The following is a 55,220-nucleotide window of genomic DNA, read 5'->3' as shown; positions in this document are numbered from 1 at the left end:
ACCGCGAGCGGTTCGGGACGGCGCATCTGTCCTAGCCGATGGCAGGTGTCTCGCCTTGAAAACCAAGCAAGCGCTCGGTAAGTTTCAGTCAAATCGTCTGGAGCCTTGCCATGTCCGTGTTCGCCGAGTACTTCGATGACAGCCACCGCCTGGTTCGCGACAGCGTGCGACGCTTCGTCGAGCGTGAAATCCTCCCCCACGTCGCCGATTGGGAGGAGGCCGAGGAGTTTCCCCGCGAGCTGTACCGCAAGGCGGGCGAGGCCGGCATCCTCGGCATCGGCTATCCCGAGGCGCTGGGCGGCAGCCATGAAGGCGACCTGTTTGCCAAGGTAGCGGCCAGCGAAGAACTGATGCGCTGCGGTTCCGGCGGTCTTGTGGCCGGGTTGGGCTCGCTGGATATCGGCCTGCCGCCACTGATCAAGTGGGGCCGCCCGGAGCTGCGCGAGCGCATCGCACCGCAGGTGCTGACCGGCGAGAAGATCATGGCGCTGGCGGTCACCGAGCCGTCCGGCGGCTCCGACGTAGCCAGCCTGAAGACTCGGGCCGTGCGCGACGGCGACCACTACCGCGTGAGCGGCAGCAAGACCTTCATCACCAGCGGTGTACGCGCCGACTACTACACCGTCGCCGTGCGCACCGGCGGCGATGGCTTCGGTGGCGTCAGCCTGCTGCTGGTGGAGAAGGGCACGCCCGGTTTCACCGTGAGCCGCAAGCTGAAGAAGATGGGCTGGTGGGCATCCGACACCGCCGAGCTGTTCTTCGATGACTGCAAGGTGCCGGTGGAGAACCTTATCGGCGCGGAGAACATGGGGTTTGCCTGCATCATGGCGAACTTCCAGAGCGAGCGTCTGGCGCTGGCAATCATGGCCAACATGACCGCGCAGCTGGCGTTGGACGAGGCGCTGGCCTGGAGTCGCGAGCGTGAAGCCTTCGGCAAGCCCGTCGGCAAGTTCCAGGTGCTCAAGCACCGGCTGGCGGAGATGGCCACCCAGGTGGAAGTGTCCCGCGAGTTCACCTACCGCCAGGCGGCGAAGATGGCGGCGGGCAAGAGCGTGATCAAGGAAATCTCCATGGCCAAGAACTTCGCCACCGACGTGGCCGACCGGGTGACCTACGACGCGGTGCAGGTGCTGGGCGGCATGGGCTACATGCGCGAGAGCCTGGTGGAACGGCTGTACCGCGACAATCGCATCCTCTCCATCGGCGGCGGCACGCGAGAGATCATGAACGAGATCATCGCCAAGCAGATGGGGTTGTAGCTGCGCTGGCGGGAAGTTTTTTTGTAGGAGCGAGCTTGCTCGCGAACGCTTTCCCGCGATTCCAGTGTCAAGTGGGTTCGCGAGCAAGCTCGCTCCTACGAATAGCCGGGGCGGGCGGTGGCGGCCTGGCCGCGCCGCCAGGCCGCTGGCGGGCAGCCGTATTCACGGCGAAAGGCGCGGCTGAAGGCGGTGTCCGTCTGATAGCCGACGTCTTCGGCAATCCGCGCCAGCGGAGCGTTGCTGCCGCGCAGCAGATTGGCGGCCAGCAGCATGCGCCACTGGGTGAGGTACTGCATCGGCGGGCAGCCGACGAATTGCTGAAAACGCTCGGCCAGCACCGAGCGCGAGGTGCCCGAGCAGCGTGCCAGCTCTTCCAGGCTCCAGGCGTGAGCGGGTGACTGGTGCAGGGCGCCGAGGGCATTGCCGACGATGCGGTCGTGCAGCCCGGCCAGCCATCCGCTGCGCTCCTCACCTTGCTCCTCCATGTACAGACGCAATACTTCGATGAACAACACCTCTGCCAGCTTGGCCAGTACGCCCGCGCCGCCAGGGCGCGGCGAGCGCGCCTCGGCCAGCGCGTAGCGCACCGAGGACTCGAGCCAGGCGCCGGCCGCCGAACCCCGCACGTTGACCTTCACCAGCGCTGGCAGTCCCGCAAGCAGGAGCCTTGCCAGGCGTACGTCGCAGGCAAGGTAGCCGCACACCAGGCGAGTCGTCGCGCCACCTCCGCCATAGGCCAGCTGGCGCGGGCGACGGGCCAGGACGGCATCCAGCCGCGCGCCGGTGGCGGGTGGGACGCCGGGCTTCGAAGTCATGCGGTGGGCGTGGCCCTGGGGAAAGATCACCGCGTCACCGGCGATCAGTTTCACTGGCTCGGCCTTGCCCATCTCGACGAAGCATTCACCCTCGGTAATCAGGTGGAAGATCACCACCTGCTCGGCGCCCGGCTCCAGCAGGCCGACCACCGAATCGGCGCGCGGCGACTGGTAGCACCAGGGCGCAGTGAAGCGCGCATTGATGAAGATCGCACCGACCAGCCGCACCACCCGCAGGGTTTCGGAGAGTGCGTCCATCAGGCAGGACCGGTGTCGATGTCCAGTTGGACCGGTATGGCGTCGCGAAAGGCGGCGACCATCGGCGACAGGCGAATGGCCTCGCTGACCAGTTCCCGCAGCTGTTCGTCCGGCACCTGCGCCGCGGCGATTCGAACCTGCAGACGGGCTTGCGTGGGACCCGGCGAGGCGGGCTGGCCATCCTCCCGGCTGAGCCCCAGCAGGCCATGCACGTCGGTGATGGAACCGACCTCGGCTTCCAGCTTCTGCAGTGCGACACCGGTCTCGTTGGCCAGCATGGCGATGCGCGTCACCGCGCAGGAGGCCATGGCGGCGCGCAGCAGCCAGCCGGGGCTGATCCGCTCGCCGTCGCCGCCCAGTTCACGGGGCAGATCGGTGTGGATGACGTTGCCGTCCGGGTGTCGGGTGTGGGTCTTGCCCGCGCCTTCCCATTGCGCGATGGCGGGGGTTTCCTCCACCAGGGCAACGCCAGGTCGCTGCTGTACCAGGCGAGTCAGACGCTGCTGGGCGGCGAGGATGCTTTCCGAGCTCATGGCCGATCCCTCCGGGCGGGCATTTCTCGGATTTTGCGCGCGAAAGCGAGGCGGCAAGCGCCGGCCGGACGATCGGGCAGGGAACGCCGACGCTGGAGCAGGACGTCCTCAGGCGCCAGGAGCAGCATGAAGGTGCGGGATGTCGCGGTACCCGCACTATCCCACCCTATGGAGAGTGTCATGCCGAAGTTCGTTATCGAGCGCGAGATCCCCGGCGTCGGAGCCCTGTCCGAACGCGATTTCAAGGCCGTCGCGCAGAAGTCCTGCCAGGTGCTGAGCCAGTTGAGTCCCCAGGTGCAGTGGCTGCACAGCTACGTGGTCGCTGATCGCATCTACTGCCTGTACATCGCCCCCGATGAGGCCGCCGTGCGCGAGCACGCCCGCCTGGGCGGCTTCCCGGCCAACCGGGTGTCGCAGGTTGTCACCACCCTGGATCCGACCACTGCCGAATAAGGCGCCTCGGCGCCTGGAGAACAACAAGATGAATGCCCCTGTTGACTTCGATGCCCTGAAACAACGCCAGATGGCCACCTGGGCCAGCGGCGACTACGCCGTGATCGGTACCACCCTGCAGATCGTCGGCGAACGCCTGGCCGAGGCTTGCGACCTGCGCTGCGATGAGCGCGTGCTGGATGTGGCCGCCGGCAATGGCAATGCCACCCTGGCGGCGGCCCGCCGAGGTTGCCGGGTCGTTTCCACGGACTACGTGCCGCGGCTGCTGGAACTGGGTGCCGAGCGGGCCCGTGCCGAACACCTGGTCGTGGAATTCCGCGAGGCCGATGCCGAGGCGTTGCCTTTCGAGGCCGGCAGTTTCGATGCGGTGGTTTCCACCTTCGGCGTTATGTTTACCCCGGATCAACCCAAGGCGGCGGGTGAACTCGCGCGGGTCTGCCGTGCTGGAGGCCGCATAGGCCTGGCCAACTGGACGCCGGAAGGCTTCATCGGCCAGGTGTTCAAGGTGTTGTCGGGTTACATCCCGCCAGCGTCAGGTGTGCGTCCACCATCGGGCTGGGGGCGCGAGGAGTACCTGCACGAACTGTTCGGCGACTCGGTCAGCGAGTTGCGCGCAACCCGGCAGACCTTCAACTTCCGCTATCGCTCGGCGGCACACTTCCTGGAAGTGTTCCGCACCTGGTACGGGCCGGTACACAAGGCGTTTGCCTCGTTGCCTGAGGCGGATGCGGCAGCGCTGGAGCGTGACCTCACGCAGTTGCTGGAGCGTAGCAACCGTGCCGGTCCGGCGTCGCTGGTGATCCCCAGTGAATACCTGGAGGTGGTGGCGGTCCGCCGCTAGTTGAAAATCGGCAAGAAAAAAACGGCGCCCATCCGGGGGTAAGGGGGATGGGCGCCGGCCCGACAGGGAAAAAGGGACTCGTTGTGGCAGAGCGTTACTTGGCCTCGTAACCCTCCGCGCCCGGCTTGCGCTTGGGTTTGGGCGCAAAGCGCTTGGCCAGCTTCATGCTGCCGGTGACCACCTTCTGGTACCAGACTGGCAGCAGGCGCAGCATCACGTCGATGGCGTGGGCATCCGGACCGATCAGGATGCGCCGCGAATCGCGTTCCACGCCGCGGATGATCACCTGCGCGGCCTTCTGCGGGGTGGTGCGCAGCAGCTGGTCGTTGAACTGGGTGCGGGCAGCTTCCGCGTTCTGCCCGGTGACCTTGACCATGCTGTCGTTCATCCGCGCAGTCTTGGCGATGTTGGTCTTGATCCCGCCGGGGTGCACGCAACTGGCGGAGACGCCGCCGCGTTCCATGTCCAGTTCCTGGCGCAGCGACTCGGTGAAGCCGCGCACGGCGAACTTGGTGGCGTTGTAGGCGCTCATCCCCGGCTGGGAGAACAGGCCGAACACGCTGGATACGTTGACGATGTGGCCGTCACCGGAAGCCTTCAGGTGCGGCAGGAAGGCCTTGGTGCCGTAGACCACGCCCCAGAAGTTGATGTTGGTGATCCACTCGTACTCTTCGTAGTCGCTGGCTTCCACGGTGCCGGCATGGGCGACGCCGGCATTGTTGAACACCAGGTTGACCTTGCCGTGCTCGCGGGCGGCCTTGTCGGCCCAGGCGTGCACCTGCTCGCGGTCGGCGACGTTCACCGTATCGATGGAGACGCGCACGCCGGTGGAGGAGAGCAGCTGGCGGGTTTCTTCCAGGCCGGCGGCATTCACGTCCGCCAGGGCCAGGTGGCAGCCACGGGAGGCCAGCTCCACGGCGAGTGCGCGGCCGATGCCGGAGCCTGCGCCGGTGATGGCGGCGACCTTGTTCTCGAAGTTCTTCATGCCGGCACCTCTTCTGCGTGGCGTTGGGGTTGGACGACAGGGCTGGACAGCGGCTTGGACTTCAAATGATAGGCGCTGGGGTCGAACTGGCTGGTCAGCGCCCGGAAGCGCCAGGTGAAGCCTGGCCACAGGGTGCAGTTGCGCCCGCTCACGGGGTGCAGGTACCAGCTCTTGCAGCCGCCAGTGTTCCACACGCTGTGGTTGAGGCCGCGCTGCAGCTTCTCGTTCCAGCGCTCCTGCACTTCCTGCTTCACTTCGACGCTCTGCAGCTCGCGGCGGTCCATCAGCTTGATGGCGCCCAGCACGTAGGCGATCTGCGATTCGATCATGTAGACCATCGAGTTGTGGCCCAGGCCGGTGTTCGGGCCCATGAGGAAGAACAGGTTGGGGAAGCCACGGGTCATGGTGCCCTTGTAGGCTTCCGGGCCATTCTTCCAGGTGTCGAGCAGGTCCACGCCACCCTTGCCGAACACCACGCCGCGGGGGATCGGGTCGTTGGCGGTGAAGCCGGTGCCGAAGATGATGGCGTCCACCTGGCGCTCGCGGCCATCGCTGGTGATGATGCTGCTGGCCTTGATCTCGCGGATGCCGTCGACGATCACCGAGGCGTTGGAAGACGCCAGCGCTGGATAATAGTTGTGCGACATGAGCACGCGCTTGCAGCCGATGGTGTAGTCCGGGGTCAGCTTGCGGCGCAGGTCCGGGTCCTTCACCTGCTGGCGGATGAAGCGCTCGGCCAGCCTGCCCACCAGCTTCATCGCCCAGGGGGCGAAGGTGAAGCCCAGCACGCGGCCTTCGAGCATGCTGTAGAGCGCGCCGCGCCAGAGCTTCTGCACCGCCGGGAAGTGGCGGAAGCGCGCGCGTTCCTTCTCGCTGATGGCGCGGTCCGGCTTGGGCAGGATCCACGGCGCGGTGCGCTGGTAGAGGTCGAGCTTGGCCACCAGCGGCTGGATTTCCGGGACGAACTGGATGGCCGAGGCGCCGGTGCCGATCACCGCCACGCGCTTGCCCTTGAGGTCGTAGTCATGGTCCCACTGCTGCGAGTGGAAGGCCTTGCCCTGGAAGTTCTCCAGGCCCTTGAGCGCCGGGATCGACGGGATCGACAGGGCGCCCATGCCGGAGACCACGGCCTTGGCGGTGTAATGGTTACCGGCGGTGTCGAACAGGTGCCAGAGCTGCTGTTCGTCGTTCCATTCGAAGCGCGCCATCTCGGTGTTGAGCAGCGTCTTGTCTTCCAGGCGGTACTTCGCCCAGCACTTCTCCAGGTACGCGCGGATTTCCGGCTGGCGGGCGAACATGCGCGTCCAGTCCGGGTTCGGCTCGAAGGAGAAGGAGTAGACGTGGGATTGCACGTCGCAGGCGCAGCCCGGGTAGTTGTTGACCCGCCAGGTGCCACCGACGCCGGCGTCCTTCTCGAACAGCAGGAAGTCGTTCTCGCCTTCCTGTTTCAGGCGGATCGCCATGCCCAGCCCGGAGAACCCGGTACCGATGATGGCGACCTTGCAGTGTCTGGGGGCAGTCTTTGGTTGGGTACTCACAACCGTACTCATGGCCACGCTCCTGTTATGATTATTGCTGGCGTATACAACTGTCTACGTGGTGAAATGTAGACACCTGTATACCGCGAGAACAACCAACCTTAGGTGGGGCCGGGTAACACACTCATGGACATCGGACAGGAAGAACGGCCAACGGAAGCCGCCGGCAAGCGCGCGCTGATCGATGCGGCGCTGCGCCTGGCGGCCAGCCGGCGCAGCCTGAGCAGCCTGGGGCTGCGGGAACTGGCGCGGGAAGCGGGGCTGAACCCGAATACCTTCTACCGGCACTTCGGCGATGTGGACGATCTGGGGCTGGCGATCATCCGCGACATCGCCACCCAACTGCGCCAGCCGCTTCGTGACCTGCGCCGAGAAGCGGCCGAGCGTGCACAACCGGGGGAGGGCACGGCCAGCGTGCCTTTCGGCCTGGACCTGGAGCGCGGCCAGCGGGTGACACGGGAGACGGTGCGGCTGTTCTTCGACTTCGTGGAAGGCAACCCGCAGGCTTTCATCATTGGTGTGCGCGAGTTGCACGGGCCGTCGCCGGTGTTGCGCGAGGCGTTGGCGCGGGTGATGGACGAGTTTGGTGAGGATATGGCCGAGGACATCCGCCAGTTCCACCTGCTGCCGGACATCGACGAGAACGAGTTGAACCAGCTGTCGCGGCTGATCAGCCGGCAACTGTTCCAGCAGTCGCTGGACTACCTCGAACGCCCGCCGGAGCAGCGCGAGGAAGTCTGCGCGCTGGCCGAGCGACAAATCCTGTTGCTCTTCACCGGTGTCGCGGTGCTGCAGACCTTCGGCATGCTGGCTAGGCTCTGAATCTTTCTATTCGAGCGGAGATTGCTGCCATGTTGCCCTTGCCACTGTTCGGTGGCTGCGCCTGTGGCGCGGTGCGCTACCGGCTGGATGCCGAGCCGGAAGAGACCGGCTATTGCCATTGCCGCCTTTGCCAGAAATCCAATGCCGCGCCGGCGGTGCCCTGGGCCGTGATTCCGCTGACGGGCTTCGCTTACATCACCGGCGAGCTGGGGATGTGGCGTTCGAGCGAAGAGGGTGAGCGCCGCTTCTGCGTGAAGTGCGGCACGCCCATGGAGTTCCGTGTGCGCGATGGCGAGACGGTGGGGCTCAACACCGTGACCCTGGACGACCCGGAGCTGATCACGCCGCAGTGCCATGTCTGGTGCTCGTCGCAGTTGTCCTGGTTCGACACGGTGGATGACCTGCCGCGTCGTTCCGAGGGTTGAGCCCGCCGCTACAGGCCCAGTTGTGCCTTCAGCAGCAGGGCGTAGCCCAGCGCCATCAAGCTCCAGCCGCACAGCGGCCCGAACAGCCAGCGCCAGGGCAGGCTGCGGGGGTCGAAGCCGACCCCATGCACGAAGCCTGCGCTGACGCCGAGCATCGCCAGCATCAGCAGTCCGTGGCTGTAGCGGCCCTGGGTGTCGAGCATGGCGGCGGGGTGGATCAGCAGGACCAGCGCCAGGGGAGCCGCCAGCAGCAGCGACAGCGTGCGGCTGGCAGGATTGCGCAGCAAGGGGGCGTCAGTCGTCGTCACTGTCCAGGTCCTGGGTGGTTTCCAGCCACAGCGCGTTGATGATGCCGAAACTGCAGGCGAGCAGGACGCCAAGAATCCAGGTGAAGTACCACATGCGGTCGCTCCTTCAGTAGAGGCCGTGGGAGTTGGCTTCGATGTGCTTGCGGGTCAGGCGGCCCCACATCTTCACGTAGCCCCACAGCGTGTAGCAGAGGATCAGCGGCACGAAGATGCAGGCCACGACGAACATGATGCCCAGGGTCTTGTGGCTGGACACGGCGTCCCACACGGTGAGACTTGCCGCCAGGTTCTCGCTGGAGGGAAAGATGAAGGGGAACAGTGCGAAGCCCGCTGTGCACAGGGTGCCGATGATCGCCAGCGCGCTGCCCAGGAAGGTCAGGCCGCCGCGTCCGCCGCTGGCCGATGCCAGCGCCAGCAGGCCGCCGAGAATGCCGACGACGGGGGCGGCGATGGTCGCCGGATAAGCATGGTAGTTGGCCAACCAGCCGGCGTTGGACAGCGCGACCTCCTTGTTCAGCGGGTTCATGACCGCATTGCCGTCGATGCTCGAGAGCAGGGCGAAGCCGTTCATGCCCAGGCTGACCCAGACCCCTGCGCCGATGAAGCTCACCAGGTACACCAGTGCACACAGTTGGGCTGCACGTCGCGCCCGCTCGGCCAGTTCACCGTCGGTGCGCAGCATCAGCCAGGCGCCGCCATGCAGGCAGAGCATACTCAGGCTGACCACCCCGGCGAGCAGGGCGAAGGGGTTGAGCAAGGCGAAGAAGCTGCCGTGGTAGGACGGTCGCATCATCTCGTCGAGGGTGAAGGGCAGGCCCAGGAACAGGTTGCCGAAGGCTACGCCGAATACCAGCGCAGGGACGAAGCCGCCGACGAACAGGGCCCAGTCCCAGACATTGCGCCAGCGCTGGTTCTCCAGCTTGCTGCGGTAGTCGAAGCCGACGGGGCGGCAGAACAGGGCGAAGAGCACCAGCAGCATCGCCCAGTACAACCCGGAGAAGGCCGTGGCGTAGACCATCGGCCAGGCGGCGAAGAGGGCACCGCCGGCGGTGATGAACCAGACCTGGTTGCCGTCCCAGTGCGGGGCGATGGTGTTGATCGCCACGCGGCGTTCACTGTCGGTCTTCGCCACGAAGGGCATCAGCGCCATGGCGCCCATGTCGAAGCCATCGGTCAGGGCGAAGCCGATCAGCAGCACGCCGATCAGCACCCACCAGGTCAGTTTCAGCGTTTCGTAGTCCATGGTCGTCTCCTTACGCCGTGGCCGTGCCGGTGGCGGCATGGCCCTGCTCGAAGTGGTAGCGGCCGGTGTGCAGGCTGGACGGGCCGAGGCGGGCAAACTTGATCATCAGGTACATCTCCACCACCAGCAGCAGGCTGTAGAAGGCGATCAGCGCCAGCAGCGACCCCCATACATCGCCCGTGCTGAGACTGGAGGCGGACAGGTGCACCGGCAGCACTTCACCGATGGACCAGGGCTGTCGGCCGTGCTCGGCGACGTACCAGCCAGTCTGCGCGGCGAGCCAGGGCAGCGGCAGGCTCCACAGTGCCCACTTGAGCAGCCAGCGCTTGCGCTCTTCGTTCTTGCGCGCCGAGGCATAGAACGCACAGGCGAACAGAGCCAGCATGAGGAAGCCGCAAGCGACCATGATGCGGAAGCTGAAGAACAGGGTGAGCACATCGGGAATGGTGTCCAGGGTGGCCAGGCGGATCTGTTCCTCGCTCGCGTCCACCACGTCAGGCGTGTACTTCTTCAGGAGCAGGCCATAGCCGAGGTCGTTCTTTACCTGGTTGAACTGGGAAAGGGTGGCTTCGGACTTGTCGCCGCCACGCAGCTTCTGCAGCAGCGAATAGGCGACCATGCCGTTGCGGATGCGTGCCTCGTGCTGTACCAGCAGGTCCTTGATGCCGGTGACCTCCTTGTCCAGCGAGCGGGTGGCGATCAGGCCCAGTACATAGGGGATCTTGATCGCGTAGTCGGTGCGCTGCTCCTCCTGGTTGGGCAGGCCGATCAGGGTGAAGCCGGCCGGAGCGGGGTGGGTTTCCCATTCGGCCTCGATGGCGGCCAGCTTGGTCTTCTGCACGTCACCGATCTCGTAGCCCGACTCGTCGCCAAGGATGATTACCGAAAGGATCGAGGCCAGGCCGAAGGCCGAAGCAATGGCGAAGGAGCGCCGGGCGAAGCCCTGGTCGCGGCGCTTTAGCAGGTAGTAGCTGGAGATGGCGAGAACGAAGATCGCGCCAGTGACGTAACCGGCGGCCACGGTGTGGACGAACTTGACCTGGGCTACCGGGTTGAACAGCAGCGCGCCGAAGTCGGTCAGCTCCATACGCATGGTCTCGAAGTTGAACTCCGCGCCCACCGGGTTCTGCATCCAGCCGTTGGCGATCAGGATCCACAGCGCCGACAGGTTCGAGCCCAGCGCGACCAGCCAGGTGACGGCCAGGTGCTGGACCTTCGAGAGCCGATCCCAGCCAAAGAAGAACAGACCGATGAAGGTGGACTCGAGGAAGAACGCCATCAGTCCTTCGATGGCCAGCGGCGCGCCAAAGATGTCACCGACGTAGTGGGAGTAATAAGCCCAGTTGGTACCGAACTGGAACTCCATGGTCAGTCCGGTGGTGACCCCCAGCGCGAAGTTGATGCCGAACAGCTTGCCCCAGAACTGGGTCATGTCCTTGTACACCTGCTTGCCGGTCATCACGTAGACCGACTCCATGATCGCCAGCAGGAAGGCCAGGCCAAGCGTCAGCGGCACGAACAGGAAGTGGTACATGGCGGTCATCGCGAACTGCAGGCGCGACAGGTCGACCACGGCTTCGGAAATCATCGGGCGCTCTCCTTCTCGGCTTCGCTCGGGCGGTTGTCGCCGAGCAGGTGCTGGCTGGTGACGCGGGAGCCGTCGGCAGGGACGGTGGGTTGGTCGAACCAGACGGCCTTGATGGCCAGCAACAGGGCCAGTTTGATCAGCAGGATGATGGCCAGCTCACGGACGAGCGGGACCTTCCACGGGGAGGGGGTTTGGGCGGGCATCTAACCTCCTTGGCTCGCAATTCGAGACGTGGTTCTGCTTGAACTGCGCGTTCCATTGGGCTCCAGAAACCCTGCTCAGTGTAGTGACTGGTTGTCGCGGCGCGCGGTGAAAATGAAAAACGCCAGGCGATGCCTGGCGTTTTCCGAAATTGAGCGAGGTTTGGCGGGGTTCAGCCGGCGAAGTCCAGCTGCTCTTTCCAGCGGGATTCCAGCGCCTTGGTGTCGTGGTCGAAGGGATGGAAGCCGGGTCGGAAGTAGTCCAGCCATGGGCGGATCAGGTTGACGAAGTAACCGCGGCGGGGATGCAGCAGCACGCCCAGGCCGTGTTTCCAGCTGCGCCAGTTGAACAGCTGGCCGTCGCGGCGCAGCAGGTTGATCTGGAAGCCGGCGATGACGCCGAGGAAGATTCCGGTGGTCAGCAACATCACCGCAGTACGGGTGAAGTAGCCGCCATAGACCTGCTGGTAGACGTCGTAGGCCACCGCCTTGTGCTCGTTTTCCTCGACGGCGTGCCACATCCACAGCTTGTACATCTTGTCCGACTTCATCTGGCTGCTCAGGTCTTCACGCTTGAGCAACTGCTCGGCCATGGTCGCGGTGAAGTGTTCCAGGGCGCAGGTGATCGCCAACTGGTGTTTCTTGGTGGTGACCTTGCTGATGGACTCGAGCAGCACCTTGATGCGCAGTTCCAGGGTCTCCAGGTCGATGCCGTGCTCGTCGGCGTACTCGTTGTAGGCCGCGTGCTCCTTGGAGTGCATGGCTTCCTGGCCGATGAAGGCGCTGACGTCCTTCTGCAGTTGCGGGTCCTGGATCCGCTCGCGCACGGCGCGCACGCTGTCGACGAAGAACTTCTCGCCGTAGGGGAACAACGAGGACAGGTTGTTCATGAAGTGGGTCATGAAGGGCTGCCCGTCCCACCAGTATTTCGGCGTTTCACTGAAGCTGAAATCCATGCGGCGGACCGGGAAGTTGGCGCGAATCGGCGTGGTGCTGGCGTTCATGACTAACTCCTTGTTGTTGTGCGGGCGAACGGTGCGCGGCAGGTGCGCTGACCCGGCAAGCCCTGTCGTTAGTGCTCGATGCCACCTTCGACTGTGTCATCGGTTGATGTCATGTTCGGAGTCTTGTCGGACAATCGCCAGGTCATTTCCGGCCGTACCTGGGTCGGATCAGGCCAAAGAGGGGGCGACCAGTCGTTGGATGGGGCGTTGCCGCGAACGCCGGAAACGAAAACGGGCGCCGCAGCGCCCGTTGTCTGGAACAGCGCCGATCAGGCTTCGTCGAGGGCGAAGGCAGTCAGGCTGTAAGTGGGGATCTGTGCGTCATTGAGCTTGGTCGAACCGCCCAGCTCCGGCAGGTCGATGATTGCGGCAGCCTCGAATACGCTGGCGCCCATGCGGCGCACCAATTGGGCTGCAGCCAGCAGGGTACCGCCGGTGGCGATCAGGTCATCGAAGATCAGCACGCTGTCACCCTCGCACAGGCTGTCGGCGTGGACTTCCAGCAGGGCTTCGCCGTACTCGGTCTCGTAGGCCTGGGCCAGCACGTCGGCCGGCAGCTTGCCGCGCTTGCGGAACAGCACCAGGGGCTTGTTCAGCTCGTAGGCGATGATCGAACCGATCAGGAAGCCGCGCGCATCCATGGCGCCAATGTGGGTGAAATCGGCCTCGACATAGCGCTGGATGAAGCTGTCGGCGACGAAACGCAGGGCTCGCGGCGACTGGAACAGCGGGGTGATGTCGCGGAACATGACGCCGGGCTTGGGAAAGTCGGGAACGGCACGGATCACGGACTTCAGGTCGAGTTGGTTGAGGATCATGCTGGATGTGCACCTGATGCGGTTTTTGCAGAGGCCAAAGTATAACGGGCCCGCCGTGTGGCGAGCCCGTTTTCGATGACCGGAAAGTCAACCTATTGGTCAGCTTTCGTGTCTGTCAGCTTTCGTGTCTGTCAGCTTTCCAGCTGGCCGCCGGCCAGTGCGCACAGTTCGATGGAGTCGAGGATGTGCACTTCCTTGCCTTCGGCGGCAATCAGGCCGTTCTGCTGGAAGCGGGTGAACACGCGGGAGACGGTTTCCACCGCCAGGCCCAGGTAGTTGCCGATCTCGTTGCGCGACATCGCCAGGCGGAACTGCTGGGCGGAGAAGCCACGGGCGCGGAAGCGCGCGGAGAGGTTCACCAGGAAGGTGGCGATGCGCTCGTCGGCGGTCTTCTTCGACAGCAGCATCATCATCTGTTGGTCATCGCGGATCTCGCGGCTCATCACTCGCAGCAGCTGGCGGCGCAGTTGCGGCAGTTGCTCGGACAGCTCGTCCAGGCGTTCGAAGGGAATCTCGCAGACCGAGGTGGTTTCCAGGGCCTGGGCCGAAACCGGGTAGCTCTCGGTGTCCATGCCGGACAGACCGACCAGCTCGCTGGGCAGGTGGAAGCCGGTGATCTGCTCTTCGCCGCCGTCGGTGATGCTGAAGGTCTTCAGCGCGCCGGAGCGCACGGCGAAGACGGAGCCGAAGGCATCGCCCTGGCGGAACAGGAATTCGCCTTTCTTCAGCGGTCGGCCTCGTTTGACGATTTCATCGAGGGCGTCCATGTCGCTGTGGTTCAGCGACAGGGGCAGGCAGAGGGGAGCCAGGCTGCAATCCTTGCAGTGCGCCTGGGGCAGGGCGCGCACTTTGATGGTTTCGGCCATGAGTGTTCCTTGAGTGGGATGGCACACAAAAACCAAGGGTACCGCAGACCGCAAGTCGCGCGCCAGTTGGCGACCTGTCTGAATCGCTGCTTCCAGCGATGGGGATGAGGGTTTCGTAGGGGTTGTAGCGGTCTCGAATCCTTTCGAAAAGTACCGGTTCAGGGCTGTTTCTACACTCGGGGACCAGGGACATATCCTGTAGCAAAGGGTGCGACAGTTGGCCCCGTACCGTCGGTCGTGCAGAGGGGAACCTGCGGGTCAGATGACCCGCGAGAAGCGTTGCAGGTTCTGCATTGGCAGGTAGCGGTCGAACAGCATGCACAGCGAGCGCACCAGCAACCGGCCGGAAGCGCTGACGTCGATACCGCGTGGGCCGAGGGTGATCAGGCCGTCTCGGGCGAAGCGTTCGAGGTCGTCCCAGATTTCCGCGAAGTAGCCGCGGAAGTCGATGTTGTAGAGATCCTCGATGTCCTCGAAGTCCAGCTGGAAGTGGCAGATCAGCTGCTGGATCACCGCGCGGCGGATCAGGTCGTCCTTGTTGCAGTGCAGGCCGCGCCGGGTGGCGAGCTGGCCCTGGTCGAGGGTGTTCTGGTAGTCCGCGATGTCATTGCTGTTCTGGCAGTAGAGGTCGCCGATCTGGCTGATCGAGGAGACCCCAAGACCGACCAGGTCGCAGTGACCGTGGGTGGTGTAGCCCTGGAAGTTGCGCTGCAGGGTGCCGTCTTCCTGGGCCATCGCCAGCTCGTCGTCCGGCAGGGCGAAGTGGTCCATGCCGATGTAGCGGTACCCGGCGGCTTCCAGTTGCTCGGTGGTGCGTTGCAGCATCTCCAGCTTCTGTCCGGGGGAGGGCAGGTCCTCGGCCTTGATCCGCCGCTGGGGCGGAAAGCGCTCGGGGAGGTGCGCGTAGTTGAACACGGACAACCGGTTGGGCTGCAGAGCGATGACCTGCTCGACGGTGCGGGCGAAGGTGTCCGGGGTCTGCCGGGGCAGGCCGTAGATCAGGTCGATGTTGATCGAGCGGAATTGCAGCGTGCGCGCCGCGTCGATGATGGCGCGGGTCTCGTCGAGGCTCTGCAGGCGGTTGATCGCCTGCTGCACTTCCAGGTTGAAGTCCTGCACGCCGATGCTGGCGCGGTTGAAGCCCAGCTCGCGGAGCAGGCCCATGGTCGACCAGTCGGCCTCGCGTGGGTCGATCTCGATACCGTAGTCGCCGAAGTCGCCCTCGACGAAATGGAAGTGAGTGCGCAGTTGCGCCATCAGTTCGCGTAGCTGGCCAGGGCTCAGGAAGGTCGGGGTACCTCCGCCGAAATGCAGTTGCTCGACTGGCTGCTGGCGGCCCAGGTGACGGCTGACGATCTCGATCTCGTGGATGAGACGGGCGAGGTAGGGGGCGCTGCGACCACGATCCTTGGTGATGACCTTGTTGCAGGCGCAGTAGTAGCAGATGTTCGCGCAGAACGGGACGTGCACGTAGAGCGAGAGCGGCCGTTGCGCCTTCTGGCTATCGCGCAGCGCGTGCAGCAGGTCGAAGGGTCCGACTCCTTCGTGGAACTGCACGGCTGTGGGATAGGAGGTGTAGCGCGGGCCGGACAGATCGTATCGGCGTATCAGATCTGCGTCCCAGCGAATATTGTCGAGCATGCCGATGTTCCCCGGTGGCGAGCTTTTCCTGCGCAGTCTAGGGAGAGTCCGACAGAGGCCTGTTGACCTGTATCAAGCGGCTTTATGGTGTGCTTGCGCGGCACTGGCGTGCATATCGTGGCCCATAATCCAGGCCTGGTGCGGGCCAGGCAGGGTCCAAAGGCCGAAGAGGATCACCAGGATGCCGCCGGCCATGCGTACGCTGCGCTTGCGCAGCAGGGCGGTGATGCGCTCGGCGGCGAGCCCCGTGGCGAGCAGTACCGGCCAGGTGCCCAGGCCGAAGGCGAGCATCAGCAGCGCGCTGTCCACCGCCGAACCCTGGCTGGTGGCCCAGAGCAGGGTGCTGTAGACCAGCCCGCAGGGCAGCCAGCCCCAGAGCGCGCCCAGCAGCAGTGCGCGCGGCACCGTGGCGACCGGCAGCAGGCGGCTGGCGAAGGGCTGGATGTGCTTCCACAGACCGCGGCCCAGGGCTTCGATGCGGGTCAGGCCGCTCCACCAGCCGGCCAGGTACAGGCCCATGGCGATCAGCAGCAGGCCGGCGATCACCCGCAGCGCCGAAGCGAAGGGCGTACGCGCCACAGCCCAGCCGGCGATGCCGAGCAGCAGGCCGGCGCAGGTGTAGCTGAGGATGCGTCCGAGGTTGTAGGCCAGCAGCAGGCGCAGGCGGCGGGCGCGCTGCTCCGGTGGAATGGCCATGGTCAGTGCGCCCATCAGGCCGCCGCACATGCCCAGGCAGTGACCGCCGCCAAGCAGGCCGAGGGTCAGCGCCGACGCCAGTAGCGGCGCCAGATCAGGCATCGCGCTTGTCCTGCTTCTGGCTGGTGCGCGCGTCGTCACCCTCGGCTTCGTCGATGCCGGCCTGGTGCTTGGGGTCTTCGTCGTCGAACAGGATGCTGTGGGCGGGCCCGTCCATGTCGTCGTACTGGCCGCTGTTCACTGCCCAGAAGAAGATCGCGATGCAGATGCCGACGATCACCACCGCGACCGGAATCATGATGTAGAGAGCGGGCATTTCAACTCCGTGGCAGCGCTTGTGCCGCTTGTGGGGCGGCGGGCAGGGCGGTGGTTGCTGGCGGGGCGCCGGCGCCCTTTGGCAGGCGGGTCAGGCGCAGGGCGTTGAGCACCACGGTCAGCGAACTGATCGACATGCCCACCGCAGCCCACACGGGCGTGATCCAGCCCAGGGCGGCGAAGGGCAACATCAGCCCATTGTACAGCCCCGCCCAGATCAGATTCTCGATGATTACCCGGCGCGTGCGCCGGGCCAGGCCGAAGGCCTGCACCACGCTGTCCAGGCGGTTGGACAGCAGCACAGCGTCGGCGCTGGTCTTGGCGAGGTCCGTGGCCGAACCCATGGCGACGCTGATGTCGGCGGCGGCCAGCACGGGAACGTCATTCACGCCGTCACCCAGCATCAGCACGCGGTGGCCTTGTTGGTGCAGCTGACGGAGGACTTCCAGCTTGTCGTCCGGGCGCAGGCCGCCGCGGCAGTCGTCGATGCCCAGCTCGGCGGCGACGCGGCCGACCATGGGCGAACTGTCGCCGGAGAGCAACAAGGTGCGCCAGCCTCGGGCGCGACAGGCATCGAGGAGGTCGGCAGCATCCTCGCGGATACGGTCGTCCAGCACCAGCCAGGCGAGGGGGCCGCTTTCATCACCCAGCAGCAGCCACTGTCCGGGCTCCTGCGGATGCTGTGGCGCTTCGCTGCCGCCCAGGACGCAGACGAAGGACGGCTCGCCGATCCGCAGGCGGTGCTCGCCGACGCGGCCTTCCAGGCCCAGGCCGGGATGGCTCTCAACGTTTTCCGCCGGTTGCGGTGCGCGGCCGAAGGCACGGGCGATGGGGTGCTCGGAGCGGTTCTCCAGTGCGGCGGCGAGGGCCAGGCAGGCATCGCTGTCCAGCGCGCCCAGCGGCCGGACTGCACGCAGCGTCAGGCGGCCTTCAGTGAGAGTGCCGGTCTTGTCGAAGATCACCGTGTCGATATGGTTCAGGCCCTCCAGCACGTGGCCGCGGGTTACCAGCAGGCCGAGCTTGTGCAGGCTACCGGTGGCGGCGGTCAGTGCGGTCGGCGTGGCCAGGGACAGCGCGCATGGGCAGGTTGCCACCAGCATCGCCAGGACCACCCAGAAGGCGCGGGAGGCGTCGTGTTGCCACCAGAACAGGCCGACCAAGGCAGCGAGCACCAGCAGGGCAATGAGGAACCACTGCGCGGCCTTGTCGGCGAGCTCGGCGAGGCGCGGTTTATCCGACTGGGCGCGTTCGAGCAGGCGGACGATGGCGGACAGGCGACTGTCACCGCCCAGCGCCTTGACCTGCACGGTCAGCGGGCCTTCGACATTCAGGGTGCCGCCGGTGACGCTGTCGCCGCTCTGGCGCGGTTGCGGCAGGTATTCGCCGGTGAGCAGGGACTCGTCGACGCTGGACTGACCTTCGAGAATCAGACCGTCGGCGGGAACTACGGCGCCGGGTTGCACAAGCACGCGGTCGCCGATGTTCAGTTCGCTGAGCAGTACGCGGCTGCTCTGGCCGCTGTCGTCCAGGCGCAGGCAGGACGCGGGCAGCAGGTTGACCAGTTGTGCGGTCGCTGCGGCGGTTCGTTCGCGGGCGCGGCGTTCGAGGTAGCGGCCGGCGAGCAGGAACAGGGCGAACATGCCCACGGCGTCGAAGTACAGATCGCCATGGCCGGTAATGGCGGTCCAGATGCCGGCCAGATAGGCGCCGCCGATGGCCAGGGAGACCGAGACATCCATGGTCAGGTGGCGGGTGCGCAGGTCGCGTATGGCGCCACGGAAGAACGGCTGGCAGGAGTAGAAGACGATGGGTGTGGTGAGGAACATCGCCACCCAGCGCAGGATCTCGTGCAGTTCGGGGCTCAGGTCGATGTTGAATTCCGGCCAGGTGGCCATGGTCGCCATCATCGCCTGGAACCACAGCAGGCCGGCGACGCCCAGCTGGCGCAGGGACTTTCGATTTTCCTGGTGCAGCTGCTCGGCAGCGCGGTCGGGCTGGAAGGGATGGGCGGCGTAGCCGATCTTGCGCAGCTCGGCGAGCAGTTCGCTCAGCGGCAGATCGCTGTCGGACCAGCGCACGTGCAGGCGGTGATTGGACAGGTTGAGGCCGGCCTCGTTGACGGCAGGCAGGCCCTTCAGATGCTTTTCGATCAGCCAGCCGCAGGCGGCGCAGCTGATGCCTTCCATGATCAGCGTGGTCTCGGCCAGTTCGCCCTGGTGCTGGACGAAGGGCTGCTGCACGTCGGGGCGGTCGAACAGCTTCAGCTCATCGGCGAGCTGTTCGGGCAGGGCATCCGGGTTGGGCGCAGCTTCGGTGCGGTGGCGGTAATAGCCTTCCAGGCCGCCGGCGACGATGGCTTCGGCCACGGCCTGGCAGCCGGGGCAGCAGAATTCGCGGGATTCGCCCAGGACGGGCGCAACGAAGCGGCTGCCGGGTGGAACCGGCAGCGCGCAGTGGTAACAGAGCAGCGGGGCGCTCATGGGCGCTCGGCTTCATCTCCGCTGAGGGGCTCGTCGCCGAGGTCGAAGGAACCGCCCGGGGCGACCTTCTCTTCCTCGAACAGACGCCAGGTCTTGCCGTTCTCCTCGCCGAGCAGCTCAACGAAGCGGCGACCCTTCACGGCGGCGTCGAGGCTGGCGGTGTAACGGCCTGGCTCGGCAGGGGCAGCGCGCAGCTCCAGATGCTTGTCCTGGGACTCCAGGGTAGGGGAGAGCAGGTTGAGGGTGAGCGTGGCAGGGCGGCTGTTGCCAGTGAGGCGCAGGTCCACTTCGCCAGTCAGCTCGTCGAAGCTGATCTTGGCGCGCAGCTTGAGTTCCTGGGCGAGGTGCTCGCGGTCGAGGGAGCGGTTGATGCCCTTGCCAGCCTCGTAATAGTTGTCGCTGACCAGGGAGTCCTGGTTGTTCACGGCGATGTTGACCATCGTCAGGCTGAGGAAGATCGAGGTGGCCAGCATGGCGATGATGATCCACGGCCAGAGGTGCTTGTACCAGGGTTCCACGGGTGTCTTCATGGCCGATTGCATGGTCTCTTTTCTCTCGCTGGCAGCGCCGCCAGGGGCGCTGCCCGGTGAAGGGGCGGGCAAATTCTACGTGCTTCGGTCGGTACTGGCACCCCATGCGCAACATGGGGTGCCAATTCGTTCAGCTTGGGTTCAACGAACACGCGGGCCGATGAAGCGGCTGGCGGATTCCTTGCTGATCGACGGGTCGTCTACCGATTGGATGGTGAAACTGATCTCGTTGGTGGTGGAGGGCAGCTTCTCCGGGTCGATGGACAGCTCCACCGGCATGGTGAAGATGTCACCGGCTGCGACCGAGATTTCCTTCTTGCCTTCCAGGATCAGGCCGTCCATGCCCTTGGCGCTGAGCACATAGGTATGGTCCTTCTGGTCCTTGTTCATGACCTTCAGGCTGTACACGTTCTCGATGCGACCCTCGGCGTTTTCACGGTAGAGCACGCGATCCTTGCTGACATCGAAGCCCACCAGTGGGCGCAGGAAGATAGCGGTGATCAGCAGGCCGATCATGATGCACAGTGCAATGGCATAGCCGATCAGGCGCGGACGCACCAGATGGGTCTTCTGCCCGGACAGGTTGTGCTCGGTGGTGTAGCTGATCAGGCCGCGCGGGTAGTTCATCTTGTCCATGATGCTGTCGCAGGCGTCGATGCAGGCGGCACAGCCGATGCACTCGATCTGCAGGCCATCACGGATATCGATGCCGGTCGGGCACACCTGGACGCACATGGTGCAGTCGATGCAGTCGCCCAGCCCCTGGGCCTTGTAGTCGGCGCCTTTCTTGCGCGGGCCCCGGCCCTCTCCACGACGCGGGTCGTAGGAGACGATCAACGTGTCCTTGTCGAACATCACGCTCTGGAAGCGCGCGTAGGGGCACATGTAGATGCACACCTGCTCGCGCAGCCAGCCGGCGTTGCCGTAGGTGGCGAGGGTGAAGAATCCGACCCAGAAGTAGGCCCAGCCGTCGGCCTGGCCGGTGACCAGATCGCTGAGCAGATCGCGGATCGGGGCGAAATAGCCGACGAAGGTCAGGCCGGTGACCAGGCCGATCAGCAACCAGAGGCTGTGCTTGGCGAACCGGCGCAGCAGCTTGTTGCCGCTCATGGGCGCCTTGTCGAGTTTCATGCGCTGGTTGCGGTCACCCTCGGTGACCTTCTCGCACCACATGAAGATCCAGGTCCACACGCTCTGCGGGCAGGTGTAGCCGCACCAGACTCGGCCGGCGAACACAGTGATGAAGAACAGGCCGAACGCGCTGATGATCAGCAGGCCGGAGAGGAGGATGAAGTCCTGCGGCCAGAAGGTCGCGCCGAAGATGTAGAACTTGCGCTCGGGCAGGTCCCAGAGAACCGCCTGGCGACCGTTCCAGGTCAGCCACACGGTGCCGAAGTAGAGGAGGAAGAGGAGGGCGCCCCCGGCCATGCGGAGGTTGCGGAAGAACCCGGTAAAGGCTCGGGTGTAGATCTTTTCCCGGGAGGCATAAAGGTCGACGCTTTCACCCTTGCCCTTGGTGGGCGGAGTGACGTCCTGGACCGGAATTTGTTTGCTCATCAGTGCATTCCACGGCAGCGGGAGGGCGCCCTGTCGATACATGCCGAGAGGGTCAGAAATATGCTTGCACGCCTAACAATGATACGGCGTGGTGGGTGTTGCAACCGTGCGACAGTTGGTCGCGCAAGGAATTATGGACCCAGAAATAGAGCGGCGCCGGTGTAGAAACCGGCGCCGCTGGGTGTCGCTATGGGTGTAGGAAAGAGAGGCTTATTCGGCGCTCTTCTCGCCTTCGCCATGGGACAGGCTGTACACGTAGGCAGCGAGCAGGTGAACCTGGTCTTTACCCAGACGCTCCAGCTGAGCCGGCATCTGGCCCTGGCGGCCATAGCGGATGGTCTGCTGCAGCTGAGCGAAGCTCGAGCCGTAGATGAACGCGGCCGGGTGGGTCAGGTTCGGTGCGCCCATGGCAGCGGTGCCTTTGCCTTCCGCTCCGTGGCAAGCCACGCAAGTGGTCGCGAAGACTTTCTGGCCGTTGGCAACCTGTTCGTCAGTCACGCCTTCGGGCAGCTTGCGGCCGTCCAGCTTGGATGTGACGAATGCTGCGACGTCGTGGACGCCCTGGTCGCCGATGACTTCGCCCCAGGCCGGCATGGCCGCGTGACGACCGCCTTCGATGGTGGCGATGATGTCCTTCGGCTCGCCGCCCCAGCGCCAGTCGGCGTCGGTCAGGTTCGGGAAGCCGTGGGCACCCTTGGCATCGGAGCCGTGGCAGACGGAGCAGTTGGAAGCGAACAGGCGGTTACCCATTTTCAGGGCCTGCTCGTCCTTGGCCACGTCCTCGATCGGCATGGCGCCGAACTTGGCGTACAGCGGGCCGTACTTCTCATCGGCCTTGGCCATTTCCTTTTCCCACTGGTGCACACCGGTCCAGCCTTTTTCGCCGTTGGCGAATTCGGCCTTGTCCTGGTAGCCCGGCAGCAGACCCTTCCAGTTGCCCAAGCCCGGGTACAGGGCCAGGTAGGCGAGGGCGAAGATGAAGGTGGCCACGAACAGCATGAACCACCACTTCGGCAGCGGGTTGTCGTACTCCTCGATGCCGTCGAAGGCATGGCCGACGGTTTCATCGGTGGCTTCGTTGCGCTGACCGCGACGGGTGGCGAACAGCAGCCACGCGAGGGCGAAGATGGTGCCCAGGGTAAGTACGGTGACGTACAGACTCCAGAAGGTTGTCATTCTTTGTTGCTCCTAGAAGCTTGCTCTTGCTCGACGTGCTTTTTGGCGACCGGGTCATCCGCGAAGGGCAGCAGGGCGTCTTCGTCGAAGCGCTCCTTGCGTTTGCCGCCATAGGCCCAGAGCAGGACGCCGACGAAGGCGACCATGACTACTACAGTGCCGATACCGCGAATGGTCCCGATATCCATCACTGTCACCGTTTGCTCTTGATGATGGTGCCGAGGCCTTGCAGGTAGGCGACGACAGCGTCCATCTCGGTCTTGCCTTTGACGGCGTCACGGGCACCGGCGATGTCTTCGTCGGTGTAAGGCACGCCCAGCGTACGCAGGGCTTCCATTTTCTTCGCCGTGTCCTTGCCGTCGAGCTTGTTCTCCACCAGCCAGGGGTAGGAGGGCATCTTCGATTCCGGCACTACGTTGCGCGGGTTGTACAGGTGCGCGCGGTGCCAGTCGTCGGAGTAGCGGCCGCCGACGCGGGCCAGGTCCGGACCGGTACGCTTGGAGCCCCACAGGAACGGGTGGTCCCAGACGCTTTCGCCGGCGACGGAGTAGTGGCCGTAGCGCTCGGTCTCGGCGCGGAACGGACGGACCATCTGCGAGTGGCAGCCTACGCAGCCTTCGCGGATGTAGATGTCACGGCCTTCCAGTTCCAGCGCGGTGCGCGGCTTCATGCCTTCGACCGGCTTGTTGGTGACGTCCTGGAAGAACAGCGGAACGATCTGGGTCAGACCGCCGATGCTCACCGCAATGACCATGAAGAAGGCCAGAAGGCCGATATTCTTCTCGACTACTTCGTGCTTCATCAGTGAGCTCCTACAGCGGGGATCTGGGCAGCGGCATCGGCGTCAGCCTGTTTGAAACCGCGCACAGTACGGAAGGTGTTGTAGGCCATCAGCAGCATGCCGGAGGCGAAGAAGGCGCCGCCCAGTGCACGGACGATGAAGCCCGGGTGGCTGGCCTGCAGGGCTTCCACGAAGGAGTAGGTGAGGGTGCCGTCGGCGTTGATCGCACGCCACATCAGGCCCTGGGTGATGCCGTTGACCCACATGGAGGCGATGTACAGCACGGTACCGATGGTGGCCAGCCAGAAGTGGGCGTTGATCAGGCCCACGCTGTGCATCTGCTCGCGGCCGAAGACCTTCGGAATCAGGTGGTACAGGGAGCCGATGGAGATCATCGCAACCCAGCCCAGAGCGCCGGCGTGTACGTGGCCGATGGTCCAGTCGGTGTAGTGCGACAGGGAGTTGACGGTCTTGATCGCCATCATCGGGCCTTCGAAGGTGGACATGCCGTAGAAGGCGAGGGAGACCACCAGGAAGCGCAGGATCGGGTCGGTGCGCAGCTTATGCCAGGCGCCCGACAGGGTCATCATGCCGTTGATCATGCCACCCCAGCTCGGAGCCAGCAGGATCAGGGACATCACCATGCCCAGCGACTGCGCCCAGTCCGGCAGAGCGGTGTAGTGCAGGTGGTGCGGGCCGGCCCAGATGTACAGGGTGATCAGCGCCCAGAAGTGCACGATGGACAGGCGATAGGAGTAGATCGGACGTTCGGCCTGCTTCGGAACGAAGTAGTACATCATGCCGAGGAAGCCGGTGGTCAGGAAGAAGCCCACGGCGTTGTGGCCGTACCACCACTGGATCATCGCGTCGGTGGCGCCGGCGTAGACCGAGTAGGACTTGAACCAGGTGACCGGCAGTTCCGCGCTGTTGACGATGTGCAGCATGGCGGTAACGAGGATGAACGCACCGTAGAACCAGTTGCCCACGTAGATGTGCTTGGTCTTGCGCTTCATCACGGTGCCGAAGAACACCAGTGCGTAGGTGACCCAGACGATGGCCAGCAGGATGTCGATCGGCCATTCCAGCTCGGCGTACTCCTTGGAGGAGGTGTAGCCCAGCGGCAGGGTGATGCCGGCCAGCACGATTACCGCTTGCCAACCCCAGAAGGTGAAGGCCGCGAGGCTGTCAGAGACCAGGCGGGTCTGACAGGTGCGCTGTACGACGTAGTAGGAAGTTGCAAAGAGAGCACAGCCGCCGAAGGCGAAGATCACCAGGTTGGTGTGCAGCGGACGCAGGCGCCCGAAACTGGTCCAGGGAAGGTCCAGGTTCAACTGGGGCCAAACCAACTGTGAGGCGATGTAAACACCGACCCCCATTCCAAGTATCCCCCAGACCACCGTCATGATGGCGAACTGGCGGACGACCTTATAGTTATAAGCAGTCGGACTGATTGCTGTGCTCATTCTAAGGTTCCACGGTTTTTGGATTTTATGGTCAAAAAAACGGCGGCAAGTATGGAGAAAGCAGGTGGCCATTGCAACGCGCCGGGCCGTGGCGCGATGCCGGTTTGACGCCTGCTTTGGAGCGCTTTGCGCCGCCGCTTACCGATCGTTTCGGCTCGCTCGCACCAACCTGGGAAGTGGGTCAGGTTAGTCGTATTGCAGGTTTGCGAATGGAATCCAGCTTAGACGCGAACGGGGAGGGTGTGAAGAAAGGAGATAGAGAGGGTGCGACACTTCGTCGCGATATTGCGGAGGTAAGAAACTCGCGCCCGTTTTAGTGGGCGCGAGTTGGGGCGGGGAGTTTACTTCGCCTGGCCGGAAATGTTGTAGATGTAGGCGGCGAGGATGTGCACCTTGTCTTTACCCAGGTATTGCTCCTGCGCTGGCATCTGGCCCTGGCGGCCGTGACGGATGGTCTGCTGCAGTTGCGCGTAGCTGGAGCCGTAGATGAACGCGGCCGGGTGGGTCAGGTCAGGCGCGCCCATGATCGGGTTGCCCTTGCCTTCCGGGCCGTGGCAGGCGACGCAGGTGGTGGCGAACAGCTTGCTGCCGTTGTCCACGTTCTCGGCGGTCACGCCTTCGGGCAGCTTGCGGCCGTCCAGATTGGCGGTGACGAAGGCGGCGACGTCCTGCACGCCCTTGTCGCCCAGCACTTCACCCCAGGCCGGCATGGCGGCGTGGCGACCACCGAGGATGGTGGCCTGGATGTCCTGGGCGGTGCCGCCCCAGCGCCAGTCGCTGTCGGTCAGGTTGGGGAAGCCGACGGCACCCTTGGCGTCCGAGCCGTGGCAGATGGAGCAGTAGGTGGCGAAGAGACGCTCGCCCATTTTCATGGCTTGTGGGTCTTTCGCTACTTCTTCCACGGGCATGGCAGCGTATTTGGCGAAGATCGGGCCGTATTTTTCCTTGGCCAGGGCCTCTTCACGTTCCCATTGCTTGTCCTGGGTCCAGCCGCCGTCGTAGCCCGGCAGGATGCCTTTCCAGTTGCCCAGGCCCGGATAGAGGACCAGGTAGCCGGCGGCAAACACGATGGTGCCGACGAACAGCAGGAACCACCACTTGGGCAGCGGGTTGTCGTATTCCTCGATGCCGTCGAAGGCGTGGCCCATGGTCTGGTCGGTGGTGTTCGACGATTGCCCGCTGCGGGTGGCGAATACCAGCCACAGCAGGGCGATCAGCGAGCCGACTGTTAGAACGGTGATGTACAGACTCCAGAAGGTAGTCATGCGTTGTTGCTCCTAGAAGCTTGCTCTTGCTCAGCGTGACGCTTGGCTGCCGGGTCATCCGCGAAAGGCAGTAGCGCGTCTTCGTCGAAGCGCTCCTTGCGTTTGCCGCCGTAAGCCCAGAGCAGTACGCCGACGAAGGCCACCATCACGATGATGGTGCCGAGGCCGCGAATGGTCCCGATATCCATGCTGTCACCGCTTGTTCTTGATGGAGGTGCCGAGGACCTGCAGGTACGCGACGACCGCGTCCATTTCGGTCTTGCCTTTGACGGCGTCGCTGGCGCCAGCGATGTCGTCGTCCGTGTAGGGCACGCCCATGACACGCATCACTTCCAGTTTCTTTGCCGTGTCCTTGCCATCGAGCTTGTTCTCGACCAGCCAGGGGTAGGCGGGCATCTTCGATTCCGGCACCACGTTGCGCGGGTTGTAGAGGTGCGCGCGGTGCCAGTCGTCCGAGTAGCGGCCGCCGACGCGGGCCAGGTCCGGGCCGGTACGTTTGGAACCCCACAGGAACGGGTGGTCCCAGACGCTTTCGCCGGCGACGGAGTAGTGGCCGTAGCGCTCGGTCTCGGCGCGGAACGGACGGATCATCTGCGAGTGGCAGCCTACGCAGCCTTCGCGGATGTACACATCACGGCCTTCCAGTTGCAAGGCGGTGTAGGGTTTCATGCCCTCCACCGGGGTGTTGGTGACGTCCTGGAAGAACAGCGGAACGATCTGGGTCAGGCCACCGATGCTCACGGCAACCGCCATGCAGATGGCCAGCAGGCCGACGTTTTTCTCGAGTACTTCGTGTTTCATGTCGGTCTCCTCAGGCCATCTGCGCCGCGGCTTGCATTTCAGCCGGCTTGGCGGCCGCTACGGTGCGCCAGACGTTGTAGGCCATGACCAGCATGCCCAGCAGGAAGATGGCACCACCGATCATCCGCACGATGAAGCCGGGATGGCCGGCGGCCAGGGCTTCAACGAAGGAGTAGGTGAGGGTGCCGTCGGAGTTCACTGCGCGCCACATCAGACCCTGGGTGATGCCGTTGACCCACATGGAGGCGATGTACAGAACGGTACCGATGGTGGCCAGCCAGAAGTGGGTGTTGATCAGGCCCACGCTGTGCATCTGCTCGCGACCGAAGACTTTCGGGATCATGTGGTAGAGCGAACCGATGGATACCATGGCGACCCAGCCCAGAGCGCCGGCGTGTACGTGGCCGATGGTCCAGTCGGTGTAGTGCGAAAGCGCGTTGACGGTCTTGATGGCCATCATCGGGCCTTCGAAGGTGGACATGCCGTAGAAGGCCAGGGAGACCACCAGGAAACGCAGGATCGGGTCGGTGCGCAGCTTATGCCAGGCGCCCGAGAGGGTCATCATGCCGTTGATCATGCCGCCCCAGCTCGGAGCCAGCAGGATCAGGGACATCACCATGCCCAGAGACTGCGCCCAGTCCGGCAGCGCGGTGTAGTGCAGGTGGTGCGGACCGGCCCAGATGTAGACGGCGATCAGCGCCCAGAAGTGCACGATGGACAGGCGGTAGGAGTAGACCGGACGCTCGGCCTGCTTGGGTACGAAGTAGTACATCATCCCCAGGAAACCGGCGGTCAGGAAGAAGCCCACGGCGTTGTGGCCGTACCACCACTGGATCATGGCGTCGGTTGCGCCCGAGTACAGCGAGTAGGACTTGGTCAGGCTGACCGGGATTTCCAGGTTGTTGACCACGTGCAGGATGGCCACGGTCAGGATGAAGCCGCCGAAGAACCAGTTGCCCACATAGATGTGCTTGGTCTTGCGCTTCATCAGCGTGCCAAAGAAGACGATGGCATAGGAGACCCAGACGATGGTGATCAGGATGTCGATCGGCCATTCCAGCTCGGCGTACTCCTTGGAGGAGGTCATGCCCAGCGGCAGGGTGATGGCAGCCAGCAGGATCACCAGCTGCCAACCCCAGAAGGTGAAGGAAGCGAGCGGGCCTGCGAACAGGCGGGTCTGGCAGGTGCGCTGCACCGAGTAGTAGCTGGTGGCGAACAGTGCGCAGCCGCCGAAGGCGAAGATCACCGCATTGGTGTGCAGCGGACGCAGGCGGCCGAAGCTCGTCCACGGTAAGCCGAGGTTAAGGTCCGGCCACACCAGTTGCGCGGCGATCAGGACACCGACGGCCATGCCGACGATCCCCCACACCACTGTCATAATGGCGAACTGGCGGACCACCTTATAGTTATAAGCGGTCTGATTGGTTGTGCTCATTTATGGGCTTCCATCCACGGTTATGGGCTATGCCCATCCCGGCAAGGTTTTTTACGGCTTACGGCGTATGCCGCCCCTCCCCCTTGGGATAGGTACTAATTCGGAATTAGCGGAGTGAAGGATGGATAAAGGCACTTCCCGGAATATTGATTCGGATCAATTGGCACCTGAGACCTCTGTCGCGGGCGCCTGCGGTCCTTTGTCGCTGCTGCGGAACCCGGCACGGCGCGAACTGTCAGCGACGCTGGTTCTGGCGCATGGCGCAGGGGCGCCGATGGACAGTCCGTTCATGGACGACATGGCCTTGCGCCTGGCCGATAGAGGTATCTCGGTGGTGCGCTTCGAGTTCCCCTATATGGCTATGCGTCGGGAGGACGGAAAGCGTCGTCCGCCGAACCCGCAGAAGCAGTTGCTCGAGTGCTGGCGGCAGGTTTACGCGCAGGTTCGCGCCGAGGTGCCGGGCAAGCTGGCGATTGGCGGCAAGTCCATGGGTGGGCGAATGGCGAGCCTGCTGGCGGACGAACTGGGCGCCGATGCGCTGGTCTGTCTTGGCTACCCGTTCTATGCCGCCGGCAAACCTGAGAAGCCACGCGTCGCTCACCTCGCCGAGTTGAGGACGCCGAGCCTGATAGTGCAGGGCGAGCGTGATGCGCTGGGTGATCGACCCACGGTCGAGGGCTATGCATTGTCGCCGGTGATCCACCTGCACTGGCTCGCGGCGGCCGACCACGATCTCAAGCCGCTCAAGGCTTCCGGGCTCACCCATGAGCAGCATCTGGAAAGTGCCGCTGCCAGGATCGAAGCTTTTCTATTGCCCTAATCGGTCCTTAATGCAGGCGTTCCTATCCTCGCCGGCGTCGGCTCCCCGCAGTCGACGCCCCGCTTCCAGAGGACAGGCCGAAAGCTGCCATGAACCCCGATTACGCTGAACGCATTGCCACCCAACCCCTCCGTTACACTCCCGGCGCCGCGCACAGCATGCTGCTGACCGGCGCCACCGGTTTCCTCGGCGGCTCCGTTGCCGCCCACCTGATCGCAGACGGCCACGGTCCGGCGTTGCTGTTCCTGGTCCGAGCAGAATTCCCTGAGCAGGGCCTGGAGCGGCTGCGCGACAACCTGCGTCTTCACTGCGTGCCAGAGACTGAGCTGAAGAGCCTTCAGGAAAGCCAGATCCTCTGCGGCGACCTGCTCGACACTGTCTGGATGTACGGCGAGCGCGCCCGTCTGATGCGTGTGGAGCAAGTAATCAATTGCGCGGCGGTGGCCTCGTTCTCGAAGAACCCGAGCATCTGGCCGGTAAACGTCGAAGGCACCTTCGCCTTCGCCAAATTGCTCTGCCAGTCGCGCAATCTCAAGCGCTTCCTGCATGTGGGCACGGCCATGTGCTGCGGGCCCCAGCGAGAGTCGCCAGTGCGCGAGTCGTGGGATTTCCCGGACAGTGAAGAGCAACTGGTGGACTACACCGCCTCCAAGGCCGAGATCGAGCGGCGTATGCGCGAGGAACTGCCGTCGCTGCCCCTGGTGGTGGCGCGGCCATCCATCGTGGTCGGGCATCGTGAACTGGGTTGCCGCGCCTCGGGGAGTATCTTCTGGGTGTTCCGCATGGGCTTTGCCCTGGAGAGCTTCACCTGCGGCCTGGATGAGCAGATCGACGTGATCCCCGTGGACTACTGCGCCGAAGCGTTGGTGGCGCTGGCACTCAAGCCGACGCTCAACCACAGCCTCTACCACATCTCCGCCGGCCACGGTTCCGCCTGCACCTTTGGCGAAATCGACCAGGCGTATGCCGATGCCCGAGGCGAAGCGCCAGTTGGCCAGCGTTATCGCAAGGTCAGTTCGGACGATCTGCGCGAGCTGGCCGGCAGTTTCGAGAGCCGTATCGGCAAGGCCAACCCGCGTCTGGTGCTGCGTGCGCTGCGTCTGTACAGCGGCTTCGCCGACCTCAACTACCTGTTCGACAACCAGCGCCTGCTCGACGAAGGTATCGCTGCGCCGCCGCGCTTCACCGACTACGTGGACGTGTGCGTGCAGTCCTCGCGGGATGTCAGCATCCCGGCTCAGATGCAGTGGGACTTCAAGTAGTCTGACGCGGTGGCAGGACCTGTAGGAGCGAGCTTGCTCGCGAACCGCTTCGCGGCGGGGCCCGGTTCGCGAGCAAGCTCGCTCCTACGAAAAGCCTTTTGCGCTGGGCCGTAGGGCGAATAACTCGTTCCGGATTATTCGTCGTTTCAGGTCACAGCGGATAACGCTGGCGCGATATCCGCCCTACGCGTTGTCTGGCCTCAGCGGTTGAACCGCTCCACCAGTGAGTACTGGCGGTGCGCGGTCTGCGTCAGCTCCTCGCTGAGCAGGGCCGTGCGCTGGGCTTCGCCGGAGGTCTCATCGGCCAGGTTGGCGATGGTGCTGATATTGCGGTTGATCTCCTCGGCCACAGCGCTCTGTTCCTCCGCGGCGGCAGCGATCTGGGTGGCCATTTCGGTGATGTTGGCCACTGCGTCGCTGATGCCCACCAGCGCGTTGTCCGCCTGCATTACGCGCTCGACGCCCTCGTCAGCTTGGCGACGGCCGGAGTCCATGGCACGCACCGCCTCGGTGGCCGTGTTCTGTAGGTTGGCGATGAGCTGGTGAATCTGCCCGGTGGACTCGGCGGTGCGCTGGGCCAGTTGGCGCACTTCGTCGGCCACCACGGCGAAGCCGCGGCCCATCTCGCCGGCACGGGCGGCTTCGATGGCGGCGTTGAGGGCCAGCAGGTTGGTCTGGTCGGCGATGCCCTTGATCACATCCACTACGCCACCGATCTGCTCGCTGTCGCGGGCCAGTTGGCTGACCGCTTCACCGGTTTCGCCCACGGAGCTGGAGAGACGCTGCATGGCCTCGCGGGTCTCGGCGGCGATCTGCCGGCCTTCGGTGGTCAGGTTGTTGGCCTGGCGGGTGGCGTCCGCGGTGCGCTGCACGTTGTCGGCCACTTCCTGGGTGGTCGCAGCCATCTGGTTGACAGCGGTGGCTACCTGCTCGGTTTCCTGGCGCTGGCGGTCCAGCCCGGCGGAGCTGTGGTGGGCCAGAGAGTCGGCCTCGCGGGCCTGCTCGGTGAGTGTTTCAGCAGTGTCCTGCAAACGGGTCAGACAGGTTTTCAGCCGTGCTTCCTGGCTGAGAATCGACATTTCCAGGCGTGCCTGGGCGCCTCGGCTGTCGGTGTACATCTGTGCGATCAGCGGGTCGGAGGTGGTCTGCTCGGCCAGACGCAGCAGGCGCTTCAGCCCGCGTTGCTGCCAGCCCAGGCCGGCGAGGCCCAGCGGGATCGAGAGCAGGGCGGCCAGCAGGAAGCCCCAGTGGGAGTTCAGCCAGGCGCCAATGAGGAAGCCGATCTGGCCGATCAGGATGAACGGCAGCCAGTCCAGCAGCACCGGCAACCAGCGGTCGCGAGCGGGGATGGCCGACTTGCCGGCGTTGATCCGCGCATACAGGGCCTCGGCGCGACGCACCTGTTCCGCGGTGGGCTTCACCCGCACTGATTCGTAGCCGACGATCTCGTTGTGCTCGTACATCGGCGTGACATAGGCACTGACCCAGTAATGGTCGCCGTTCTTGCAGCGATTCTTGACGATGCCCATCCAGGGGCGGCCCTTCTTCAGGGTCGTCCACATGTGCGCGAACACCGCCGGTGGCACGTCCGGATGGCGTACCAGGTTGTGTGCCGCGCCCACCAGCTCTTCACGGGAAAAGCCGCTGATGGCGCTGAAGGCATCGTTGACGTAGCTGATGACACCGCGGGCGTTGGTCGTGGAGATCAGCCGCTGTTCGGCGGGGAAGGTGCGTTCACGCTGGGTGATCGGCTGGTTGTTGCGCATCAGGCTCGGATCTCGGGAGAAAGGCGAATTGGTACATCTGTCCAGCTTATCGGCCGCCGGATCGGAAATTTGATAGCGATCACAGAAAAATGTCAGAAGAGTGACGCCGAGAGAATGACGATAGCGTATCGCCACTGGTCACCGAAATAAAACGAAAGGAGCGGGCGGCGGCCCGTTGCAGGCCGCCGCGCTGTCTTGCGGTAGTCGTCAGATCAGGCTGCGCAGCACATAGTGGAGGATGCCGCCGGCCTTGAAGTACTCGACCTCGTTCTGCGTATCGATGCGGCAGAGCACCTCGAAGCTGTCCTGGCTGCCGTCCTCGCGCTTCACCGACACCTTGAGGTTCATGTGCGGCTTCAGCTCGCCGGACAGCCCGCTGATGCTCAGCACTTCCTTGCCGGTCAGCTTCAGCGCCTTGCGGTCCTGGCCGTCCTTGAACTGCAACGGCAGTACACCCATGCCTACCAGGTTGGAGCGGTGGATGCGCTCGAAGCTCTCGGCGATCACCGCTTTCACACCCAGCAGGTTGGTGCCCTTGGCCGCCCAGTCGCGGGACGAACCGGTGCCGTATTCCTTGCCGGCGACGATGACCAGCGGGGTGCCGTCCTGCTGGTAGCGCATGGCGGCGTCGTAGATCGCCAGCTTGTCGCCGGTCGGGACGTAAAGCGTGTTGCCGCCTTCCTCGCCCCCGAGCATCTCGTTCTTGATGCGGATGTTGGCGAAGGTGCCGCGCATCATCACCTCATGGTTGCCACGGCGCGAACCGTAGGAGTTGAAGTCCGCGTAGGCCACGCCGTGCTCGCTGAGGTAGCGCCCGGCCGGACTGTCCTTCTTGATGTTGCCGGCGGGGGAGATGTGGTCGGTGGTCACTGAGTCACCCAGTACCGCGAGGATACTGGCGCCATTGATGTCCTCGACCTTCGGCGGCGCCTCGGCGATGTGCTCGAAGAAGGGCGGATGCTGGATGTAGGTGGAGTCGTCCTGCCAGGTGTAGGTCTTGGCGTCCGGCACCGGGATTGCACGCCATTTTTCGTCGCCCTGGAAGACTTCGGCGTACTCCTTGTGGAACATCGCCGTGTCGACTTTCTGTACGGCGTCGGCGATTTCCTGCTGGGTCGGCCAGATGTCCTTCAGATAAACCGGTTTGCCGTCCTTGCCGGTGCCTAGCGGGTCCCTGGTCAGGTCGGTGCGCACGGTGCCGGCCAGCGCGTAGGCGACCACCAGCGGCGGTGAAGCCAGCCAGTTGGTTTTCACCAGCGGATGCACGCGGCCCTCGAAGTTGCGGTTGCCGGAGAGCACCGAGGCGACGGTGAGGTCCGCCTGCTGGATGGCCTTCTCGATGGGATCGAGCAGCGGGCCGGAGTTGCCGATGCAGGTGGTGCAGCCGTATCCCACCAGGTCGAAGCCCAGTTCGTCCAGGTAACGGGTCAGGCCGGCGGCGCGGAAATAATCGGTCACCACCTTGGAGCCGGGCGCCAGTGAGCTCTTCACCCAGGGTTTGCGCTGCAGGCCTTTTTCCAGCGCCTTCTTCGCCAGCAGGCCGGCGGCCATCATCACGCTGGGGTTGGAGGTGTTGGTGCAGGAGGTGATGGCAGCGATCACCACGGCGCCATTCTTCAGCCGGTAGGTGTGGCCGTCATGCTGGTAATCCGCTTCACCGTACGCAGGGGAGGCGCCGACAGCCGCACCGCCGCCACCTTCACTGAGCAGGCGGCCTTCCTCGGTGGAGGCCGGTTTGATCTGCAGGCCGAGGAAGTCATCGAAGGCCTGGCTGACATGGCCGAGGGCAACGCGGTCCTGGGGCCGCTTGGGCCCGGCGAGGCTGGCCTCGACATCGCCCATGTCCAGTTGCAGGGAGTCGGTGAACACCGGTTCGTGGCCTTTCTCGCGCCACAGGCCCTGGGCCTTGCTGTAGGCCTCCACCAGCTTGACGGCATCTTCCGGGCGACCGGACAGGCGCAGGTAGCCCAGGGTGATCTCGTCCACCGGGAAGAAGCCGCAGGTGGCGCCGTACTCCGGGGCCATGTTGGCGATGGTGGCGCGGTCGGCCAGCGGCAGGTCGGCGAGGCCGTCGCCATAGAACTCGACGAATTTTCCCACGACGCCTTTCTTGCGCAGCATCTGAGTGACGGTCAGCACCAGGTCGGTGGCGGTGATGCCTTCCTTCAACTTGCCGGTCAGCTTGAAGCCGATCACCTCGGGAATCAGCATCGACACCGGCTGGCCGAGCATGGCTGCTTCCGCCTCGATGCCACCCACGCCCCAGCCGAGCACGCCGAGACCGTTGATCATGGTGGTGTGCGAATCGGTACCGACCAGGGTATCGGGGAAGGCGTAGGTGCGGCCGTCCTCGTCCTTGGTCCAGACGGTGCGCCCCAGGTACTCCAGGTTGACCTGGTGGCAGATGCCGGTGCCCGGCGGCACCACGCGGAAGTTGTCGAAGGCGTTCTGCCCCCAGCGCAGAAAGGCGTAGCGCTCGCCGTTGCGCTCCATCTCGATCTCGACGTTCTGGGCGAAGGCCGACTGGCTGGCGAACTTGTCCACCATCACCGAGTGGTCGATGACCAGGTCGACGGGAGACAGCGGGTTGATCTTCTGCGGGTCGCCGCCAGCCTTGGCCATGGCGTCGCGCATGGCGGCGAGGTCGACCACTGCTGGTACCCCGGTGAAGTCCTGCATCAGCACGCGGGCGGGGCGGTACTGGATCTCGCGCTCGGAGCTGCGGGTCTTCAGCCAGGCGGCCAGGGCTTTGAGGTCGTCGCCGGTGACGGTGTTGTTGTCCTCCCAGCGCAACAGGTTTTCCAGCAGGACTTTCAGGGACATGGGCAGTTTGCCCAGGTCCCCCAGACTCTTCGCCGCTTCAGGCAGGCTGTAGTAGTGATAGGTCTTGCCGGCGACCTCCAGGGTGCGCAGGCTGTTCAGGCTATCCACTGCGGGCATGACATTCTCCTCAGGCTTGGATTCTGCTCGTGATCGACAGGGCGGCACGGCGGTGACGCGAGTGCACCCGCGATACTTGGCGAAAGAGCGATCAACCGAGCTGATCCATCGCAGAAAAAGCGCGATTGGCGGCCATCTTCGCCATGCAGGGCAATCATCGGGCAGTCTTCTGGGCGGTTAGGCCAGAACACTCAAGCTAGACCGCCCGACGGGGTCTTGCCATCTGTTCTGGACCGTTCGTCTTGCGGGTGGGTTCAGAACAAATGACGCTGGCTGTGGGACTATTCCTGCGAATCTGCATGAAACCTTCGCGGGCAGCCTCTATAGTGCGCGGCCGAGGAGACACCCCGATGAATACCCTGTTACTGCACTGCCGTCCCGGCTTCGAGAACGAGGTCTGCGCCGAACTGTCCGAACATGCCGCGCGCCTGGACATCCCCGGCTACGCCCGAGCCAAGCCGGCCACCGCCTACGCCGAATTCATCTGCATGGACGCCGACGGCGCTGACCGCCTGATGCGTCAGCTGCGCTTCTCCGAGCTGATCTTCCCGCGCCAGTGGGCACGTGGTAACGACTTCACCGCGCTGCCGGAGACGGACCGCATCGGCGCGATCCTCGAGGCCCTGGCCGCTTTTCCGCAATGCGGTAGCCTCTGGCTGGAGGTGTTCGACACCAACGATGGCAAGGAGCTCTCGACCTTCTGCCGCAAGTTCGAGAAGCCGCTGCGTGCCGCGCTGGTGAAAGCCAGCAAGCTGGTGGAAGACCCCAGCCTGCCGCGCCTGCTGCTGACCTTCCGCTCCGGCCGCGAGGCATTCATCGGCCTGGCCGAGGCGCGCAACTGCGCCATGTGGCCCATGGGTATCCCGCGCCTGAAGTTCCCCCGCGAGGCGCCCAGCCGTTCGACGCTGAAGCTGGAAGAGGCCTGGCATCACTTCATTCCCCGCGCCGATTGGGACCGCCGCCTGGCGCCGGACATGCTCGCCGTGGACCTGGGCGCATCGCCCGGCGGCTGGACGTGGCAGCTGGTGAACCGCGAGATGCGTGTCGTCGCCGTGGACAACGGGCCGATGGCGGAGAACCTGATGTACTCCGGGCTGGTCGAGCACCAGCGCGTCGACGGTTACGCCTTCCGGCCGCGCCAGCGCATGGACTGGATGGTCTGCGACATCGTCGAGAAGCCCGCGCGTACCGGCGCGATGATCGAAACCTGGATCGGTGAAGGGCTGTGCCGCGAGGCCATCGTCAATCTCAAGCTGCCGATGAAACAGCGCTACGCCGAGGTGCGGCGCATCCTCGACCGCCTGGAGGAGTCCTTCCGCGAACGCGGCCTGAAGGTGCAGATCGGCTGCAAGCAGCTCTACCACGACCGCGAGGAAGTGACCTGCCACCTGCGCCGCATCGAGAAGGGCGAGCGCTAGCGACCTGCAGGCGCCTGGTAGCGCCACCCGACCTTCGGTGACTTGCCGCGCCGCCGCGCATTGCCCCATGCTGTGCGGCGCGAGATCCTCCGGAGACCTTCGTGAAGCGAAAGTTGCCCTCCCTCCTGGGCAGTTACAGCCGCATGTTGCTGCCACGCCGCGGCCTCGGCCGTGATGAGCGCGTGCCTTACCTGGCGATGGACAGCCGCACCCTGAAATTCGACCTGCGCCACCTGCGCGCGTATCGCCAGCACTTCGGTCTCGATCCGGCGCTGGGCGTGCCGCTGCTCTATCCGCAGGTCATCAGCCTGCCGCTGCACCTGCGTCTGCTCAGCCGCTCGCGCATGCCACTGTCGGTAGTCGGGCTGATCCACCTGCGCAGCCATATCCAGCGCTACCGTCTGCTCGACGAGAACGAGCCGCTGCAGTTCGACTGCCGCATTCTCACCAGCCGTCGCAGCGAGCTGGGCCTGGAGGTGGATGTGGTCACCGAGGCCTGGCACCACGACATCCTCTATTGGCAGTCGATCACCACCTACCTGCGTCGTGGCGACTTTCTCGATGAGGGGCGAGAGCCCGATCCATTGCCCGAGCGTGCTCAGTGGCACACCCTGGAGGCGCCGGTACATGCCGGTGTGCAATGGCGTGTGCCGAAGATCGTCGGCTGGCGCTATGCCGGGCTCAGCGGCGACTTCAACCCGCTGCACCTGTCTCGGCTGATGGCCTCGCACTACGGCTTCGGCAAGCCCTTTGCCCACGGCATGTGGGGCCTGGCACGCAGCCTGACCGGCCGCCGCCTGGCGGAGAACGTCCGCCTGGATGCTCACTTCAAGGCGCCATTGCCCCTGGGTAGCCAGGTGAAGCAGGTGTATCGGCGTCTGGGCAAGAAAGAGCAATGGGCGCTGCTGTCCGCCGAGGGCGATGGCCAGCCGATGTTGCTGGCGCAGCTGGACGAGGCGCCGGACGGCCCGTTGCGCTAGTCGTTCTGCTGAGAAGTGTGGGTGCGGCTCTGTTCGCGAGCAAGGCACAGTGCTCTTCGTAGGATGGGTGGAGCTTGCGATACCCATCAGCTGTGCTTGCCGACTCGTCGATGGGTATCGCTTCGCTCCACGCCATCCTACGGTTCGCCGATAGGTACGTACCTACCGAAGTTCGGCGACGCGAGGCTGCAACGGCACCAGGCTCGGCAATTGCACCTCACCCTGCAATTCTACTGGCGCCATCCGCCAGGAACTGTTGAACAGGTACTGGTCGCTGAAGCCGCTGAGCAGCAGGCCGATCTCATCCCCTGGTGCAAGGCTGGTGCTGACGGCGTTCAGACGAGTGTTGCCCCGGTTCGCCAGCGGTTTCACCTGTTCATCCAGGCGGCGCAAGCGGCCATCGGCGCTGCGGATTGCCAGGGCCGCGAATACCTGTGCGTCGGGGCGTTCCGTCAGCGGTTGGGTCAGGCGCACCTCGGCACTGCCCAGCAGGGCGCTGGGCTCGCTCACCCGTTGCAAGCCGAGGAATCGCGAAGGCTGCACCAGTCCACTCACCGCCGGGCGAATGGATGTGGCAGGCAGTGTCACGGTCGGACCGGGTGGTGGCAGCTCGTCCAGTGCCACGCCCTGGTCGAGATCGAGGCTGATGCACAGGTCCGGTACGCCGTCGGCGGCGCCGGGGCGCTTGCGCAGCTTTTCCTCGTACCAGGCGACTATGCCGGTGTAGAGGTTGATCGCCCGCGAACCACAATGGATCACCGGTTCGTTGTTGAACGGTGGCAGCCCGCTCCAGGCCTGCAACGGCGGCGGCAGGATATGCCCGCCCTGCATGCCCAGCAGGCGCACGTCGGCGGTGCCCTGCTTGAGGCACTGGCGGATCTGCAGGCCCTGGTCCAGCGGGAACAGCGTGTCGCGCAGGCCCTGGATCAGCAGGGTGTCGGCGTGGGGCAGGCGACCCGCCGCGCAATAGCTGGCAAGGCTGTTGGCGTGCAGCTCGGCCTGCACCGGTGCGGCCATGCGCCCGCCGGCGGTATGCAGGTAGTCGGCCTGGACGAATTTGCCCAGGTCGTAGCCAGTGGCCAGTCCCAGGCTCACCAGCACGCCGCCCCAGCCGATCTTCAGCTGGCCGTCCGGCGCCAGGGCGGCGGCGAGGTCATACCAGGTGGCGATGGGGACGATGGCGTCGATGCGCGGGTCTTCCGCCGAGGCCAGCAGCTGCACGGCGCCGCCGTAGCTTTCGCCGAGCATACCCACGCGCGGGTCGTTCGGGCCGTCCATGTCCAGCCGGGTCAGGTGCGTGGCGGCCCAGTCGATCACTGCACTGGCGTCCCGCACCTCGAACTGCGGGTTCATCATCTCGATGCGTCCGTCGCTGCCGCCCCAGCCGCGCTGGTCGTAGCTGACCACCCAGAAGCCGGCTTTCCAGGCACGCAGCGCGGCACGTCCGGACATCATGTTCTTGCCGTAGTAACCACCCGGCCCGGTGACCCGCCAGCCGCCCCAGCCGTGGGTGTGGACGATCAGTGGCGCTGTTTCGCCAGCCTTCAGAGCGGGTTGGAACACGGTGGCGGAAAGCTTGGTGCCGTCGCGGGCGGTGATCACCGCCTCGAACCAGGTGGCCGGCAGGTCCTGGCCGATGCTGGCGTTGAAGTCGGGGACCTGGTCGCGAGCGGCGCAGCCGGCGAGCAGCGCGAGGCATAGGCAGAGGAGGGCGCGCATCGTCATTCCTGTCGATCAGGGGCTGGGCGGATGCGCCAGCATGCCCGGCGCCCGCAGCGCCTACCCCCAACCAAGGTTCGGTGACCCGGACGGACGCGGGGTGACCGCATGGTGCCCTTTGCGCGACAATGCGCCATTGTTTTTCTGGAGCGACGTGATGTCCCAGCCTGTCGACGCAATCCTCGACGCCACCGGCCTGAACTGCCCCGAGCCGGTCATGATGCTGCACAACAAGGTGCGTGACCTGCCGGCCGGCGGCCTGCTCAAGGTGATCGCCACCGACCCTTCCACCCGCCGCGACATTCCCAAGTTCTGCGTCTTCCTCGGCCACGAGCTGGTGGAGCAGCAGGAAGAAGCGGGGACTTACCTGTACTGGATTCGCAAGAAGGCGGAGTGATTCGCTTGCACCGCTTTCGCCGGAGGAGCGCTATGTAGGATGGGTGGAGCGCAGCGATACCCATGCTGTTCGTGCACGGCATCGACGGGTATCGCTGCGCTCCACGCCATCCTAGGTTGGTGCAAGTCGGTCACGCCGACAGTGCGGCTTCAGCTGCCTGCCGGTCGTGCTGCAATCTTCTGGGCAACCATCCGCCCGATCAGCGCGACGAAGGTCAGGGCGATCAGCACCACCGAGATGGCCGCCACGGCCGGGTCGATGTTGTCGCGCAGGCCGGACCAGATCTGCCGGGGCAAGGTGTTCACCTCGGTGCTGGTGACGAACAGGGTCACTGCGATTTCTTCCCAGCTCAGTGCGAAGCACAGCAGCGCCGTGCTCGCCACGCCCAGTTTGAGGTTCGGCAGCACCACCATGAAGGTGGTCTGGCCCAGGCTTGCGCCGAGGTTGCGCGCGGCCAGTTCGATGCGCCGGTCCAGTTGGCTCAGCGCCACCAGCATGGTCACCACGCCGTAGGGCACGACCATCACGATGTGCGCGATGGTCAGGCCGACCAGGGTGTCGTAGCCCATGCCTGGGGCGAACTGGCTGACCTTGGTCTCCATGAAGTACAGGACCATCGCCGAGATCATCGGCGGGATCGCCATGGGCAGCAGCACCAGGCCGATCAGCAGGGTTGCCAGGCGCGAGCGCAGGTACCAGATGCCCAGGCTGAAGCTCACCGCCAGGGCGGTGGCGATGATGCAGGTGGCGGTCGCCACGATCAGGCTCTGGCCGATCGCCGAGAGCCATTCGGGGCTGTCCAGCAGCGCCTGGTAATGCCGCAGCGACCAGTTGCCGTTGGGCATCGACAGGAAGCGCTTGCTGGTGAAGGACACCGGGATCACCGCCAGCAGCGGGAAGACCATGAAGATCATCGCCATGGTCGCCAGCAGGCGGCTGGGGGCTTTGGTTTCGTGTGCGTTCATTCTTGAGTCCTCAGCCCACCAGCTTGTCGACGCGGGTCATGCGCAGCAGCGCCCAGATCATCCCGCTCACCAGTGCCAGCAGCACTACCGATAGCGCCGCGCCCAGGCCCCAGTTGCTGGTCTGGAACATCTGCAGGTAGACGTACTCGGCCACCATCACGGTCTGCCCGCCACCGAGGATCGCCGGGGTGATGAAGAAGCCCAGGCAGAACACGAAGACGATGATGAAGGCGCCGAGGATGCCGGGAATGGTCTGCGGCACGAAGATGTTCCAGAACGTACGCAGCTGTCCCGCGCCCAGGCCGCGTGCGGCCAGCAGTACGCGCGGGTCGAGGCGGCGCATGGTGGAGACCAGCGGGAACAGCGCGAAGGGCACCATGAAGTGGACCATACCGATCACCACGCCCAGTTCGTTGCGGGTGAGCTGCAAAGGCTCGTTAGTGATGCCCAGGTACTGCAGCCAGTCGTTGAGCAGGCCGTTGCTGCGCAAGGCGATCAGCCAGCCGAAGGCGCGTACCAGCACCGACAGCCAGAACGGGATGAACACGCAGATTTCCACCACGCGCTGCCAGAACGGCGGACTGTAGACCCAGCAGTAGGCCATCAGGTAGGCGATCACCAGGGAGATCACGCTGACCGTGGTGCAAAGGCGGAAGGTCCGCCAGAGCACGTCGTGGATCGCCGGGTCCGTCATGATCCGCTGGTACTGCTCGATCCCCGGCTCCGGCAGGGTCACGCTCCAGCCGAGCACACCGAGGAAGGGCAGTACGTAGAACACGAAGAGTACCAGCGGCAGCGGCAGCAGCAGGGCGCCCAGCTTCAGCCGCGAGGGGGCGTTATCGGCCATGACCTGCGCTCCGCGTCACTTGGAAATGTGGGTCAGGTACTGCTCCAGGGTCGCCGCGTAGTGGTCGGTGTACCACTCGTGGCTGAGCATGATCTGCTTGGGCAGGTTCGCCGGGTCGGTGCAGTTCAGGTGCTTGCGGTCGTCCGGGATCAGCGCGGCGGCGGCGGGGTTGGCCGGACCGTTGCCGAACATCTTGAACAGCTCGACCTGGGACTGCGGGTCCTGGGCGTAGGCAATGAACTTCATCGCCGCCTCGGTGCCGGCCGGGTTGCCCTTGAGCACGCCCCAGTTGCTGCAGCCCAGCAGGGCGTTGTCGAAGGTCCACTTGATGCGGTCTTCGCTGTCCTCGGAAATCACCTGGGCGCGAGTGTTCCAGATGGCGCCCATGGACACTTCGCCTTCGATCAGCAATTGCTGGGTCTCCGCGCCCGAGCCCCAGAAGGCCAGCACGTGGGGTTTCAGCTCTTCGATCTTCTTCAGCGCGCGCGGCACGTCCAGCGGGTAGAGCTTGTCCGGCGCCACGCCGTCGGCCAGCAGGGCGGCCTCGAGCATGCCGTTCATCCACTTGTAGAGGGTGCGCTTGCCAGGGAAGGTCTTCACGTCCCAGAAGTCCGCCCAGGTCTTGGGCGCCTTGTCGCCGAAGCGCTCGCTGTCGTAGGCGATCACGTAGCTGAGCATGTAGTCGGCGATACCGTACTCGTAGGCGAAGCCCGGCAGCACCTTGTCCTTGGAGACGACGTTGTAGTCGATGGGCTGCACCAGGCCTTCCTTGCCCAGGTTCTGCAGGATCGAGCTTTCCGCGTCGACCACGTCCCAGCTCACCCGGCCGCTGGACAGTTGGGTGCGGATGGCACCCTCGGTGGGGCCGCTGCCGTCGATCTTGGTGGGGATGCCGGTGGCCTTGGAGAAGCCCTCGGTCCAGGCCTTGCCGAACGCCTTGATGGCGTCGCCGCCCCAGTTCACGACGACCAGCGGCTTGTCGCCTGCGGCAAAGCTCACGCCGCTGCGCAGGGCCAGCGGCAGGGCGGCCATCAGGCCCATGCCCTTGAGGAAGGTACGGCGGTCGATCTGGCCGCGACGGGTCTTTTCGATGAGGACTTCGATGCAGTCTTGCTGGTGCGGATTGAACTCTTTCGGATTGAACATGGGGGCAGCTCCCGATCAGGTGGGATGGCGAAAAGGGGACTAACGCATTCGGTGGTTCAGGCCAGCAGCAGGCTTTTCTCGATGGGCCAGCTCAGCCAGACCTTCGAGCCGTGCTCCAGGCGCGAGGCTTGATGGTCGGCGTGCACGGCCAGGCTCATCGGCAACTTGCCTTCGGCGCCGGCTCCCAGGCACAGCTCGGTGCTGGCGCCCTGGTAGGTCTTCGCGGTGAGCACGGCCTGCACCACGTTGTGGCCATTCACCTGCGGCGGGGCGCTGTGCAGCTGCATGTGTTCCGGGCGCACGGCCAACAGCGGTGCGTCGGCCTGTATCGCCGGGGAGTAGCCGGCACGCAGTTCGGCTTCGCCGAAGCGTCCGCAGGCCAGTTCGCCGGCACGGCCCACCTGGCTGAGCGGGAACAGGTTCATCTTGCCGAGGAACTCAGCGACGAAGCGGTTGTTTGGCTGGTTGTAGATGGTCTGTGGATCATCGACCTGGGCCAGCTGGCCGCGGTTGAAGATGGCGATGCGGGTGGACAGGGCGAGGGCTTCGTTCTGGTCATGGGTGACGAAGACGAAGGTAGTGCCGACCTGGCGGTGGATGCGCTGCAGTTCCGCCTGCAGCTGTTCGCGCAGGTTCTTGTCCAGCGCCGAGAGCGGTTCGTCGAGCAGCAACATGTCCGGTTCGAACACCAGTGCGCGGGCGATGGCCACGCGTTGCTGCTGTCCACCGGAGAGTTCGCCGGGGCGCTTGCCCAGATGCTCGCCGAGGCCTACCACGTCGAGCATGTGGCGCACGCGGCGGTTGCGCTCCTCGGCCTTCACCCCACGGATCTTCAGCGGGAAGGCGACGTTGTCCTCGATGCTCATGTGCGGGAACAGGGCGTAGCCCTGGAACACCATGCCGAAGTTGCGCTTCTCGGCGGGGCGCTTGGTGATGTCGGCGCCGCCTTCCTCCAGGCGACCACGGGACGGGTCCTGGAAGCCGGCAAGGATCATCAGGAAGGTGGTCTTGCCGGAGCCCGACGGGCCCAGAAGAGTGAGGAACTCACCCTGCTGGATATCGATGTTCACGCCATCCAGCGCGTTGAAACTTCCGTAGCTCTTGCCGATGCTGATGGCACGGAGTTGGGGCTGTTGCTCCACTGCACTTACCTCGATTTCTTGTTCTTGTTCGAGCAGCCGCCGGGTGAGGAACCGGTAAAAATCAGCGGCCTTTTTTTAACGCAGTATTGTCAAATCTCTCTCCGCTTCAATCGCGTTTTTTTGCCCTCATTGTTCGAAATCACTCACCAATCAGTGCGTGGCGCGAGCCCTGGCGGAATTGCTCGGACATCCGCAGTTCGGCTTTCATCCAGGCCTTGAAGGCCCGGACGTCGGGGCGCTCGGACTTGGCCGGGTCGGTGACGAAGTAGTAGCGGTTGGGCGGCTCGATGGCGACGTTGAACAGGCGCACCAGTTGCCCCTTGGCCATGGCGTCGCCGCTCACCAGCGCATCGCCCATGGCCACGCCCTGGCCGGCGATGGCCGCCGATTGCACCAGGTGCGCATCGGAGAAGACGATGCCGTTGCGCACGTTGAGGTTCTTCACCCCGGCGGCGGCCGTCCACAGCAGCCAGTCGGAGTGATCGACCATGTGCAGGAAGGGCAGGCTGGACAGGTCCTCGGGGGAGTCGAGACCGCCCACCGAGTTGATCAGCGAGGGGCTGCACACCGGGAAGGTGTCCAGGGTGGCGATCAGGTCCACGTGCAGGTCGGTCCAGTCGCCCACGCCGTAGGCGATGAACAGGTCGACGTCGCGGTCGCTGACGTCGTCGGGTACCCGTGGCGAGACCAGGTTCAGCTCCACCTGCGGGTGGGCGCGCTGGAACTTGCCGATCTGGTGGCACAGCCAGTAGGTGGCGAAGCCTGGCGTGCAGCTCACGCACAGGCGGCCGGAGACTTCCTCGGCATTGGCGAAGCGTCGCGCCTCGTTGAGGATCGCCAGCGCGCGCTGGGTCTCGCGGGCGAAGCATTCGCCGTGGTAGGTCAGCGCGATGCCACGGCCGACCCGCTCGGTGAGAGGGATGCCCAGGCAGTCTTCCAGGCTGTGCAACTGGTGGCTGACGGCACTGCGGGTCAGGCTCAGCTCGCTGGCCGCACCGGACAGGCTGCCCAGGCGGGCAACGGCGTCCAGCACGCGCAGGGCGGTCATCGAGGGGAAACGCATGGCTCACTCCAACGGCGAAGTGGAGCCTTTATCCCTGAGCGTGGCGGCGGTGTCGAGTGGTTGCGGGTACGGGCGGAGCGGGTGGGGGTTTCGAGGTGTTTCCCCTTGGCACCGCTGCCGGATTGTAGGGGCTGTTCTTATCTACGGTCGGACTCCCCGCCTACGTCGAGATCACGGCGAAGCACAAATGTAGGATGGGTGGAGCTTGCGATACCCGTGCTGCCGGTGCCCGGTCATCAATGGGTATCGCTGCGCTCCACGCCATCCTACATAGGCATTTGCCGGGGGGGCGGCAGAGTGCGATTCGCGAGCAAGGACCAGGCGTCCCCCTCGGTCCTACGAAGAGTTCGCGCCGGAGTCTGTCCGACCGTAGGGCGAATAACCTGGAACAGGTTATCCGCCGCTGCTCATGCGGCAGATAACGCTGGCGCGTCATCCGCCCTATGCCGATCTCCGCATCGGACGCCTATCAGCGCAGCTTCTCCATCATCTGGTAGTACCACATGCCCGCCGCCAGCATCGGGTTGCCGAACACGTCGCCCATGGGCACGCGGATGTGCTTGCACTGGGCGAAGGTGTCGAACTTCTCCAGGTCTCCAGTCATTGCCGTGGCCATGATCTCGCCCATGATGTGGGTGGTCGCCACGCCGTGGCCGGAGTAACCCTGGCAGTACCAGACGTTCTCCGACAGCTTGCCCAGCTGCGGGATGCGGTTCATCACGATGCCCATGGCGCAGCTCCACTGGAACTCGATGTCCACACCCTTGAGCGCCGGGAAGGTGCGCTCGATGCACGGGCGCAGCTCGCCGGCGATGTCGCGCGAGTCGCGGCCGGAGTAGTTGGCGCCGCCGCCGAACAGCAGGCGGCCGTCGCCGGTCATGCGGTAGTAGTCGAGTACGAAACGGCAGTCATAGACCGCCAGGTCCTGCGGGTTGATGCGCTTGGCCAGTTCGCCCAGCGGCTTGGTGGTGACGATGCCGCCCATGGCCGGGAAGATCATGCCCTTGAGCTGCTTGCGTTCGAGCTTGTGGTAGACGTCGCCGGCCAGCATCACCTGCGCGGCGTTGATCCGCCCGCCTGCGGTGACTACCGCCGGGCGCGGGCCGTGGATGATGTCCAGCACTTCGGAGTGTTCGAAGATCAGCGCACCCAGGCTGGCGGCGGCCTTGGCCTCGCCGATGCACAGGTTGAGCGGGTGCAGGTGCATGTTGCGGGTGTTCTTGATGGCGCCGCAGTAGAGGTCGCTTTCCAGGTGCGCGCGCACGCCGGCGCCGTCCAGCAGGGTGATCTCGTCGCCCATGCCACGGCGCTTGGCGTCATCGAAGGTGGCCTTCAGCTCGTCCATGTGCGACTGCTTCATCGCCGCATGCAGGTGGCCGAACTTCAGGTCGCACTGGATGCCGTATTTCTCCACGCGGCTCTTGATGATCTCGTGGCCGCGCCAGCGCAGATGCCAGATGAAATCGTCGACGTCGTCGCCCAGCCACTGGCGCATCTGTTTTTCCATGGCGGAGTCGCCGGAGAGGCTGCCGGTGACCTGCCCGCCGTTGCGCCCGCTGGCACCCCAGCCGACCTTGTTGGTCTCGACGATGGCGACCTTGTAGCCGCGCTCCGCCAGTTCCACGGCGGTGGCGACGCCGGTGAAGCCGCCGCCGATGATGGCGATATCGACGTTCACTTCGCCCTGCAACGTGGGGTAGCGGGTCTCTTCGTTGAGGCTCGCGGAGTAGTAGGACTTCGCGCGCTCGGGGGCGGGAGTGACGGGGTTCAGTGCAGCGTTCATTTCGGTGTTCCTGTTGTTGTTCGCTTTCCCTCTCCCCAGCCCTCTCCCTGAAGGGAGAGGGAGATGATTGGAGCGGGCTGAAAATTCGGTTTCCGCCGATGGCTTCAGTGAGCGAAAGGCTCATCTCGGCACGAACGGCCCCCTCTCCCTCTGGGAGAGGGCTGGGGTGAGGGGTTCTTCAGTTCTTCCATCACAACTTCACGCTTGCGTCAGGTACCAGCGCCAGTCCTGCTCGCCGACTTCGCCCATGAACTGGCGGTACTCGGCCTGCTTGACCTTCAGGTAGACGCCGAGGAATTCATGTCCCAGCGCATCGCGCGCCCAGCTGGAGCGTTCCAGCGCACGCAGCGAGGTGAGCCAGTCGGTGGGCAGCAGCTCCTTGGCCTGGGCGTAGCCGTTGCCTTCCACCGGCGCGCCCGGGTCGATCTCCTCGCGGATGCCGCGATGGATGCCCGCGAGGATGGCGGCGGCGGCCAGGTAGGGGTTGGCGTCGGCGCCGCAGATGCGGTGCTCGACGTGGCGGGTATGGGCCGGGCCGCCGGGCACACGCAGGCTCACGGTGCGGTTGTCGCAGCCCCAGGTCGGCGCCAGCGGCGCGTAGCTATTGGCCTGGAAACGGCGGTAGGAGTTGGCGTTGGGGCAGAACAGCAGCAGCGAGTCAAGCAGGCTTTTCAGCATGCCGCCTACGGACCGGCGCAGCAGCGGAGTGCCTGCCGGGTCTTCGCTGGCATAGAGGTTGTTGCCTTCGGCGTCGGCCAGGGATACGTGCATGTGCATGCCGGTGCCGGCCAGGTCATCGAACGGTTTGGCCATGAAGCACGCCTGCATGCCGTGCTTGTGTGCCACGCCTTTCACCAGGCGCTTGTAGCGTACGGCCTGGTCCATGGCGAGCAGTGCGTCGCCGTGTTCCAGGGTGATTTCCACCTGGCCGGGCGCGTACTCGGAAATGGCGGTGCGCGCCGGAATGCCCTGAGCCTTGCACGCTGCGTAGAGGTCGGCGAGGAACGGCTCGATCTGCTCCAGCTCACGCAGACCATAAACCTGCGTGGCACGCGGGCGACCGCCGTCTGCATCCAGCGCCGGCTGCGGGCGGCCATTGGCGTCGCGCTTGGCATCCAGCAGATAGAACTCCAGCTCGCAGGCCATCACCGGGTGGAAGCCATCGGCCTTGAGCCCATCGATCACATGGATCAGCACGTGGCGCGGGTCGGCGATGTCGGCGGGCTTGCCTTCCACCGGGTGCATGCTGACCTGCACCGCCGCCGTGGGAATCTGCCGCCAGGGCAGGCGCACCAGGCTGTTTTCCAGCGGATAGGCGCGGCAATCGATGTCACCCACGTCCCAGACCAGGCCGGAATCCTCGACATCCTCGCCGTGCACGGTGAGGCCGAGGATGGTGCTGGGCAGCGGCCGGCCGGACTGGTACACGGCCAGCAGCTCCTCGCGGTGCAGCAGCTTGCCGCGCGGCACGCCGTTGGCGTCGAGGATGAACAGCTCGACCATCTCGATATCGGGGTTGTTGGCCAGGAAAGTCTGGGCTTCTTGCACGGGGGCGAAATTCATGGGGCTCTCGTTAGCATCCAGGCGGATGCGCTGACGACCTGCAGGCCAGGGCCGCGCCGACGGGCACGGGGGTATAAGGCAGGCAAGCGATGCAACGGGCTACGTCTTGTTCGAGATTGGCGTTTTGCCAATCCTGAGCGTAGTTCCGTCGAAGGAATTCGGGCGGGGTGCCCGGTCAGCGAGAGGTGCTATCCGGTGGACGCGCGTGGCGGCAGTGCCAGAGCGCCCAGAAGGCCAGTTCCAGAGGCAGGGTCAGCGGTTGCAGTTCGAGCCAGCGGGCATGTTTGCGCGGCAGGCGGACAGCGCTGCCGGCCTTGCGGGCGGCGACGGGTTCCAGCGGTGCGGGCGAAACGAGCAGGTGCATGTCGAAGGATTTGGCTGACGATTTCCTGAGACTCGCACGGCGGATTGGTTTGTTAAATGTGATTTTCACGACCTTTGGTTTAGCTGGATCGAAACTGATTGCGCCACTCGGATGACCGCGAAGGCCGCACCAGAGCCGTTCCAGCTGCCTTCACGCAGCCCGTCGAACCAGTCGGAGCGCCTGCCGCGTCTGCCCTAGACTGGGGCAGTCAGTGTCTGTCATGGGCCGCTCCATGTGCCGCATCGTCTTCGCACCGTCGATCCAGCGTCACGTTCCCATCGAGGAGCGCGAACTGACGGCCGATACCCTGGCGGGTGCCCTGGAGGCGGTGTTCATCGAAGCGCCGAAACTGCGTGGCTACCTGCTGGATGACCAGGGCGGCCTGCGCCGCCACCTGACGGTCTTCATCGACGGTTTGCGCCTGCGTGACCGTGCCCGCCTCAGCGATGCATTGGCGGCGGATAGCGAGGTGTACGTGGTGCAGGCCCTGAGCGGCGGTTGAGGACCCGGCAGCAATCGAGGAGAGCACAATGGATGATCGACTGCTGGTAGCGACCCGCAAGGGCCTGTTCACCTTCCAGCGAAGTGCCGACGGCTGGCAGGAGACCCGCCGGGATTTCATCGGCGAACCGCTGAGCACGGTGCTCGCCGACCCGCGCGATGAGACCCTCTACGCCGCCCTGAACCTTGGCCATTTCGGCTGCAAGCTGTGGCGTCAGCGCTCCGGTGAGGACTGGCAGGAAATTGCCGTGCCGACCTACCCGCCACAGCCTGATCCTCTGCCCGAGCCTAAAGAGGACGAAGCCCCGCCCGCGCCCTGGGTCCTGCAACAGATCTGGTGCCTGGAGACCGGCGGCGCCGCCGAGCCCGGCGTGCTCTGGGCGGGCACCATCCCCGGTGGCCTGTTCCGCAGCGCCGACAGTGGCGATAGTTGGGAGCTCAATCGCTCGCTCTGGGACCGCCCGGAGCGCTCGCGCTGGATGGGCGGCGGATACGACTGGCCGGGCATTCACTCGGTCAGCGTCGACCCGCGCGACAGCCAGCACCTGACCGTCGCAGTGTCCTGTGGTGGGGTATGGCAGAGCGACGATGGCGGGGCCAGTTGGCGCGTCACCACCAACGGCATGTACGCCGACTACATGCCGCCGGAGCTGCGTGAAGAGGGCGCCATCCAGGACCCGCACCGCCTGCTGCATTGCCCGGCACAGCCGAATCGCCTCTGGGTGCAGCATCACAACGGCATCTTCACCTCGACCGACGGCGGCACGCGCTGGAACGACGTACAGGTCGAACCCTCGAGCTTCGGGTTCGCTGTCGCCGTCCACCCGACCCAGCCGGACACGGCCTGGTTCGTTCCGGCGGTGAAGGACGTCTGCCGGATTCCGGTGGACGCCCGTTTTGTCGTCACCCGTACCCGCGACGGTGGCGCCAGTTTCGAGGTGCTGGACAGCGGCTTGCCACAGGGAGCGGCCTTCGACCTGGTGTACCGCCACGGCCTGGCGGTGGACGACGATGGTGCTTGCCTGGCGATGGGCTCCACCACCGGCGGGCTGTGGCTGTCGGAGAACGGTGGCGATCATTGGCAGTGCCTGTCGATGAATCTGCCGCCGATCTACTGCGTGCGCTTTGGCTGATTCTTGCGCCTGGCCTGTTCGCGCACCTCGCGTGGCTTCATGCGGCGATCGAAATAGTTGATCGCGGTGCCGAATACGACGATGGCGATCAGGATGGTCAGGCCTATGTGCGTGGCTTCCATGGGGTTCTCCTTGAGGGGATGGATCACAGCGCCTGGCCGCGCCGCTTGAGTTCCAGGCGACGGATGAATTCCTCCAGCACCAGGCGGTAGAGATCGTCCTTGAGGCAGGCGTCCTCGATACCGGCGTCGAGGTTGGGGTTGTCGTTCACCTCGATCACCACCACTTCGCCGTCCACCTCCTTGAGGTCCACACCGTAGAGGCCGTCGCCGATCAGGTTGGCGGTCTTCAGCGCCAGCTCCACTACGGCCGGTGGCGCATTTTCCACCGGCAAGGTGCGGCATTCGCCGATCACCTCGCCGCCGGCCCTGTGCTCGACGATCTGCCAGTGCCCGCGGGACATGAAGTACTGGCAGGCGAACACCGGCTTGCGATTGAGGATGCCGATGCGCCAGTCGTACTCGGTGTAGAGATACTCCTGGGCGAGCAACAGCACCGAATGCCCGAACAGCTCGGCACTGACGCTGCGCAACTGCTGGGCATCCTCGACCTTGTAGACGCCACGGGAGAAGCAGCCATCGGGAATCTTCAGCACCAGCGGAAAGCCCAGCCGCACGCCGACGCGCTCCAGCTCCTGGGGAGTGTCCTTGTAGAGAATTTCCGTGTCCGGCATGCCCAGGCCCTGGCTGCGCAGCAGGTCGGTCAGGTAGACCTTGTTGGTGCAGCGCAGTATTGAGGCCGGATCGTCCATCACGATCAACCCCTCGCTTTCTGCCTTCTTGGCGAAGCGGTAGGTGTGGTCGTCGACGCTGGTGGTCTCACGGATCAGCAGGGCGTCGTACTCGGCCAGACGCGCGTAGTCCTTCTTCTCGATCAGCTCGACGTCGATGCCCAGTTGCCGGCCGACGCGGACGAAGTTTGCCAGCGCGCCGGTGTTGGACGGCGGCAGGCTCTCGGCCGGGTTGTGCAGGATGGCCAGGTCGTAGCGCGCCAGACGTCGTGAATTGGGTTGGCGCCAGACGCGCCGGCTGAAGCGGTCAAGGGCTTCGGCGAACTGGTCTTCCTGATTTTCCCGCAGCTTGTGCAGGGCGCCGGGGCGCACGCCGGCGATGTGCCAGGCATCGGTGCGGCGGAAGTCCACCAGCAGGATCGGGCAGGGGAACGCCTCGAACAGCTGACGGGCGATGGGCTGCAGCGGCGCGAGATCGGTGTGGCCGAAGTACAGGCGCAGGGTGAAGCCGTCCGTGCTGGCGCAGGGATGTTGGGCAAGGGCCTTTTCCAGGGACTTTTCCAGGCCGTCCAGGGCGAGACCATAGAGGGATTTCTTCGCCAGTTCGCTGATCGTGCGTACTGACGGAATTACCTTGTGGCCACGTGCTTCGGCCAGCAGCGAACAATAATAACCGTGGCCGAGGTATTTATAATTCCGGCACAGGTTGATGACCTGAAAGCGCTGTCCCGATTCGAATTGATGAGAATCTTCCAGGTATTCGCGTGCACTCAGCATATCCTCGCTGGGGATATAGGACGCCCAGTCTTCCTTGCGCTCGACGATGATCAGAACCTGGCTTGAGCGGGCTGAAGGTGGCTCGCCAGAAGCGTCGGTGACAACCTGGAGCGCGCTTGCATTGAACTTTTCATGAAAGTTAGTGTGTAGCGAAGACATTGTTCACGGACCTGTCTGAAAGTTGCCGTGTGTCTATTAAGCAGTAACTTCAGGAAATGTCCCGGTTCATTACGATAGTTTTACGGAGAACCCATGCCGCTGTTATACCGCCTTGCCGCGTCGGACGATTTACCAAGGTTGTCGAGGCTGGAGGAGGAGTGTTTCGACCAGGACCGCATCAGTGCCCGCAGCTTTCGCCGACTAATTGGCGCAGCCAGCGCCATCCTGTTGGTGGCACAGCGTGAGGACGAGCTGCTGGGTTATGCGTTGATGCTGCTGCGCAGGGGCTCCGACATTGCCCGCCTATACTCCCTGGCGGTTTCCCGGCAGGGGCGAGGGCAGGGCCTGGGCGGCGCTCTACTGGAGCGCTGCGAGCAGTGGGCGCGTGAGCGCGGTTGCCAACGGCTGCGTCTGGAAGTGCGCCTGGACAACGCCAGCGCCATCGGTCTCTATGAGCGCAGCGGCTACCTGCGCTTCGCCCGCAGCCCTGGCTTCTACGAAGACGGCAGCGACGCCTGGCGCTACGAGAAAACCCTCGGTACCCCGGTGCAGACAGAAAGGAACCTGGCATGACCGCCCGCATCCAGCACTTCTTCGATACCGCTACGTTCACCTATAGCTACGTGGTTGCCGATCCGGTGAGTCGGCGCTGCGCCATTGTCGACCCCGTGCTGGACTACGATGCCGCTGCCGGCCGTATCGGCCACGAGAGCGCTCGGCGCATCGTCGACTATGTGCGCGAACAGGGTCTGACGGTGGAGTGGCTGTTGGAGACGCACCTGCACGCCGACCACCTGTCTGCTTCTGCCTGGCTCAAGACCGAGCTGGGCGGGCGCCTGGCCATTGGTTCGAGCATTGCCCAGGTGCAGCGCACTTTTGCCGGGATACTCAACCTGGGGGAGGGCTTTCCCTGCGACGGTAGCCAGTTCGACCACCTGTTCTCTGACGGCGAGCACTTCAGCATCGGCGAACTGCAGGTCGAGGCGCTGCACACACCCGGCCATACGCCGGCCTGCATGACCTACCTCGTCGGCGACGCCGCCTTTGTCGGGGACACCCTGTTCATGCCCGACTACGGCACCGCCCGTTGTGACTTTCCTGGCGGCGATGCGCGACAGCTGTACCGCTCCATCCAGCGCCTGTTCGCACTACCAGAGACGACGCGTCTGTTCCTCTGCCATGACTACCTGACGGCGGACCGCGAGGAGCATCAGCACGAGACCAGCGTGGCGCAGGAGCGAAAGGCCAACGTGCATGTGCATGAAGGGGTGGCGGAGGATGCCTTCGTCCTCATGCGTAACAAGCGCGATGCGACCCTCCAGGCTCCTGCCCTCATCTGGCCGTCGATTCAGGTCAACATGCGCGGTGGTGTATTGCCTGCGGTAGAGGAGAACGGCGTGCGCTATCTGCGGATACCGCTGGACCAGATGTAAAGAAGCCGCCCCATGGGGCGGCTAATACGGATGAATGGGGATTCCCCACGCCAGGCGCGGGGAGGATGGATCAGAAACGCCAGTCCAGCGACAGGTTGCCCGACACCGAGTTGTAGCCGGTGCGGAACAGGTCGCTTGCTACCCCTGCGCCAATGTCCACGTTTTCGCTGAGCTGGTAACGCACGCTGCCACGCAGGCCCATGGAGTCGCGGTCCATGACGGTGTTCTTGCTCTTGAACTTCACGCCCTGGTAGTTGGCGAACGTCGCGTCCTGGATCAGGTCGGTGTCGAGCAGCTCGTGGTTCCAGGTGATCTGGCCCTCCGCCTTGATGGCCTTGCCACCGTCGAGCGGGAACTTCATGGCGCTGTTCAGGCCGATGCTGGAACGCAGTGAATCGAACTGCTGGGACTTCAGCTTCAGGGTGGAGCCATCGGCGCCTTTCTCGTGGGTGCCGTCGCGCCACAGGTTGGTGTAGGTGAGGGTGGCGATCGGGCCCAGGCTGACGTTTTCGTTCAGCTTGAAGCGGTAGCCGCCACCACCGACCAGGGACGCGCTCTTGCCGGTCCAGTCAGCCTTGTTCTCGGCGGAGTAGTCGGCGAAGTCGAGCTTGCGCTTGAGTTCACCGGTTTCGTAGCCGATACGGGCGCTGCCGAGCATGTAGCTGCCGGCCATCGGATCTGCTGCATAGCGGGCGTGCACACCCAGTTCCAGGGCCGTGGTATTGCCGTCGCCGTGCAGCGGGTCCTTCAGGTTGACCTTCTGCTTGCTGGCCGCACCGTGCAGGCCGACGATCAGGTTGCCGTCGCTGGTGGCGGCGGTCTCGGCGCCGAAGATCACACCGGAACTGTCGCTGTTGAACCCGACGGTGTGGCTGTCGCTGTTCTGCCGGGTGTTGCCGCCGAAGGGCTGGATGAAGGCTTGCCACTCATCGTCGCGCAGCTTGCCGGGCTCGCGGGCGCTGATGGCGTCGGCGACCTGCTGCTCGCGCTGCAACGAGCTGGCCAGCATGGCGCTGTAGGCCGAGGGCGAGAGCTGTTCGAGGGCGCGACCGATGGTGCTGCCGTCCGCTGCGGAGAAGTCCAGGGCGGTATAGAGCTTCTGGCGGTCGGTGTCGCCGGCTTTGACCTCGGAGGCGGTTTCGCTCAGGGCTTCGCCCACTTCGCGGCCGTTCTGGCTCAGGGCGTACTGGGCGTAGGCATCGCTGCTGCGCTCGAAGTTCAGCAGGTAGCTGCCGTCGGCCTTCGGGGTCGCCAGCAGGGACAGGGTCGGCGAAACCGGCAGGCTTTCTACCGCGTCGAAGCTGCCGGTGGTGCTGGTGCTCTGGAGCAGCTGGCTGGAGCTGACCGTCCACTGCGGCGAGTACCAGCCGCGTACGGGCGCCACGGTCAGGCGGCCGGCGAGATCGGCGTTACCGGTGACCAGCAGGCTGTCGTGTTGGCGCTTGTCGTTCACCTCCACCAGCAACTGGCCGGTATCGGTCTGGCGATAGTCGCCGTCGACGGTGATGCTACCCAGCGAGTTGCCTGGCGCGACGGTACCGCGGTTGACGAATTCGCCATTGGGGTTGAGCTGGAACAGTCCGTTGCCACGCAGGGTGGCGCCTTCTTCGACGTTCACCGCGTAGAGCTGGTTGTTCTGGCTGTTGAGGCTGGTTTCGCCGCCCCGCAGGTTCAGCACCAGGCTTCGGATGCCCTGGATATCGCCGTCGTAGGTCATGCGGAAGTTCGGGTCTGTCTGATCCAGGGCGCGGCCCTGGCCATCGTTCAGCAAGCCGAAATTCAGCTGCGTGAAGCGCTGCTCGACGCCTCCCCAGCGGTTGTAGTCCGAATAGATGCCGCCTTCCAGCTGGGCTCCTGCCAGGATATTGATCTGGTTGACCAGTGCGGAGTCATCGATTCGGATCGCTGCGTCAGTACCCGCCAACCGCCCGCTGATATCGACGTCATCGACCAGGGCGCCCATGAGTTCCGGCAAGGGGTTGTCCAGCACCTTATTGTTCTGGAACTGGAAGTAGGAGCCTCGATATTCACTACTGGCCCCGAGGCTGCCCAGCATGTTCTGACCGAAGCTGAACCTGGCGCCAACGCCGTTTTCTCCCATGGCCTGCACATCGCCACGCAGTACGAGGGTGTGGTCCTTGCCATAGGCGAACAGG

At 64.7% G+C, this 55,220-nt stretch carries 54 protein-coding genes and 1 pseudogene (2 of these 55 cut by a window edge); 15 read left to right on the top strand and 40 right to left on the bottom strand.

All coding sequences use genetic code 11. The features are described 5' to 3' along the window. Positions 1 to 35 carry the 3' end of a transcriptional regulator FtrA gene (gene ftrA, locus FAS41_RS09920; RefSeq protein ID WP_138521717.1) on the top strand. 934 nt of this gene lie to the left of the window's left edge, so the window shows 35 of its 969 coding nt (coding positions 935-969); its start codon lies beyond the left edge, outside the window; its stop codon occupies positions 33 to 35. Between the two features lie 75 nt (positions 36 to 110). Then, complete coding sequence (locus FAS41_RS09915) at positions 111 to 1,259, top strand: acyl-CoA dehydrogenase family protein (RefSeq protein WP_138521715.1); 1,149 nt, start codon at positions 111 to 113, stop codon at positions 1,257 to 1,259. Between the two features lie 95 nt (positions 1,260 to 1,354). On the opposite strand, the gene FAS41_RS09910 is transcribed toward FAS41_RS09915, so the two are convergent. Both FAS41_RS09910 and FAS41_RS09905 read right to left on the bottom strand, forming a co-directional pair. Further along, a complete protein-coding gene (locus FAS41_RS09910; protein WP_138521713.1) occupies positions 1,355 to 2,332 on the bottom strand; it encodes an AraC family transcriptional regulator in 978 nt (325 codons plus the stop codon). After that, positions 2,332 to 2,865 (bottom strand): OsmC family protein, encoded by a 534-nt coding sequence (locus FAS41_RS09905; RefSeq protein WP_138521711.1) that lies wholly within the window; start codon positions 2,863 to 2,865, stop codon positions 2,332 to 2,334. Before FAS41_RS09905 ends, FAS41_RS09910 begins: the two co-directional genes overlap by 1 nt. A gap of 180 nt (positions 2,866 to 3,045) precedes the next feature. Between FAS41_RS09905 and FAS41_RS09900 the strand changes: the two genes are divergently transcribed. Both FAS41_RS09900 and FAS41_RS09895 read left to right on the top strand, forming a co-directional pair. Continuing rightward, entirely contained in the window at positions 3,046 to 3,318 is a 273-nt protein-coding gene (locus FAS41_RS09900) for a DUF4242 domain-containing protein (RefSeq protein ID WP_138521709.1), read from the top strand. A gap of 28 nt (positions 3,319 to 3,346) precedes the next feature. After that, positions 3,347 to 4,159 carry a class I SAM-dependent methyltransferase gene (locus FAS41_RS09895; protein ID WP_138521707.1) on the top strand — a complete coding sequence of 271 codons (813 nt, stop codon included), beginning with the start codon at positions 3,347 to 3,349 and terminating at the stop codon, positions 4,157 to 4,159. Between the two features lie 94 nt (positions 4,160 to 4,253). Here FAS41_RS09895 and FAS41_RS09890 read toward each other — a convergent pair whose 3' ends face one another. Then, a complete protein-coding gene (locus tag FAS41_RS09890; protein ID WP_138521705.1) occupies positions 4,254 to 5,144 on the bottom strand; it encodes an SDR family NAD(P)-dependent oxidoreductase in 891 nt (296 codons plus the stop codon). Further along, positions 5,141 to 6,732, bottom strand: a pseudogene (locus tag FAS41_RS09885) (flavin-containing monooxygenase). The gene FAS41_RS09890 and the pseudogene FAS41_RS09885 overlap by 4 nt, the downstream one beginning before the upstream one ends. Positions 6,733 to 6,808: 76 nt before the next feature. Here FAS41_RS09885 and FAS41_RS09880 point away from each other — a divergent pair. Together FAS41_RS09880 and FAS41_RS09875 are read left to right on the top strand one after the other, a co-directional pair. Further along, positions 6,809 to 7,504, top strand: a complete 696-nt coding sequence (locus FAS41_RS09880) for a TetR family transcriptional regulator (protein ID WP_138521701.1) — start codon at positions 6,809 to 6,811, stop codon at positions 7,502 to 7,504. A gap of 29 nt (positions 7,505 to 7,533) precedes the next feature. Beyond that, positions 7,534 to 7,929, top strand: a complete 396-nt coding sequence (locus FAS41_RS09875) for a GFA family protein (protein WP_138521699.1) — start codon at positions 7,534 to 7,536, stop codon at positions 7,927 to 7,929. Positions 7,930 to 7,937: 8 nt separating this feature from the next. Here the strand turns inward: FAS41_RS09875 and FAS41_RS09870 are convergent, their stop codons facing one another. The 22 genes from FAS41_RS09870 to ccoN (FAS41_RS09765) form a co-directional block, all read right to left on the bottom strand. Next, on the bottom strand, positions 7,938 to 8,237 hold the full coding sequence (locus FAS41_RS09870; RefSeq protein ID WP_138521697.1) for a cyd operon YbgE family protein: 300 nt from the start codon (positions 8,235 to 8,237) through the stop codon (positions 7,938 to 7,940). After that, on the bottom strand, positions 8,224 to 8,331 hold the full coding sequence (gene cydX / locus FAS41_RS09865; RefSeq protein WP_024763928.1) for a cytochrome bd-I oxidase subunit CydX: 108 nt from the start codon (positions 8,329 to 8,331) through the stop codon (positions 8,224 to 8,226). The genes FAS41_RS09870 and cydX overlap by 14 nt, the downstream gene beginning before the upstream one ends. A gap of 12 nt (positions 8,332 to 8,343) precedes the next feature. Further along, positions 8,344 to 9,480: a cytochrome d ubiquinol oxidase subunit II gene (gene cydB / locus FAS41_RS09860; protein WP_138521695.1), complete on the bottom strand. Its 1,137-nt coding sequence runs from the start codon at positions 9,478 to 9,480 to the stop codon at positions 8,344 to 8,346. 10 nt (positions 9,481 to 9,490) lie between these two features. Beyond that, positions 9,491 to 11,068, bottom strand: coding sequence for a cytochrome ubiquinol oxidase subunit I (locus tag FAS41_RS09855; protein ID WP_138521693.1), 1,578 nt, complete (start codon positions 11,066 to 11,068; stop codon positions 9,491 to 9,493). Continuing rightward, complete coding sequence (cydP, locus tag FAS41_RS09850) at positions 11,065 to 11,271, bottom strand: cytochrome oxidase putative small subunit CydP (RefSeq protein WP_138521691.1); 207 nt, start codon at positions 11,269 to 11,271, stop codon at positions 11,065 to 11,067. The genes FAS41_RS09855 and cydP overlap by 4 nt, the downstream gene beginning before the upstream one ends. Positions 11,272 to 11,441: 170 nt before the next feature. Continuing rightward, a complete protein-coding gene (locus FAS41_RS09845) occupies positions 11,442 to 12,272 on the bottom strand; it encodes a metal-dependent hydrolase (RefSeq protein WP_138521689.1) in 831 nt (276 codons plus the stop codon). Between the two features lie 269 nt (positions 12,273 to 12,541). Next, positions 12,542 to 13,090 (bottom strand): adenine phosphoribosyltransferase, encoded by a 549-nt coding sequence (locus tag FAS41_RS09840; protein ID WP_138521687.1) that lies wholly within the window; start codon positions 13,088 to 13,090, stop codon positions 12,542 to 12,544. A 131-nt stretch (positions 13,091 to 13,221) separates the two neighbouring features. Beyond that, positions 13,222 to 13,956: a transcriptional regulator Anr gene (gene anr, locus FAS41_RS09835; RefSeq protein ID WP_024763934.1), complete on the bottom strand. Its 735-nt coding sequence runs from the start codon at positions 13,954 to 13,956 to the stop codon at positions 13,222 to 13,224. Between the two features lie 258 nt (positions 13,957 to 14,214). Further along, positions 14,215 to 15,597, bottom strand: coding sequence for an oxygen-independent coproporphyrinogen III oxidase (gene hemN / locus FAS41_RS09830; protein ID WP_138521685.1), 1,383 nt, complete (start codon positions 15,595 to 15,597; stop codon positions 14,215 to 14,217). A 72-nt stretch (positions 15,598 to 15,669) separates the two neighbouring features. Then, positions 15,670 to 16,395: a sulfite exporter TauE/SafE family protein gene (locus tag FAS41_RS09825; RefSeq protein ID WP_138521683.1), complete on the bottom strand. Its 726-nt coding sequence runs from the start codon at positions 16,393 to 16,395 to the stop codon at positions 15,670 to 15,672. Then, positions 16,388 to 16,609, bottom strand: a complete 222-nt coding sequence (gene ccoS / locus FAS41_RS09820) for a cbb3-type cytochrome oxidase assembly protein CcoS (protein WP_138521681.1) — start codon at positions 16,607 to 16,609, stop codon at positions 16,388 to 16,390. Before ccoS ends, FAS41_RS09825 begins: the two co-directional genes overlap by 8 nt. Position 16,610: 1 nt before the next feature. Next, the gene (locus FAS41_RS09815) at positions 16,611 to 19,088 is read right to left on the bottom strand and encodes a heavy metal translocating P-type ATPase (RefSeq protein ID WP_138521679.1); all 2,478 of its coding nucleotides are present in this window, start codon (positions 19,086 to 19,088) and stop codon (positions 16,611 to 16,613) included. Beyond that, positions 19,085 to 19,630, bottom strand: coding sequence for a FixH family protein (locus FAS41_RS09810; protein ID WP_138521677.1), 546 nt, complete (start codon positions 19,628 to 19,630; stop codon positions 19,085 to 19,087). Before FAS41_RS09810 ends, FAS41_RS09815 begins: the two co-directional genes overlap by 4 nt. 129 nt (positions 19,631 to 19,759) lie before the next feature. Further along, positions 19,760 to 21,175 (bottom strand): cytochrome c oxidase accessory protein CcoG, encoded by a 1,416-nt coding sequence (gene ccoG, locus FAS41_RS09805; protein WP_138521675.1) that lies wholly within the window; start codon positions 21,173 to 21,175, stop codon positions 19,760 to 19,762. 210 nt (positions 21,176 to 21,385) lie between these two features. After that, positions 21,386 to 22,351 (bottom strand): cytochrome-c oxidase, cbb3-type subunit III, encoded by a 966-nt coding sequence (ccoP, locus tag FAS41_RS09800; RefSeq protein ID WP_138521673.1) that lies wholly within the window; start codon positions 22,349 to 22,351, stop codon positions 21,386 to 21,388. Continuing rightward, the gene (locus FAS41_RS09795; RefSeq protein WP_024763940.1) at positions 22,348 to 22,539 is read right to left on the bottom strand and encodes a cbb3-type cytochrome oxidase subunit 3; all 192 of its coding nucleotides are present in this window, start codon (positions 22,537 to 22,539) and stop codon (positions 22,348 to 22,350) included. The genes ccoP (FAS41_RS09800) and FAS41_RS09795 overlap by 4 nt, the downstream gene beginning before the upstream one ends. A 5-nt stretch (positions 22,540 to 22,544) precedes the next feature. Then, a complete protein-coding gene (ccoO, locus tag FAS41_RS09790) occupies positions 22,545 to 23,153 on the bottom strand; it encodes a cytochrome-c oxidase, cbb3-type subunit II (RefSeq protein ID WP_017516817.1) in 609 nt (202 codons plus the stop codon). Further along, on the bottom strand, positions 23,153 to 24,595 hold the full coding sequence (ccoN, locus tag FAS41_RS09785) for a cytochrome-c oxidase, cbb3-type subunit I (RefSeq protein WP_045209126.1): 1,443 nt from the start codon (positions 24,593 to 24,595) through the stop codon (positions 23,153 to 23,155). Before ccoN (FAS41_RS09785) ends, ccoO (FAS41_RS09790) begins: the two co-directional genes overlap by 1 nt. A 341-nt stretch (positions 24,596 to 24,936) precedes the next feature. After that, complete coding sequence (ccoP, locus tag FAS41_RS09780; RefSeq protein WP_138521671.1) at positions 24,937 to 25,860, bottom strand: cytochrome-c oxidase, cbb3-type subunit III; 924 nt, start codon at positions 25,858 to 25,860, stop codon at positions 24,937 to 24,939. Continuing rightward, positions 25,857 to 26,048: a cbb3-type cytochrome oxidase subunit 3 gene (locus tag FAS41_RS09775; protein ID WP_138521669.1), complete on the bottom strand. Its 192-nt coding sequence runs from the start codon at positions 26,046 to 26,048 to the stop codon at positions 25,857 to 25,859. Before FAS41_RS09775 ends, ccoP (FAS41_RS09780) begins: the two co-directional genes overlap by 4 nt. A 4-nt stretch (positions 26,049 to 26,052) precedes the next feature. Beyond that, positions 26,053 to 26,661, bottom strand: coding sequence for a cytochrome-c oxidase, cbb3-type subunit II (gene ccoO, locus FAS41_RS09770; RefSeq protein WP_138521667.1), 609 nt, complete (start codon positions 26,659 to 26,661; stop codon positions 26,053 to 26,055). Positions 26,662 to 26,671: 10 nt separating this feature from the next. Then, positions 26,672 to 28,096 (bottom strand): cytochrome-c oxidase, cbb3-type subunit I, encoded by a 1,425-nt coding sequence (ccoN, locus tag FAS41_RS09765; protein ID WP_045209130.1) that lies wholly within the window; start codon positions 28,094 to 28,096, stop codon positions 26,672 to 26,674. Positions 28,097 to 28,217: 121 nt separating this feature from the next. Here ccoN (FAS41_RS09765) and FAS41_RS09760 point away from each other — a divergent pair, with 121 nt between their 5' ends. Continuing rightward, positions 28,218 to 28,916: an alpha/beta family hydrolase gene (locus FAS41_RS09760; protein WP_246084854.1), complete on the top strand. Its 699-nt coding sequence runs from the start codon at positions 28,218 to 28,220 to the stop codon at positions 28,914 to 28,916. A gap of 158 nt (positions 28,917 to 29,074) precedes the next feature. Continuing rightward, positions 29,075 to 30,178: a cationic peptide resistance protein CprA gene (cprA, locus tag FAS41_RS09755; protein WP_138521961.1), complete on the top strand. Its 1,104-nt coding sequence runs from the start codon at positions 29,075 to 29,077 to the stop codon at positions 30,176 to 30,178. Positions 30,179 to 30,378: 200 nt separating this feature from the next. Here the strand turns inward: cprA and FAS41_RS09750 are convergent, their stop codons facing one another. Together FAS41_RS09750 and acnA are read right to left on the bottom strand one after the other, a co-directional pair. Continuing rightward, on the bottom strand, positions 30,379 to 31,944 hold the full coding sequence (locus tag FAS41_RS09750) for a methyl-accepting chemotaxis protein (protein ID WP_138521665.1): 1,566 nt from the start codon (positions 31,942 to 31,944) through the stop codon (positions 30,379 to 30,381). A gap of 207 nt (positions 31,945 to 32,151) precedes the next feature. Continuing rightward, a complete protein-coding gene (acnA, locus tag FAS41_RS09745) occupies positions 32,152 to 34,884 on the bottom strand; it encodes an aconitate hydratase AcnA (protein ID WP_138521663.1) in 2,733 nt (910 codons plus the stop codon). A gap of 350 nt (positions 34,885 to 35,234) precedes the next feature. Here acnA and rlmM point away from each other — a divergent pair, with 350 nt between their 5' ends. Then, positions 35,235 to 36,302: a 23S rRNA (cytidine(2498)-2'-O)-methyltransferase RlmM gene (gene rlmM, locus FAS41_RS09740; RefSeq protein ID WP_138521661.1), complete on the top strand. Its 1,068-nt coding sequence runs from the start codon at positions 35,235 to 35,237 to the stop codon at positions 36,300 to 36,302. A 101-nt stretch (positions 36,303 to 36,403) separates the two neighbouring features. Further along, positions 36,404 to 37,282 carry a MaoC family dehydratase gene (locus FAS41_RS09735; protein ID WP_138521659.1) on the top strand — a complete coding sequence of 293 codons (879 nt, stop codon included), beginning with the start codon at positions 36,404 to 36,406 and terminating at the stop codon, positions 37,280 to 37,282. Between the two features lie 162 nt (positions 37,283 to 37,444). Here the strand turns inward: FAS41_RS09735 and FAS41_RS09730 are convergent, their stop codons facing one another. Then, on the bottom strand, positions 37,445 to 39,001 hold the full coding sequence (locus FAS41_RS09730; RefSeq protein WP_138521657.1) for an alpha/beta hydrolase: 1,557 nt from the start codon (positions 38,999 to 39,001) through the stop codon (positions 37,445 to 37,447). Positions 39,002 to 39,158: 157 nt separating this feature from the next. On the opposite strand from FAS41_RS09730, the gene tusA reads away from it, so the two are divergent. Beyond that, on the top strand, positions 39,159 to 39,398 hold the full coding sequence (gene tusA / locus FAS41_RS09725; RefSeq protein WP_015477744.1) for a sulfurtransferase TusA: 240 nt from the start codon (positions 39,159 to 39,161) through the stop codon (positions 39,396 to 39,398). A 149-nt stretch (positions 39,399 to 39,547) separates the two neighbouring features. Here the strand turns inward: tusA and FAS41_RS09720 are convergent, their stop codons facing one another. The 8 genes from FAS41_RS09720 to FAS41_RS09685 all read right to left on the bottom strand — a co-directional run bounded on the left by FAS41_RS09720 (position 39,548) and on the right by FAS41_RS09685 (position 48,271). Next, entirely contained in the window at positions 39,548 to 40,363 is an 816-nt protein-coding gene (locus FAS41_RS09720) for an ABC transporter permease (RefSeq protein ID WP_138521655.1), read from the bottom strand. A gap of 10 nt (positions 40,364 to 40,373) precedes the next feature. After that, the gene (locus tag FAS41_RS09715) at positions 40,374 to 41,210 is read right to left on the bottom strand and encodes an ABC transporter permease (protein ID WP_138521653.1); all 837 of its coding nucleotides are present in this window, start codon (positions 41,208 to 41,210) and stop codon (positions 40,374 to 40,376) included. A gap of 15 nt (positions 41,211 to 41,225) precedes the next feature. Beyond that, positions 41,226 to 42,356: an ABC transporter substrate-binding protein gene (locus tag FAS41_RS09710; RefSeq protein ID WP_138521651.1), complete on the bottom strand. Its 1,131-nt coding sequence runs from the start codon at positions 42,354 to 42,356 to the stop codon at positions 41,226 to 41,228. Positions 42,357 to 42,412: 56 nt separating this feature from the next. After that, on the bottom strand, positions 42,413 to 43,498 hold the full coding sequence (locus FAS41_RS09705) for an ABC transporter ATP-binding protein (RefSeq protein WP_138521649.1): 1,086 nt from the start codon (positions 43,496 to 43,498) through the stop codon (positions 42,413 to 42,415). 139 nt (positions 43,499 to 43,637) lie between these two features. Beyond that, on the bottom strand, positions 43,638 to 44,561 hold the full coding sequence (locus FAS41_RS09700) for a LysR substrate-binding domain-containing protein (protein WP_138521647.1): 924 nt from the start codon (positions 44,559 to 44,561) through the stop codon (positions 43,638 to 43,640). A 469-nt stretch (positions 44,562 to 45,030) separates the two neighbouring features. Next, the gene (locus FAS41_RS09695; protein WP_138521645.1) at positions 45,031 to 46,344 is read right to left on the bottom strand and encodes an NAD(P)/FAD-dependent oxidoreductase; all 1,314 of its coding nucleotides are present in this window, start codon (positions 46,342 to 46,344) and stop codon (positions 45,031 to 45,033) included. 198 nt (positions 46,345 to 46,542) lie between these two features. Next, on the bottom strand, positions 46,543 to 47,907 hold the full coding sequence (locus FAS41_RS09690; protein WP_138521643.1) for a glutamine synthetase family protein: 1,365 nt from the start codon (positions 47,905 to 47,907) through the stop codon (positions 46,543 to 46,545). A gap of 175 nt (positions 47,908 to 48,082) precedes the next feature. Continuing rightward, positions 48,083 to 48,271 (bottom strand): hypothetical protein, encoded by a 189-nt coding sequence (locus FAS41_RS09685; protein ID WP_138521641.1) that lies wholly within the window; start codon positions 48,269 to 48,271, stop codon positions 48,083 to 48,085. 232 nt (positions 48,272 to 48,503) lie between these two features. On the opposite strand from FAS41_RS09685, the gene FAS41_RS09680 reads away from it, so the two are divergent. Both FAS41_RS09680 and FAS41_RS09675 read left to right on the top strand, forming a co-directional pair. Further along, entirely contained in the window at positions 48,504 to 48,773 is a 270-nt protein-coding gene (locus FAS41_RS09680; protein WP_138521960.1) for a ubiquitin family protein, read from the top strand. 28 nt (positions 48,774 to 48,801) lie between these two features. Beyond that, the gene (locus FAS41_RS09675) at positions 48,802 to 49,905 is read left to right on the top strand and encodes a WD40/YVTN/BNR-like repeat-containing protein (RefSeq protein ID WP_138521639.1); all 1,104 of its coding nucleotides are present in this window, start codon (positions 48,802 to 48,804) and stop codon (positions 49,903 to 49,905) included. Here FAS41_RS09675 and FAS41_RS30815 read toward each other — a convergent pair. Both FAS41_RS30815 and FAS41_RS09670 read right to left on the bottom strand, forming a co-directional pair. Beyond that, positions 49,884 to 50,027: a hypothetical protein gene (locus FAS41_RS30815; RefSeq protein ID WP_171049472.1), complete on the bottom strand. Its 144-nt coding sequence runs from the start codon at positions 50,025 to 50,027 to the stop codon at positions 49,884 to 49,886. The two genes, FAS41_RS09675 and FAS41_RS30815, sit on opposite strands and share 22 nt — an antisense overlap. A gap of 23 nt (positions 50,028 to 50,050) precedes the next feature. Then, entirely contained in the window at positions 50,051 to 51,631 is a 1,581-nt protein-coding gene (locus tag FAS41_RS09670; RefSeq protein ID WP_138521637.1) for a RimK family protein, read from the bottom strand. Positions 51,632 to 51,724: 93 nt separating this feature from the next. On the opposite strand from FAS41_RS09670, the gene FAS41_RS09665 reads away from it, so the two are divergent. After that, positions 51,725 to 52,204 (top strand): GNAT family N-acetyltransferase, encoded by a 480-nt coding sequence (locus tag FAS41_RS09665; RefSeq protein ID WP_138521635.1) that lies wholly within the window; start codon positions 51,725 to 51,727, stop codon positions 52,202 to 52,204. Next, positions 52,201 to 53,064, top strand: a complete 864-nt coding sequence (locus FAS41_RS09660) for an MBL fold metallo-hydrolase (protein ID WP_138521633.1) — start codon at positions 52,201 to 52,203, stop codon at positions 53,062 to 53,064. The genes FAS41_RS09665 and FAS41_RS09660 overlap by 4 nt, the downstream gene beginning before the upstream one ends. A 70-nt stretch (positions 53,065 to 53,134) precedes the next feature. Here the strand turns inward: FAS41_RS09660 and FAS41_RS09655 are convergent, their stop codons facing one another. Then, positions 53,135 to 55,220, bottom strand: partial view of an autotransporter outer membrane beta-barrel domain-containing protein gene (locus FAS41_RS09655; protein WP_138521631.1) — the 3' portion only. It continues 1,262 nt past the right edge of the window; the window shows 2,086 of its 3,348 coding nt (coding positions 1,263-3,348); its start codon lies beyond the right edge, outside the window — the gene reads right to left on this strand; its stop codon occupies positions 53,135 to 53,137.

Source organism: Pseudomonas nicosulfuronedens, from assembly GCF_005877905.1.
In the GTDB taxonomy this organism is placed as follows: domain Bacteria; phylum Pseudomonadota; class Gammaproteobacteria; order Pseudomonadales; family Pseudomonadaceae; genus Pseudomonas; species Pseudomonas nicosulfuronedens.
Note: the sequence above shows the minus strand (reverse complement) of the source record. Positions and strands in the feature narration are given on the sequence as shown.

Coding starts and splice junctions, on each gene's coding strand:
- FAS41_RS09915 (WP_138521715.1), top strand. CDS start 111: ATGTCCGTGTTCGCCGAGTACTTCGATGACAGCCACCGCCTGGTTCGC.
- FAS41_RS09910 (WP_138521713.1), bottom strand. CDS start 2,332: ATGGACGCACTCTCCGAAACCCTGCGGGTGGTGCGGCTGGTCGGTGCG.
- FAS41_RS09905 (WP_138521711.1), bottom strand. CDS start 2,865: ATGAGCTCGGAAAGCATCCTCGCCGCCCAGCAGCGTCTGACTCGCCTG.
- FAS41_RS09900 (WP_138521709.1), top strand. CDS start 3,046: ATGCCGAAGTTCGTTATCGAGCGCGAGATCCCCGGCGTCGGAGCCCTG.
- FAS41_RS09895 (WP_138521707.1), top strand. CDS start 3,347: ATGAATGCCCCTGTTGACTTCGATGCCCTGAAACAACGCCAGATGGCC.
- FAS41_RS09890 (WP_138521705.1), bottom strand. CDS start 5,144: ATGAAGAACTTCGAGAACAAGGTCGCCGCCATCACCGGCGCAGGCTCC.
- FAS41_RS09880 (WP_138521701.1), top strand. CDS start 6,809: ATGGACATCGGACAGGAAGAACGGCCAACGGAAGCCGCCGGCAAGCGC.
- FAS41_RS09875 (WP_138521699.1), top strand. CDS start 7,534: ATGTTGCCCTTGCCACTGTTCGGTGGCTGCGCCTGTGGCGCGGTGCGC.
- cydX (WP_024763928.1), bottom strand. CDS start 8,331: ATGTGGTACTTCACCTGGATTCTTGGCGTCCTGCTCGCCTGCAGTTTC.
- cydB (WP_138521695.1), bottom strand. CDS start 9,480: ATGGACTACGAAACGCTGAAACTGACCTGGTGGGTGCTGATCGGCGTG.
- FAS41_RS09855 (WP_138521693.1), bottom strand. CDS start 11,068: ATGATTTCCGAAGCCGTGGTCGACCTGTCGCGCCTGCAGTTCGCGATG.
- cydP (WP_138521691.1), bottom strand. CDS start 11,271: ATGCCCGCCCAAACCCCCTCCCCGTGGAAGGTCCCGCTCGTCCGTGAG.
- FAS41_RS09845 (WP_138521689.1), bottom strand. CDS start 12,272: ATGAACGCCAGCACCACGCCGATTCGCGCCAACTTCCCGGTCCGCCGC.
- FAS41_RS09840 (WP_138521687.1), bottom strand. CDS start 13,090: ATGATCCTCAACCAACTCGACCTGAAGTCCGTGATCCGTGCCGTTCCC.
- anr (WP_024763934.1), bottom strand. CDS start 13,956: ATGGCCGAAACCATCAAAGTGCGCGCCCTGCCCCAGGCGCACTGCAAG.
- hemN (WP_138521685.1), bottom strand. CDS start 15,597: ATGCTCGACAATATTCGCTGGGACGCAGATCTGATACGCCGATACGAT.
- FAS41_RS09825 (WP_138521683.1), bottom strand. CDS start 16,395: ATGCCTGATCTGGCGCCGCTACTGGCGTCGGCGCTGACCCTCGGCCTG.
- ccoS (WP_138521681.1), bottom strand. CDS start 16,609: ATGCCCGCTCTCTACATCATGATTCCGGTCGCGGTGGTGATCGTCGGC.
- FAS41_RS09815 (WP_138521679.1), bottom strand. CDS start 19,088: ATGAGCGCCCCGCTGCTCTGTTACCACTGCGCGCTGCCGGTTCCACCC.
- FAS41_RS09810 (WP_138521677.1), bottom strand. CDS start 19,630: ATGCAATCGGCCATGAAGACACCCGTGGAACCCTGGTACAAGCACCTC.
- ccoG (WP_138521675.1), bottom strand. CDS start 21,175: ATGAGCAAACAAATTCCGGTCCAGGACGTCACTCCGCCCACCAAGGGC.
- ccoP (WP_138521673.1), bottom strand. CDS start 22,351: ATGACAACCTTCTGGAGTCTGTACGTCACCGTACTTACCCTGGGCACC.
- FAS41_RS09795 (WP_024763940.1), bottom strand. CDS start 22,539: ATGGATATCGGGACCATTCGCGGTATCGGCACTGTAGTAGTCATGGTC.
- ccoO (WP_017516817.1), bottom strand. CDS start 23,153: ATGAAGCACGAAGTAGTCGAGAAGAATATCGGCCTTCTGGCCTTCTTC.
- ccoN (WP_045209126.1), bottom strand. CDS start 24,595: ATGAGCACAGCAATCAGTCCGACTGCTTATAACTATAAGGTCGTCCGC.
- ccoP (WP_138521671.1), bottom strand. CDS start 25,860: ATGACTACCTTCTGGAGTCTGTACATCACCGTTCTAACAGTCGGCTCG.
- FAS41_RS09775 (WP_138521669.1), bottom strand. CDS start 26,048: ATGGATATCGGGACCATTCGCGGCCTCGGCACCATCATCGTGATGGTG.
- ccoO (WP_138521667.1), bottom strand. CDS start 26,661: ATGAAACACGAAGTACTCGAGAAAAACGTCGGCCTGCTGGCCATCTGC.
- ccoN (WP_045209130.1), bottom strand. CDS start 28,096: ATGAGCACAACCAATCAGACCGCTTATAACTATAAGGTGGTCCGCCAG.
- FAS41_RS09760 (WP_246084854.1), top strand. CDS start 28,218: ATGGATAAAGGCACTTCCCGGAATATTGATTCGGATCAATTGGCACCT.
- cprA (WP_138521961.1), top strand. CDS start 29,075: ATGCTGCTGACCGGCGCCACCGGTTTCCTCGGCGGCTCCGTTGCCGCC.
- FAS41_RS09750 (WP_138521665.1), bottom strand. CDS start 31,944: ATGCGCAACAACCAGCCGATCACCCAGCGTGAACGCACCTTCCCCGCC.
- acnA (WP_138521663.1), bottom strand. CDS start 34,884: ATGCCCGCAGTGGATAGCCTGAACAGCCTGCGCACCCTGGAGGTCGCC.
- rlmM (WP_138521661.1), top strand. CDS start 35,235: ATGAATACCCTGTTACTGCACTGCCGTCCCGGCTTCGAGAACGAGGTC.
- FAS41_RS09730 (WP_138521657.1), bottom strand. CDS start 39,001: ATGCGCGCCCTCCTCTGCCTATGCCTCGCGCTGCTCGCCGGCTGCGCC.
- tusA (WP_015477744.1), top strand. CDS start 39,159: ATGTCCCAGCCTGTCGACGCAATCCTCGACGCCACCGGCCTGAACTGC.
- FAS41_RS09720 (WP_138521655.1), bottom strand. CDS start 40,363: ATGAACGCACACGAAACCAAAGCCCCCAGCCGCCTGCTGGCGACCATG.
- FAS41_RS09715 (WP_138521653.1), bottom strand. CDS start 41,210: ATGGCCGATAACGCCCCCTCGCGGCTGAAGCTGGGCGCCCTGCTGCTG.
- FAS41_RS09710 (WP_138521651.1), bottom strand. CDS start 42,356: ATGTTCAATCCGAAAGAGTTCAATCCGCACCAGCAAGACTGCATCGAA.
- FAS41_RS09700 (WP_138521647.1), bottom strand. CDS start 44,561: ATGCGTTTCCCCTCGATGACCGCCCTGCGCGTGCTGGACGCCGTTGCC.
- FAS41_RS09695 (WP_138521645.1), bottom strand. CDS start 46,344: ATGAACGCTGCACTGAACCCCGTCACTCCCGCCCCCGAGCGCGCGAAG.
- FAS41_RS09690 (WP_138521643.1), bottom strand. CDS start 47,907: ATGAATTTCGCCCCCGTGCAAGAAGCCCAGACTTTCCTGGCCAACAAC.
- FAS41_RS09685 (WP_138521641.1), bottom strand. CDS start 48,271: ATGCACCTGCTCGTTTCGCCCGCACCGCTGGAACCCGTCGCCGCCCGC.
- FAS41_RS09680 (WP_138521960.1), top strand. CDS start 48,504: ATGTGCCGCATCGTCTTCGCACCGTCGATCCAGCGTCACGTTCCCATC.
- FAS41_RS09675 (WP_138521639.1), top strand. CDS start 48,802: ATGGATGATCGACTGCTGGTAGCGACCCGCAAGGGCCTGTTCACCTTC.
- FAS41_RS30815 (WP_171049472.1), bottom strand. CDS start 50,027: ATGGAAGCCACGCACATAGGCCTGACCATCCTGATCGCCATCGTCGTA.
- FAS41_RS09670 (WP_138521637.1), bottom strand. CDS start 51,631: ATGTCTTCGCTACACACTAACTTTCATGAAAAGTTCAATGCAAGCGCG.
- FAS41_RS09665 (WP_138521635.1), top strand. CDS start 51,725: ATGCCGCTGTTATACCGCCTTGCCGCGTCGGACGATTTACCAAGGTTG.
- FAS41_RS09660 (WP_138521633.1), top strand. CDS start 52,201: ATGACCGCCCGCATCCAGCACTTCTTCGATACCGCTACGTTCACCTAT.